The sequence below is a fragment of the Enterococcus sp. DIV0901a genome (assembly GCF_051711525.1).
Classification (GTDB): Bacteria; Bacillota; Bacilli; order Lactobacillales; family Enterococcaceae; genus Enterococcus_B; species Enterococcus_B faecium.
On record NZ_JBIOMW010000001.1, the window covers coordinates 2,597,843 to 2,642,500 of the forward strand.

Below are 44,658 nucleotides of genomic sequence, written 5' to 3' on the forward strand. Positions count from 1 at the left end.
TTTTGGTTGCAGGCCGGCGTCTTCCAATGGCAAAGTGTGCTGTTAACGTTTATCGTAGGCGGTGTGTGCCTTCGCTATGGTCAATCCTATCTCGGAGCTGGTGATACTCTGTTGATGCTTTCTTGGAGTGGTGGCTTGTCTCTGGAAGAGTTGCTTCAGATCTTGTTTCTTGCTAGTCTGTTTGGAATATCCGTTTTTTCTGTTTACTTTATCTGTCATAAAAAAAAGATGGAAAAACTGCCTTTCATTCCTTTTTTGAGCAGTGCGTTGCTGATTGTCCTTCATCTTAGGTATTGAAAAGAGGTTGTGACAAACGACTTGTCACAACCTCTGATATACGGTGTTCCAAAAGTAGCTTTTTCGGCTTCTTATTTCTTGCCGCCCCAATGTCGACGAAGGAAACCGGCACGTCCAGAACCTTCTCGATAAAGATTGTAATGGAGCTTGTTTTTCTTGTAATAATCCTGATGGTAATCTTCTGCAGGATAGAACTCGCTTCTCGGTTCGATTTTTGTCACGATTGGCTTATCAAATCGTCCGCTGTCTTGCAATGCTTGTTTTGAACGCTCTGCAATATTTCGTTCTTCTTCATCATTATAGTAGATCACTGGACGATAAGAATCACCGCGATCAGCGAACTGTCCTAATGCGTCAGTCGGATCGGTTTGCTGCCAATAGATTTCCACCAACTGATCATAAGAAATAACTTCTGGATCATATTCGATCTCTACTGCTTCTGTATGCCCTGTTGTGCCTGTTGTTACTTGTTCATAAGTTGGATTTGGTACATGCCCGCCAGTATAACCTGATGTCACAGAAATGATCCCTGGCTGCTCTTCAAATGGTTTGACCATACACCAAAAGCATCCGCCTGCGAAAACTGCTTTTTTTGTCATATAAAATCCCCCTTTTTTCTCATCATACCTTGATTTCCAAAAGGAGGATAACGTTTTGCTTGTGACAGAAAAAACGGAAACTATTATATACGTGATACGGCTTCTGATAAATGCCAAAACGAACGTACTTGATCAAAAACGGTTAAATCAGGAATCACATATTCAGCAGAAGGAAGATTTATGTTTTCACCTATTCCCAATACATGCATGTTACCAGCCAAAGCTGCTTGACAACCAGCTTCTGAATCTTCAATGACCAAGCATGCATTTGGCGGTACATTCAATTGCTGTGCTCCTTTGAGAAAAACTTCTGGATCAGGTTTTGCTTTTGATACTTGCGTGCCGTCAATAAGGACATCAAAATAACTTGTCAAATTCGTTTTTTCTAAAATGAGGCGTGCATTTTTGCTTGCTGATCCCAATCCGATCTTGATGTTTGTTTTTTTCAAGTACTCAAGAACAGCTATTGCACCAGGCAAAACGGATGTTTCATCCATTTTTTGAATCGCTTGAAGATATAGATTGTTTTTTTGCTCAGCAAAGGCTGATTTCTCTTTTTCTGAGAATTTCTGTTCCATTTTTCCAAATGACAGCAATCGCTCTAGTGACTCGGTTCTGGATATTCCTTTCAGTTGCTCGTTTTCTTTCTCAGTGAATGGAATGGACAGCTGGTTAGCTAAAACCAGCCACGCTTCGTAATGATAACGAGCTGTGTCTACAAGAACGCCATCTAAATCGAATAGTGCTGCTTTGATTTTCATCGATTACCTCCTTGAAAATGAACGACTTGAAGTAAAGATGCGATGTTTTTAGCTGTGCGATGAAGATTATCAGTGGCTTGCTGTAAAGCTTCTTGTAAAGGCACAGCTGCAGGAAGGATCGGAAAAACGGCCGAAATGCCAACATCTGCTGCTTTTTCGCTTCCTTTACCAACACTTCCGCAAATAGCTATCACAGGAACGCCCTCTGGTACTCTTCTAGCAATCCCAACTGGCGCTTTTCCTTTTAGACTTTGTCCATCTAGACGTCCTTCGCCTACGATTACGAGGTCTGCTTGCTGTACCCGTTTATCGAACTCCAGTAAATCCAATACGTAGTCGATGCCAGAGACTATTTTCCCTGAAGCAAATGCTAACAGTCCTGCACCCATTCCACCACCAGCACCACTGCCCGATGCCTCGATTACTTGAGGGGCAAATCTCATATAAAAATCATGCATGGCTTGGTCAGCCACTGCTAATTCATTTTCTTTCAAGCCTTTTTGTGGTCCGAAAACAAAAGAAGCGCCTTCTTTTCCGCATAAAAGATTAGTAACATCAGTAATGACAGTGATTTTGGCTTTAATCAGCTCAATAGGCACGTTCGTTTTATCAACTGTAGCAATTTTACCTAGATTTTCTCCCAGTGCTTCTACTTTTTGATTATCTTGATCATAAAAAGCATAACCTAGACCTTCTGCCATGCCGATGCCGCCATCGTTGGTACTACTTCCGCCAACGCCGATGATGATGTGTCGAACACCTTGTTGCAACAATTGTCGTATCAGTTCTCCTACTCCTCGCGTGGATAACCTAAGTGGCTGTCGTTGGTTTAGTGGGACATCTTTCAATCCGACGATTTCTGCCATTTCAAAAATCGCAGTTTGACCGTCTGAAGCGTACTGGATTTCTTTGTTTTTGCCAAATGCATTAGTAACGACTGCTGTTTGCCGCTTCAACCTTAAACTGTCTGCTAATGATGAAACCGTTCCTTCTCCTCCATCGCCTATAGGTAGCAGATCATATTCAGCCTGAACAAAAACTTCTTGAAAACCTGATTGAATGGCTTGTGCTGCCTCTAAGGCTGTCAGACTTTCTTTGAAAGAATCTGGCGCAATCAGAATACGCATTATTTTCCCCTCCGTTCCAAGATCAGTTCTTTTTCCAGCTGGTATTGGTCTCCATTGACAAAAATAGGTAATGTTTCTTTCGTCTCTTTTTTTATTACTATTTGTTTTTTTGTCAAAACAAATAGCAACCTGTGATTTTTCCAAATAAAAGGAAAAGAAATTTTTTCCCATGCTGAAGGAAGTCTTGGAGAAATAGAAAGAGTTCCATTCGTTACTGTAATACCTGAAAAACCAAATATAACTGCTAGCCATAGTGCTCCTAATGAAGCAGCATGAATTCCGTCATCTGATGAATGCGGATCTGGTCCTAAATCAATCAGGCACGCTTCTTGGAATAAATGATACGCCCATTCCATTTCTTGGATACGGCAAGCCTCTATGGCGTGAATCGCTTTACTCAACGATGAGTCGTGGATCGTTTTGTTTTCATAGTAATGCAAATTCTTAGAAACGATTGGTTGAGAAAAATACTCAGGTAATAAGTATAACAGCATGACAAGATCTGCTTGCTTGCTGACTTGGAGTTCATTTACTTCGCTACGGGCATAATCAAGTAAAATAGACTGGCTGCCAGGACGTTCTTTGTAAGTGGTCAAATCAATAACTGGCTTACTGAGATACGTGTCATCTTGCGGAATCAGCTGTTCTTTGTTAGGCACTGGCAAATATAACTTGTCTAAAAAATTTTGACATTCTTTCAAAAAAAGCGGATCGCCAGCTTGATATTTAACAGCTAAGGCCACATTATAATGCGCCAGATAGTTCGTATATGCATTATTGTCGATATATTCTGTGTATTCATCTGGACCAATGACTCTGTGTATCTCTAAATGATCATCGACTTTTACAGCTCTGCTCAGCCAAAAAGCTGCTGTTTCATGAATGAGCGTTTTTCCCTTTGTTTCTAAAAACGATTGATCCTCTGTTGCTTGGACATACTCTTGAACGGCATAAGCAAGGTCTGCACTGATATGGTGTTCTGCGGCAGCTGAAGCAACTTCTTGTCTTGTTCCGGTTTTGATATTCAATGCAGCAAATTTGGGTGTCTCTTCCTGACCAGTGTGTGCGCTCTCCCATGGGAAAAGTGCACCTTGATAGTGATAATCTCTTGCTTTTTGCCGTGCGCCTTCTAATCGATCATAACGGTACAGCAGCAAATTCTTTGCTACTTCAGGAAACTGATATAAAAAGAAAGGCAGGATAAAAATTTCCGTATCCCAGAAAACATGCCCTTTATAACCTTCGCCAGTTAGTCCCTTCGCCCCTACACTAACACTTGGATCATTGCGGGGAGTCATAATCTGTAAATGGTAAGCAGCGAAGTCCATCGCTAACTGATCGAAAGAAGAATCGCCTTGGATCGTTATCCGATGCTGATGCCAAAAATCTGTCCAATAAGACATCGACTGCTCTAAAATTTCTGTATAACTAACGCTTTTCTGGGCTTGGGCAATACTTTTCTTAAACGGGTCTGTTTGCTGAAGAGAGGTAGAGAGCACGATGATCTTCTCCAGCGTAAAGGACGTATTTTTTCTGATCTTTTCTGAAAAGGAAGCGGTGATCCGGCGATTTTTTGCTTGGAATACACCTGCTTTATTGAATTTAGCTGCAATCCCAATATCAATTTTACTTTCTGTTGTCTGGTAGGATGCACTGATCAAATCGTCACCAAATACTCGCAGTTCTTTTTCAACCAACTGCTGTGTACCAAAATTGGTTTGCTGTCCATCGATACCCGTTTTCACATCTACTTGGCAGTCTTCGGTCAACGGCTTGATGACCACTTTCAGGGCTGCCTGATGGAGATTATTTTGATCAGCAACACGACAAGTAATGACTTCCACTTTTTTTCCTTGAGCAGTTTCAATGAGCGCATAGCGTTTAAGCTCTCCCATTTCTAAATCTAGTGCCCGCTCGTATGCAAGAACTTTCATCGTCTCAAGAGAAAAATGTTCACCGTCGATTTTTATTTCCCATCTGATGACATCTGGAAGATTCACTAACTCGGCTGATTCTGCTCCTAAAGGTCGGTTATATACACCAGCTGCAAACATTCCCCTTACTTGATTCCGATAGTCTTCCTCCTGGCTTCCTCTGATACCAAAAAATCCATTTCCAATGGTCATCTGACTCGCATACTTATTGATATACTCTAAATCAAATTGTTTTTCTTCTACTTTCATAAGGTAATAACTTCTCCTGTTTCTGCCGAACGATATAAATTTTCCACCAGATTCTGGATGACATATCCTTGCCAGCCATCTGCAATCATCTGAGCCTGGTCACCGAGCGCCCTATTCACAAAATGAGCCATACTTTGTTCATGTGGGTCATTAACTGGCGTGGTCTTTTGTAAGGAAACCAGCTTTCCATCTACATCTTCGAATAGTTCGCCTGGATACAGATTAGCACCTGCCTGATCGCCACAAAAAGCCACATTCAGTTTGTCTTCTCTGATATTCAAAGCAAACGAAGTATTCAGTTGGATGATCTTGCCGTTTTCTAATTCCAGTGTGCCAAAAATTGCATCTTCTACTGTGAATTTGCTTGGATCCCATTTCCCGAATTTCCCTGAATTTTTTTTCGTACCAATTTTTTGGAAGCTGTACGCCCGAACGCTTTTTACTTTAGGAAATCCAGTAATATACATCGCTGTATCAAGCATGTGAATGCCATAATCGATCAAAGGCCCGCCTCCTTGAAGTTCTTTGTCGATAAACGTTCCCCAGCCTGGAACACCAGACCGACGAAGCGCATTCGCTTCTACGTAATAAATATCCCCGAGAACATCAAGATGATTCTTGATCATTGTTGCTTCGTCAGAAAAACGATGCTGGAATCCATAAGCCAAAATCTGCCCGTTTTTATCGGCTGTCTCTGCCATCTTTCTTGCTTGATCAGCTGTCATAGCTGGTGGTTTCTCGCACATCACTGAAGCATTAGCTTCGAGGGCAGCCAATACATGTTCGAAGTGAAAGCGATTGGGTGTACAGACACTCACGATATCGGGAGAAATCTCATTCAGCATTTGTGTAACTGATGTATACGCATGAGAAAATCCTGTACGTCGGCAAAAGTCTTCTGCTCGCTGGCTGACTGGATCAACCACAGCGACCAATTCTAAGACATCTGATCTTTTTTGATAATAAGCAGCATGTACTTTTTCTGCTACTTGTCCAGCGCCTATGATTGCTACTTTCTTCATTTATTTCTCCCTCCTTTGCTTATTTACTTATTGTTTTTCTTTCTCTATTCTTTCTCTAAATCATTTAAATGACGCGCTGTTTCCAGACAGTTTTTCAAGTATTGCAATGATTCCTGATAAATTTTCACTTCATTTTCTCCTCGCAAACGACATTCATATACCATATAACCTTCATACTCATTTTGAAGTAGCGTTTGAAAATGGCGAGTAAAATCAATTGCGCCAGATCCTGGTTGGTAGCGATGATTATCTGCTAAATGGATATGACCCACATACTCTTTTTGCGTAGTCAATGCTTTTGAAATATCATCTTCTTCAATATTCATATGATAAAAATCAGCGATGATCTGCACATGTTTCAATTGATTAGAGTCAATGTAATGACGCGCATCCGCTAACAAATTGATCATATGGTCTTGGTATCGGTTCAAAGGCTCCAAATAAATAACCGTACCTGTTTCTTCGGCTACTTTATCTAAATAACGAAGTGATTCGCTGACTGCTTTATAGTCTCCTTCTTTGCTTCGGGGTGAAACCATCGGCGGTAATCGATAAGTGAACATTCCCCAAGCTGCTGGGATAACGATTCCTTTGCCTCCAACCTCGCTTAGTGCACGCAAAATCTCAGCAATTTGACGTACACCATTAAGACGCCGTTCTTCGATAAAGTCACCGATCCACCCATCGTAGCCGTTACAAGCTGTCACTACTGGGATCCCTGTTTCTTTGATTGCCTGTTTGACTGTATCGATATTTTCTATTAACAACTTACCGTCGATTTCGTATTCTTCAAATCCACAGTCTTTGATAAATCTAAATTTTTCTAAAATGTCTCTTGGGAAAAATGCTTGATCTTGCGTACCGAATTTCATTGTTCTCCTCCTCGGACTTGAACGCCCATTTTGATACTTTCTTCTGGGTGCTGGTCTACATAACGCATGTAAGCTTCTGCGCTTTCTGCAAATGGCACAACTGGATCAATGATTTCTTCACAATCCAAGTAACCGTTCATCAATAATTCCCAACATGTGTCCTCGATTCGTTTACGGTTCCATCTTGGGTAATCTGGGTTTGGTTCACTAGATGCTCGAGCAAAGACGATTTTTGCATTATTGAAATGTGCTTCGCGACCAAGATTAAACCCAGCTGGAAAAGGTTTAGCAAAGGCAACATAAGAAATGATCCCGCCATAGCCGATCCCTCTTAAAGAAGCTTGTAATGCGGCAGCACTGCCACTCGTTTCAATAACTGAATCTACTCCACGTTTATCTGTCAATTCCTTTAGACGAAAACCGACATCTGCTTTCATAGGATCTAGCGTGTAATCGGCACCGTATTTTTCTGCTAATTCTCTACGCTGCGCTATGGGATCGATCCCAACAATGGTAGTAGCACCTGCTTTTTTAGCTAATTGAATCGCAATTTGCCCGATAGCGCCTAAACCGAAGATTGCTACAGCATCACCTGCTCGAACATGTGCTTCTCGGATACCACCTAAAGCGAATTGAGCAGGATCGTAACATACTGCATTTTTCCATTGATCCAACCGATCAAGTTTACGTAGTTTATAATTATCAACACCGTTTGTAATTAGTGTTTCACGAATGGGTCCATAAGTGCAGACTAACTCTCCTTTTTGATACTCTGTCACCAAACTGCCCGTTTCTTCGATCGTACCGACAATCATATTTCCTAATTGAAATTCGCCAAATACCACACCGCGTTGGCTTCCTTCTTCTCTTGGCAAGAATAGGCGCCATTCTTCCGAAAATTCTTCATCGATAAATGGACTTAATCCTCTAAAGTCGACAATTTCTGTTCCTGGTTTTGGAGTAGCGAAAATTACTCGGATACGTACTTCGTTCTTTTCGATCTCACGGTCTTCGTAATCTTTGAATCCGGCTATTCTTGGTTCTAATGCAACTAATTTTTTCATCTTTTCTTTCCTCTTTCTTTTCTTTTTATCCTTTTACGCCGCCTTCGACTAAATCACCTTTAATAAATCGTTCAGATAACGCATACATAATGATGACTGGTAAAGCGGTCACCAATGAAGCGGCCATCATTCGTCCCCAAATGTAGTCTGGTGTACTGAATAATGTGTTCAAACCGATTGGTAAAGTAAATTTTTCGGAGGTCGACAGGAAAATCGAAGCAAATAAATAATCATTCCACGAAACCATAAAGCAATAAACGAAGACAGAAATGATTCCAGAAATAGCCAATGGTATAATGATCCGAATAATGATCTGGATCCGGCTAAGACCATCGATCATTGCTGCTTCTTCAATATCAGTCGGAATCGTGTCAAAATAACTTTTTAGCATGAATATCGCAGTAGGAAGTGTTTGAACGACCATCGTGATAATCAGTGCTGTATTGGTATCATACAAACCTAGACCGGAAATGATTTTAAATAATGGAACAACGATCAAAATACCGGAAAACATATAAACGGTGTAAAAGCTAGCATTGATTTTCGAGCGAGCTTTGAAGCGTAGTTTTGACAAAGCGTATGCCCCGCTGATCCCAATCACTACTGCAGTTACGGAGGCTATCAAGGAGATCACTAAACTATTTTTGAAATACATGATGAATGGAAAAATCTCAGCATTGAAAATATCCTGATAATGTTCAAAAGTCCATTCTTTCGGAAAAATAGTTTGTGTCGTTGCAATTGCTTCTTGTGAATCCTTGAATGATGTCATCAGCATGATCAAAAATGGAAACAAATTGACAGCTAATAGCAACAAAATCGTCGCGTAAAATAAGATTTTCCTGCTCTTTTTATTTTTCATTTCAAGTCCACCTTCTTTCGTGAGAGCAAGACGACCGCTGCAATAATGATGAACAATAGAATCGATATAGCTGCTGCTTTTCCAAGATCATTGAACGCAAAGGCTGTCTGATACAAATAAACGCCTAAGATATTGACTTTATTCGTCAGTAGATAGACATCTGTAAACATATAGAACATCCAGATAGATCGTAAAACAATCACAGTTGCTAGTACTGGTTTGATTGCCGGCAGTGTCACGATCTTGAACTTCTGCCAAGCATTTGCACCGTCCATTTCAGCTGCTTCATAAAGCGTTTTGTCGACTGTTTGCAAAATAGCCAAAAATGAAATAAACGCATACGGATAGTATCTCCAGATCGCAAACAAAACGACCATAAAGAAGCTAGCAACTGGCTGATCGAACCACAGCGGTGCTTCGTTGAAAAGCTGCAACCTATCTACTAACAGATCATTGACGATTCCATAACTATTATTGAACATATATTTCCAAGCAAAAATCAAAGAAATAGATGGCGTAACATAACTTAATAAAATCAGTGAACGCACCGTTTTCCTAAATCTGAACTTGCGGTTAAGCAAAATAGCTACGGCTAATCCTAAAGCTGTACTGCCTGCTACAACTAAGAATGTGTAAGCAACTGTTAAACCTAAAGAACGATAAAATTCACTATCACTTAAAATTTCAAGATAATTGCTTAATCCGATAAAAACGGCGTCTAAGTTAGGATTCAGCGGCATATCGAAAAAACTGATCTGAATATTGGAAAGCATTGGAATCAGCACTAAAACAGCTAATAAAAGCATGCTTGGTGCTAAAAGTCCCATGGCTAATTTTAAGTCAGAATGTTTCCTTGGACGATTCATTGAAACCTCCCCCTGATAATCTGCCAATAGCTATCTGATTTTTTCGAACACCATTGGCAGAACTTCTTGTTATTTCGTATTTTTTTGTGCGTCAGCTAAAGCTTGATCGACATCTTCGTTTCCGACAGTTACTTGGTTCACTGCTTTTCCGATCACACCTGAGCTTGTGATATCTCCCATTTTCGTGAAATTCTTTTCCCCGACTAGTCCAAAGACTTGTACTTCATCAAAAGCACTAGCAATCTCAGATGGCAGCTCGCCAAAAGACTTGATGACTTCATTTTCTTTGTAACCATCCAGTTCGACTACTTGTTTATTCACTGGTTGAGCACCACCAGGAGACATCAAGACCCACTTTTCCATGTTTTTCGGTTGAGATAAGAAAGCTGTGAATGCTTCAGCAGCCTCTTTTTGTTTCTCGTCTAGACCAGAAGAAATCGTCAATCCAGATACTGTGCCATAGACAGCTTGATCTTTTTGTGTTGGGATAGCAAAACCGATATTTTCTGAGTTCCCCGCTTCATAAACAGAAGGCAAAATGTAAGTTGAATAGATTGCCATTGGTGCTGTTCCATTCATGAAAGCATCTTTGATTTCTGTCACATCATTAGAGCCTGGCATCGTGTATTGGGATAAGTTTTGATAAAACGACAATGCTTCTCTCATCTTTTCCGTATCGATCGTTACCTCGCCTTCATCATCCAAGACATTTGCTCCATTTGACAAAGCAAATTGAGAGAACGCTTGCTCACTCATTGTTCCTTCAGCAGTAGGCATAGCAATTCCATATTGTTTATTCTCTTTATCTGTGAAATGTTGAGCAATTTTTAAAATATCATCCCAATTTTCTGGTTCTGAAAAACCAGCTTCTGATAATTTTTCTTTGTCATACCAAATACCTTGAACCCAGCCGCTAATTGGTGCAGCAATATAGCTTTTTCCATCTTCTGAACGAACAAGGTTTTTGGCTCCGTCATAATAATTATCTTCTCCAGCTTCCTCGATAACGTTTTGGACTGCCGTCTGATCAATCAGTTCATCTTTATCCATCACTTTAGCAAAATCCTGACTGACTTCCATTACTTCTGGTAATTTACCGGAACGAGCTAACGTAACGATTTTCGTATTGAACGCTGATTCTTCTACCGGCACTTGCTTGATTTTGATGTCTGGATTTTCTTTTTCAAAATCAGCAACCAGTTCATTGATCACACTTAATCGTTCCTGTTCGACAGAAGAGTGCATGAATTGAATCGTTGTCTGTTGTGATTCGTTAGAGCTTTGACTTTCACCACAAGCAGTAAGAAGAAATCCAGTAGCTAGCAGACAGGTAGTAACAATAATTTTTTTCATTTTTTTCCACCTCTTATTTTATTATTTTCAGCCACATATATTCATACGGCTGGAATATCAACTTTCGTTCTTGACTGCAATGGATAATTTGTCCAGAAAACAGGTCTAGGTAATCTCCTTTTGGTAAAAGATAACCTGCTGATTGATTGGAAAAATTATGGATAACTAAGACTTTCTCTTCCTTCGCTTCGCGAATAAAACTGATAAAAGAATCTGCTGAGTCCAGTAAGTAAATCAAACTATTCGGATGGAAGGCTTTTTCTTTTTTTCGAATAGATAGCATCTGGGTCAATTCACCATATACTGCTATTCTTAATGGATCTGTCTGCAACTCTTTCTCAATATCTGCTAACAAAAATTTTTGCCGATTGATTTTTCGATTCTCTCCTGTTTTTTCTACGCCTTTGTAATCATTTCGACTTCCCAGCACACTTTGAATATAAATTGCCGGCACGCCTGGTAACGTTACCAAAAATGAATGAGCTGCTAAAAAGCGTTTGCTTCTCCATTCCGTCGTATCTGTTGGAGAACTTAACGCATCTAGATACGTAGCGTTTATCTCATATGGACTGGTCGTTCCATCTGGGTTTTTCTTGTAGTTTACTCGGGCACCCTCTTTCTTCAGCTGTTCCACTAATTCAAGGATCGTTTTTTCCGGCAGAATACCTCTTATCGGGTTTAATCCGATTCCGTCATGGGAAGCTAAAAAATTAAAAAAGGTCGTTTTTTTCGATGTAAAATTGATTGTTTCTAACCATTCTTTCAACTTACTTGTATTTCCCGAGCGTATCGCGTGAAGAGTCAAAGGTGGCAGTGAAAACTGATAGACCATCTGTGCTTCATTCCTGCCATCGCCAAAATAACTAATATTATCTTTATGTGGCACATTTGTCTCGGTGATCAATACCGTTCCTGGAGCTGCTTCATCAACGATTGCACGGAATAACTGAATAATCTTATGCGTTTCTGGCAGGTGTATACAAGAAGTTCCTAGTTCTTTCCATAAAAACCCCACAGCATCCAAACGAATAAATGAAGCGCCTTTTTCTAGGTAAAACAAAAGAATATCGATCATTTTCAATAAAACTTCTGGGTTTTTAAAATTCAAATCTACTTGATCTTCGCTAAAAGTCGTCCATACATGTTTTTCTTTCCCGTTTTTGTCGATGAAAGTTGTAAGTAGTGGACTAGTCCTTGGTCTAGTCACGCTGCTTGTATCTGTATCCAGTGGCAAATCAATAAAAAAATCTTTGTACGTATCATTCAAGTTTAAATATTCCTGAAACCAAGTACTTTCGGCAGACATATGATTGCAGACAAAGTCGAACATCAACCTTGTTTCGCTTCTCATTTCTTCTACATCGTCCCATGTGCCCAAATGGTCGTTGATTGCCTGATAATCTAAAACGGAGAAACCATCATCAGATGTATATGGAAAAAATGGCAAGAAATGAACAACACTAAATGTATCTGCCAAATACTTTTGATAAAATTTCTTAAATGTACGCAAAGTTGGTTGCTGCTCTTCAAAAAATTGATCTCCATAAGTAATCAAGAAAATATCTTCTTCGTCCCAATGCAGTTTGCCTGCCTGGCCTTTCTTCTGCTGATAATCACTGACTTTTTGTTCAATCATAGAGGCGGTTTTCTCAGCCAAATCTGAGTCTCGATAAATTGCTTGTAAAAGTTTTGTATACATCGGATTCCCCTTTCTTTTTATGGGAGCGTTCCCAGCAACTCGATCATATTATGGAAAACGCTTACTGTCAATAGCGTTTTTTTTAAATAATTTTGATATACGCAAAAATACAAATAAGAAAGCTTATGTATCAATAGTTAGTGGATTCTTAAAAAAATATAATCTCTTATTATCCTCTAAGCTATTCCTCCATTTTCAAAATCATAGACAAAAAAGAATGTCTATTGTACTATGGAATTATTCTAAAACGCTCCCAAAAAGGAGGTGCATATAAAATTGAAACCTACTATTTATGACATTGCGAACAAAGCCAATGTCTCCAAATCAACTGTCTCCAGAGTATTAAATAACCAGCCAAATATCTCTGATAAAGCAAAAGCAAGTGTACTTCAAGCAATCAAAGAATTGAATTATGAACCGAGCAAAATTGCAAGAGGACTGTCAGGAAATGGTTTTGACGCGATTCTAGCATTATCTCATCGTACTTCTCATACGACCTATGGCAATCCTTTTTTTTCAGATGTTATTCAATCCATTTCTGCCGTTTCTGAACAAAATAACTTCGACTTGATTCTACAAACGGCAAAAACACCAGAAGAAGAGCTAGAAAAATGCGCGAAAAAGATCCAAGAAAAAATGATTCGAGGAATTATTATTTTAAGCTCTACGATGGATGAAACACTTCTTTTTGAATTGGATCAATACAATATTCCTATTGTGGTAATCGGAAAAGTCGGAAACGACTACACGAACATCTACTCAGTGGACACGGATAATTTCCAGGATAGTTACGATTTGGTGGAAACACTGATCAAGAATGGACACCGTCATATCGGCTGTCTCCATGCTCCGACAGAAGTTTATGTATCCAATGATCGTCTCAATGGTTACCGTCAATGCTTATTTGATCATCACCTAGATATCCGTAATGAATGGATCATAGACGGCGGCTTTCGCTTAGAAGACAGCATGGCAGCAATGAATGATTTAATGAAGTTGCGAGAAAGACCAACTGCGATTTTTTCTACCGATGCATTAAAATCATTGAGTATTTACAAAGTGGCAGAACAAACTGGAAAGCAGATACCTGATGATCTTTCGATCGCAGGATTCAGTGATCCCTTATTGTCCTCCCTATTTTCGCCACAGCTGACTCGGATAGACATTCCAACAAATCAGTTAGGAATCAAAGCCACAGAACTTTTATTCCAATTGATCCATCACCAATACCCAGAAGAAAAAAGAATCATTCTTTCAACCGAGATTACTCTCACAGATTCGATCCAACAACAAGAAATGTAGGGCAGATTTATAAAAGAACAGAAACACTGAGGATAAGTCAGTTACTCTGTTCTTTTTTCAATCACTCATCCTCCATTACCCCCTCCCGGTATTTTAGCGGATTTTTCTTTATTTTCAATCTGTTTTAGATAGCTGTGGATAACTATAATGTTTGTGTTAAACTATTTTTTCCACAGGGAAGAAAAAACTATTTTTAACCACGTTGTGTATAAGTTTTTATAGTTCGTTTTTTTAAACACATTTACCCTTATTTCAATCCATGTTATTTGGGGATACTTATCTCTAAAACATAAATAGAATAACTAGACATGTCTACTGGTTTTGTTTTATTCGAGGAATTATTCAATAATAGCTAGCAAAATATTAAAAATAACCGCTCTATCTTCCCATCAATTTATTTTGCATTCAAAAAATGATCTATCTTTACTTTTGTTGATTGACTTCTCTTGGAAGATGATCGTTCCGATACCTTAATGGGATACAAATCGATGTTGTTAAGATCCTTTCCCACTTTTCTTCTAGTTAGACAAATTATTTTAGACAAACAAAAAAAGAGGTTGTGACAATAATTTGTCACAACCTCTTTTGTAAAATATCTATTTTGTTTGATTGTTCATTGCGTCTTCTGCAGCCATTTGCGCTTCAATATCTGAAATACTGTAGACATTTTCGCTTGCTACACCGACTTCTTTTGGTTCCATGTCACGGTAACGTTGCATACCAGTACCAGCTGGGATGATCTTACCGATAATAACATTTTCTTTCAAACCAAGAAGAGGATCTTTCTTACCGCGGATCGCAGCATCCGTCAAGACACGAGTTGTTTCTTGGAATGATGCAGCAGATAAGAAACTATTTGTTTCTAATGATGCTTTTGTAATACCTAGCAAGACTGGTCGAGAAGTTGCAGGAACGCCTCCTGAGACTAGCGTATTGTAGTTTTGATCTTTAAAGTCTGCGATGTCTAATAATGTACCTGGTAAGATATCTGTATCACCTGGATCCATTACACGAACCTTACGCAGCATTTGACGAACCATTACTTCGATATGCTTGTCACCGATTTCTACCCCTTGCATACGGTAAACACGTTGTACTTCACGAAGCAAGTAGTTTTCAACAGATAATACATCGCGAACTTGCAACAATTGTTTTGGATCGATTGATCCTTCTGTCAATGGTGCACCACGGTGGATCATATCGCCTTCTGCTACTTTCATACGTGCTGTATAAGGAACAGTATACGTACGTGTATCTGTTTTTCCTTTGATTGTTACTTCTTTGGTACGTGTTGCAGGATCTTCTGAGATATCGATGACATCCCCTGTTACTTCTGTGATCACTGCTTGCCCTTTCGGATTACGTGCTTCAAAGATTTCTTGGACACGAGGAAGACCTTGAGTGATATCGTCTCCGGCAACCCCACCTGTATGGAATGTACGCATCGTCAACTGAGTACCAGGTTCACCGATTGATTGAGCGGCGATCGTACCAACTGCTTCTCCGACTTCAACGTCAGAGCCAGTTGCAAGGTTGCGTCCGTAACAATGTTTGCAGACACCATGTTTTGTATTACATGTGAAGACAGAACGGATTGTCACTGTTTCGACACCTGCATCAACGATTTGTTTTGCGATGTCTTCGGAAATCAATTGGTTTCCTGCAATGATCAATTCATTTGTTTCAGGATGACGTACTTCTTTACGAGTGTAACGTCCCACTAAACGATCTTCTAATGATTCGATGATTTCATTTCCTTCACGGATTGCTTGGATTTCAAGACCTCGGTCAGTACCGCAATCTTCTTCACGGATGATTACATCTTGGGCCACGTCAACCAGACGACGAGTCAAGTAACCTGAATCGGCAGTCTTCAAGGCTGTATCGGTCATCCCTTTACGAGCCCCGTGAGTTGAGATAAACATTTCCAAGACGGATAGTCCTTCACGGAAGTTCGAAATGATTGGCAATTCCATGATTCGACCATTAGGAGCGGCCATCAAACCACGCATTCCGGCAAGCTGTGTAAAGTTGGAAATGTTACCACGAGCTCCAGAATCAGACATCATGAAGATTGGATTTTTCGCTTCCAAACCTTCCATCAGTTTTTGTTGGATGCTGTCTTTTGCAGCATTCCAAACAGCAATGACACGTTCATAACGTTCGTCATCTGTGATCAGACCACGACGGAATTGTTTTGTAATAGTTTCAACTTGTTTATGGGCATTTTCAATGATTTCTTGTTTTTCATTCAGTACACTGATGTCAGCGATCCCTACAGTGATACCGGCATGTGTCGAATGTTTGTACCCTAAGTCTTTCATACGGTCAAGCATCTTAGAAGTTTCTGTTACTTTGAATCGTTTGAAGACTTCTGCGATGATGTTTCCTAAGTTTTTCTTCTTGAACGGTAATACTAATTCTTGCTCTTTGATATGTGCAGGAATATCAGTACCAGCTTCAACAAAGTATTTGTCCGGTGTTTGGACGGTCAAGTTGAAGTCTGTTGGTTCATTCAGATAAGGGAATTCAGGAGGCATGATCTCGTTGAAGATGATCTTACCAACTGTTGTGATCATCGTACGTTCTTTTTGCCATTCAGTAAATGGTTTTTCACCTAATGAGTTAGGGTTCACACCGATACGTGAATGTAAATGAACATATCCGTTGCGCCATGCGATAACGGCTTCGTTTTGATCTCTGAAGACCATTCCTTCGCCTTCGCGTCCTTCTTCTTCCATTGTCAAGTAGTAGTTACCTAGAACCATATCTTGAGAAGGAGTAACAACTGGTTTACCATCTTTAGGGTTCAAGATGTTTTGAGCAGCTAACATCAACATACGTGCTTCTGCTTGTGCTTCTTCATTCAATGGCACGTGGACAGCCATTTGGTCTCCATCGAAATCGGCATTATAAGCTTCACATACAAGTGGATGCAAACGGATTGCGCGTCCTTGTACTAAAACTGGTTCGAATGCTTGGATACCAAGTCGGTGAAGCGTAGGTGCCCGGTTCAGCAATACTGGGTGTTCCTTGATTACGTCTTCTAAGACATCCCATACTTCGTCTTCTTGACGTTCGATTTTACGTTTAGCGTTTTTGATGTTTGAAGCTAGTTCGCGTTGAACAAGCTCACGCATCACGAATGGTTTGAATAATTCGATAGCCATTTCTTTTGGAAGTCCACATTGGTACATCTTCAAGAAAGGTCCAACAACGATAACGGAACGACCGGAGTAGTCGACACGTTTACCTAGCAAGTTTTGACGGAAACGACCTTGTTTCCCTTTCAACATATGAGAAAGAGATTTCAATGGGCGGTTACCTGGTCCAGTAACTGGACGTCCGCGACGACCGTTATCGATCAATGCATCTACTGCTTCTTGCAGCATACGTTTTTCATTTTGAACGATGATTCCAGGTGCATTCAAGTCTAATAAACGTTTCAAACGGTTATTACGGTTGATTACACGACGGTAAAGATCATTCAAGTCACTTGTTGCAAAACGTCCACCTTCTAATTGAACCATTGGGCGTAAATCTGGTGGAATAACAGGGAGAACGTCCATAACCATCCAGCTTGGTTGATTTCCTGAAGCGCGGAATGCTTCTAAAATATCCAAACGGCGGATTGCACGTGTACGTTTTTGTCCTTGTGCAGATTTCAATTCTTCTTTCAATTCGGCTGCTTCTGCATCTAGATCAACATTATCAAGTAATTGTTTGATCGCTTCTGCACCCATAGCAGCTTGGAATTCTTGTCCATATTGTTCACGTTTTTCGCGATACTCGCGTTCTGTCAACAATTGTTTTTTCTCTAAATTCGTATTTCCTGGTTCGATGACTACATATGAAGCAAAATAAATGATTTCTTCCAAAGCGCGTGGGCTCATGTCTAATACAAGACCCATACGTGAAGGAATCCCTTTAAAGTACCAGATATGTGAAACAGGAGCTGCTAATTCAATATGTCCCATGCGTTCACGGCGAACTTTCGAACGAGTAACTTCCACTCCGCATCGATCACAAACGATTCCTTTATAACGGATACGTTTGTATTTTCCGCAGGCACATTCCCAGTCTTTTGTAGGACCAAAAATCCGCTCACAGAACAACCCTTCGCGTTCAGGTTTTAAGGTACGATAGTTAATCGTCTCAGGTTTTTTTACTTCACCGTAAGACCAGCTTCTGATTTTTTCGGGAGAAGCCAAACCTATTTGCATACTTTCGAATTTATTTACATCGATCAAAAGGGGTTCCCTCCATTTCATTTAATGGCAAACCGCAAGACGGCTGATCTTCGACCGCCTTGCAGCTCATAGACCGGATTAGTCTAAATTATCTTCTGCGGTTTCAAAGTTTTGGATGACATCGTCTTTTTCATCTTCCACTTGTTCAGCAGCTTTCTTTTCTAATTCTTTGGCAGTTTGCTGTTCGGCAAATTTTGTCAAAGCATCAACAGTGATCAAATCGTCGTCTTCATCGTCCATGTCGCGAAGTTCGATCTCTGTTTCTTCGATATCCAAGACACGCATGTCCAGACCTAGTGATTGCAATTCTTTCACCAATACGCGGAATGATTCCGGTACACCTGGTTTTGGAATTGGTTCACCCTTGACGATTGCTTCGTATGTTTTCACACGTCCGACTACGTCATCTGATTTGTATGTCAAGATTTCTTGTAAAGTATAAGCCGCACCATAAGCTTCCAGTGCCCATACTTCCATTTCACCAAAACGTTGTCCACCAAATTGAGCTTTACCTCCCAATGGTTGTTGTGTAACCAATGAGTAAGGTCCGATTGAACGTGCATGCAATTTGTCATCGACCATGTGAGCAAGTTTGATCATGTACATCACACCGACAGACACACGTCCATCAAATGGTTCACCTGTACGTCCGTCGTACAGAACAGTTTTCGCATCGCTGGCCATACCGGCTTCACGAACTGTTTCCCATACGTCTTCATCACTTGCACCATCAAATACTGGCGTTGCTACGTGGATACCTAACTGACGTGCAGCCATACCCAAGTGTAATTCCAATACTTGCCCGATGTTCATACGTGAAGGCACCCCTAAAGGATTCAGCATGATATCGATTGGTGTTCCATCAGGTAGGAATGGCATATCTTCTTCCGGCATAATACGGGATACAACCCCTTTATTTCCGTGACGACCGGCCATTTTATCCCCTTCATGGATTTTACGTTTTTGAACGATATAAACACGAACTAACATGTTTACGCCTGGTGACAATTCATCTCCAGCTTCACGAGTAAAGATTTTCACATCGTGAACGATCCCGCCGCCGCCATGTGGTACACGTAATGATGTATCGCGGACTTCACGAGCTTTTTCGCCAAAGATCGCATGCAATAGACGTTCTTCTGCAGATAATTCTGTTACCCCTTTTGGCGTGACTTTCCCTACAAGCAAATCGCCATCTTGGACTTCTGCACCAATACGGATGATGCCCATTTCGTCTAAATCTTTCAATGCGTCTTCCCCGACATTAGGGATTTCGCGTGTGATTTCTTCAGGTCCTAATTTTGTATCGCGGGCTTCTGATTCATATTCTTCAATATGGATAGAAGTGTATACGTCATCTTTTACCAAACGACGGCTCATGATGATCGCATCTTCATAGTTGTACCCTTCCCAAGTCATGAAACCAACTAAAACGTTTTGGCCTAGAGCCATTTCGCCTTGTTCCATAGATGGTCCGTCTGCCAGAGTATCCCCTTTTTCGACTTTTTCACCTAAATGAACGATTGGACGTTGGTTGTAGCTTGTTCCGGAGTTTGAACGACGGAATTTCGTTACATCGTATTTATCTAATGCACCGTTGTCGCGGCGTACGCGGATTTCAGAAGCATCAACGTATTCAACGACACCATCATGTTTACATAACAAAGCAGCTCCTGAGTCATGCGCTGATTTGTATTCCATACCAGTACCAACCCATGGTGCTTGAGGATTGATCAACGGCACTGCTTGACGCTGCATGTTGGCACCCATCAAGGCACGGTTGGAGTCATCGTTTTCCAAGAAAGGAATACATGCTGTCGCAACGGCAACTACTTGTTTAGGTGATACGTCCATGTAGTCTACTTTATCAATAGATACTTCTAAGTTTTCACTTTGAGCACGAGCCATAACAACGTCTTGAGCAAATGTTCCATCTTCATTCAATGGGCTGTTTGCTTGGGCTACGATGTAATGGTCTTCGATATCAGCTGTCAAGTAGTCGATTTGGTCGGTTACACGACCTGTTTCGCGGTCTACACGACGATAAGGTGTTTCGATAAATCCGAATTTATTTACTTTCGCATAACTGGACAAACTATTGATCAACCCGATGTTTGGGCCTTCAGGAGTTTCGATCGGACACATACGGCCATAGTGGGAGTAGTGAACGTCACGAACTTCATAACCGGCACGGTCACGAGTCAATCCGCCAGGTCCTAAGGCTGAAAGACGACGTTTGTGTGTCAATTCGCCAAGAGGATTTGTTTGGTCCATGAACTGAGACAACTGAGAAGAACCAAAGAATTCTTTGATACTTGCCACAACTGGACGGATATTGATCAATTGTTGAGGTGTCAATGTTTCAGTATCTTGGATCGACATTCTTTCACGAACCACACGTTCCATACGTGCTAGACCGATACGGAATTGGTTTTGTAAAAGTTCACCGACTGAACGGATACGACGGTTTCCTAAGTGGTCGATATCATCGACATTGCCGATACCTTCCATCAAGTTCAAGAAATAGCTCATTGAAGCAATGATGTCGGCTGGACGGACCGTTTTTACAGCTGCTTCTGGATAGCCGTTTCCGATCACGTTTACTTCACGTTCAGGGTCTCTTGGTGAAAATACTTTGATGACTTGGACAGTCATTGGATCTGTGACCACACCGTCTTCTGATGGATAGTAAGTCACTGAATTTAGGCCATTATCAATGAAAGGAGCTAGTGTTTCCATGACTTGGTGAGTCAGAACTGTTCCTTTTTCAACGATGATCTCGCCTGTTTCTGGATCAACTAATGTTTCAGCTAATGTCAGATTCAATAGACGTGTTTTCAAATCTAATTTTTTGTTTACTTTGTAACGACCAACGTTTGCTAAGTCGTAACGTTTTGGATCGAAGAAACGAGCATTCAGCAAGTTACGTGAGCTGTCTGCTGTTTTTGGTTCGCCTGGACGCAAACGTTCGTAAACGTCTTTCAAACCTTCTTCTGTTCTTGAGTCGCTTGCGTTTTTATGCAAGTCTTTTTCGACTGTATTGCGTAATGTTTCGCTGTCACCGAAGATTTCAAAGATCGTATCATCGGAACCAAATCCTAACGCACGAACTAATACGGTTAAAGGAATCTTACGTGTACGGTCGATACGTACATAAGAGATGTCTTTTGCATCAGTTTCCATTTCTAGCCAAGCTCCACGGTTAGGGATAACAGTAGAACCGAATCCTTCTTTTCCGTTTTTGTCGACTTTTCCATGGAAATAGACACCTGGTGAACGGACTAACTGAGAAACGATTACTCGCTCTGCCCCGTTGATGATGAATGTTCCTTGTTCTGTCATTAATGGGAAATCACCGAAGAATACTTCTTGTGCTTTGATTTCGCCAGTCTCGCGGTTTGTCAAACGCAATGTTACATGTAATGGTGCAGAGTAGTTTGCATCATGCGCACGAGCTTCTGCTACTGTATACTTTGGTTCTTTCAATTCATAATCTACAAATTCCAAAGATAGATTGCCATTGAAGTCATCGATTGGCAAAATGTCTTCAAACATTTCTCTAAGTCCCTCATCTAAGAACCATTGGTAAGAGTCTGTTTGAATTTCGATCAAATTTGGTAATTCCAACACTTCACTGATTCTTGCGAAACTTCTACGTTCGCGATGTTTTCCGTATTTTACTACGTGTCCAGCCAAGCTCTTCACCCCTCTAAAATGTCATTCAAAAAGACTACCCGATCAATTGTTACAATAATATTTCAAATATTATTTTTAGGTAACAACAGACATTTTTTGCGGCTTTTAGGCAAAAAAAAACCAAAAATAGAACATTCTCTTGAAACCTTACTTCGTGAGCTTCTACTTTTGTTTCCTTATATTAAAGCCGAAACGGACAATATTTCGTTTCTGCCTTTTCTTCATCAGATAGTTTTTGCAACTTCATATACTACACTTATTTTCTATAAAAGTCAACACTTCCTGGCGTTTCTTCTGCTTTTTCGCAATATTTTCTTAATGTTTTCAATTTTATGTTTTCAATTATCTGACAATTCTTAATTGACAGACCTTTTTATCTCGGTTATACTTTAGAAAATTCATCTTGTGGAGGAACTTCTATGCGAACCAACATCAACCAAATCGCACCAACACAACTGAATAACTTTTACTTTAGCTACTTTAGATAGGTTTGTATTCATCATGATGGATACAAACGTTAAACGACAGTTTGTATCTATGATGGCTAAAGAACTTTGTATTGCAGCAAAAAGCCACGTAGACAAAATGCTAAGTGGCTGAGCAGTGAAAATACAAAGTAAAAGTATCAAGCATTCTACTTTTTCAATTTATTTTCCGACTTTTCAATCCATTTGGACATTTTGTCTGAATGGATTTTTTGTTTCCCAAAATTAAGGAGGAAAAAGAAATGAAAAAAAATATAATCATCGGATTAGGCGCTACCCTGCTACTAGCTTTAGGAGGTTGCGCACAAAAAGACAATTCCGCAGAGGCATCAGATGGACAAAAAACAATTGGCGTATTGCAACTTGTACAACATAACTCGTTAGACGCTGCCTATAAAGGATTCAAAGAAGGATTAGCAGAAGAAGGGTATAAAGAAGGCGATAATCTAACAATCGATTATCAAAATGCCCAAAACAATCAAGACAACCTGAAAAGTATGAGTGAGAAACTCGTCAAAGAAGATCCTGATTTGCTACTTGGAATCGCCACTCCAGCAGCACAATCTTTATTAAATGAAACAACCACTATCCCGATGACTGTCACAGCGGTCACAGACTTGGAACAAGCCCATTTAGTCACATCCAATGAAAAACCTGGCGGCAATGTGACTGGCACGACAGATATGGTGCCAATCGAAAAACAAATCGGCTTACTGTTAAATATCGTGCCAGACGCCAAAACAATCGGCATCATGTATAACAACGGTGAAGCAAACTCTAAGATCCAAGCTGATTTGGCAGAAAAAGAATTGAAAAAAGCGGGCGTCAAAGTCAAAGTACTGACAGCAAATTCCACAAATGATGTCCAACAAGTGACGAAAAGTCTAGCTAAAGATGTAGATGGAATCTATATTCCTACTGATAACACGTTCGCAAGTGCGGCAAGTGTTGTCGGTGAAGTCGCAAAAGAAACAAAAACACCTGTCGTTGCTGGCGCAGTTGATCAAGTCAAAGACGGCGGTCTAGCAACAGTAGGAATCGACTACGAAAGCTTGGGCAAACAAACAGGGATCATGGCAGCAAAAATCTTAGACGGCAAGAAGCCAAGTGAACTTCCTGTCGAAACAGCGAATGATTTGGAACTGTATGTCAATAAAGACATGGCCAAAGCATTAGGCATCAACCCAGACAGCATCAAAGAAGCTGAATAAAACACAGGAGGATTCTTATGACAAATTTGCTCTCTCTTTTCTTATCATCTGCATCGCAAGGGGTCTTATGGGCCCTACTTGCGATTGGTGTATACGTCACTTTCCGTATCTTGGACATTGCCGACTTGACTGCTGAAGGAAGCTTCCCTTTAGGTGCAGGGATCGCGGCAGTAAGTATTACAAATGGCTATCATCCATTGACAGCTTGTCTTCTAGGCTTTTTAGGGGGTGCGGCAGCAGGGCTTGTTTCCGGACTGCTTCACACAAAATTGAAAATTCCCGCCCTTCTTGCAGGGATCATCACCATGACTGGTTTATATTCTGTCACATCCCGTGTGATGGGTGCGCCGAACATCTCTTTATTGGGTCAGTCAACGATCTTTCATTGGGTCGAGTCATTCGGCATAACAAAAGACAACGCTGTACTGATCGTCGGTCTGCTTTTTGCTTTGATCGTTGTATGTTTACTTGTTTTGTTCTTACGTACAGAAACAGGACTTGCTATTCGTGCAACTGGCGATAATCTGGCAATGAGCGAAGCAAACGGGATCAACACAGATAATATGAAGATCATCGGTTATATGATTTCTAATGGATGCATTGCTCTTTCTGGCTCCTTGCTTGCGCAAAACAACGGCTTTGCTGATTTAAATTCTGGTATTGGAACGATCGTAATTGGACTTGCTTCTATTATCATCGCAGAAGTTTTGTTACGTAACCAACCACTATTTCTCCGTCTCTTGACTGTCGTTTTAGGTGCGGTCATTTATCGTTTTATTTTAGCGTTAGTCTTCGAACTGAATGTTGAACCAAGTGATTCGAAACTTGCTTCTGCTTTCGTGCTAGTGATCTGTCTTTCTTTCCCGCAGATCCAGCAAAAATTCCATTTACCTCAAAAAAAGAAAGGCGGTAGTGTCAAATGAATGACGTCTTAACATTGGAAAATCTCCATCATACCTTTGAAAAAGGAACGATCAACGAAAATCATGTCCTGAAAGGCATTAATCTTTCCTTAGATCCCGGCGACTTCGTGACGATCATCGGTGGAAATGGGGCTGGTAAATCTACTTTGCTGAACAGCATCGCCGGTACATTTTCTGTCGATCAGGGACAACTTTTATTGAATGGAAAAAATATCACGAAAAAATCTGTTGTCGAACGTTCGAAATCCATCAGTCGCGTATTCCAAGATCCTAAACTAGGGACAGCCGTTCGTTTAACGGTAGAAGAAAATCTTGCTCTTGCTATGAAACGAGGAAAAAAACGCGGCTTCTTCCGTGGTGTCAAACCACAAGACCGAACATTTTTCAAAGACCAGCTGGCTCGACTAAATTTGGGGTTGGAAAATCGTTTATCCTCAGAAATCGGTTTGCTGTCTGGAGGACAACGTCAAGCTATTACGCTGTTGATGGCCACATTACAGCGTCCAGAACTGATCTTATTAGATGAACACACTGCAGCGCTTGACCCTGCTACTTCCAAAACGGTGATGGAATTGACAGAAAAGCTGATCACTGAGCAGAATCTCACTGCTTTTATGGTCACTCATGACATGGAAGACGCGATCCGCTATGGGAATCGACTGATCATGCTGCATCAAGGAAGGATCGTCGTAGATATCCAGCAAGAGGAAAAACAGCAGCTCACAGTGCCCCAATTATTAGCGTTGTTCAAACAAAACAGCGGCACGGCATTAAAAGACGATCAAGTACTTTTATCTTCATAATCAGAAAGAGGCTGGGACAAAAAAATGAACGCCCACCCTCTTCTTTTTTCTCTTTCCTTCTTTCGTTTTTGCTTTATGTATCAACCGTTGTTTCTTCGAAAACTATTTTGTTCTCTCCTTCTTCCTGATAGAATGGATGGGAAAGGAGCTTGGTGCCATGACAACAAAAGACAAAGTACTTCAATTATTGAAAAAGACACCAGATTTTCTTTCCGGAGAAAAGTTAGCACAGCAACTGGAAGTTTCCCGGACAAGTATTTGGAAAGCCATCAAAGAATTGGAAAAGGCAGGCTATCGTTTTGAGCACGGGCCTACAGGGTATCGTTACCTGCCCTCTGACGTACTAGATGCAAAAGAAATCCAGCAAGAGCTACGGTCGTTTATTCCTGATTTGAAAGTACAAACGATGTTGACTTCTGAATCTACGATGAAAGATGCCAAACTGGCAGCAGCTCAAGGAGATTCTGTTTCGAAGTTATTTGTTGCTGATACACAAGAACAAGCTCGTGGACGTTTTGGACGGCCTTTTTTCGCTGAACCTGGACGAGGAATCTACATGAGTCTCTTGCTCCATCCAGACAAACGGTTTGATGAATTGCCTCAATATACGATCATCGCAGCCAGTGCCTGTGTGAAAGCCATTGAATCTGTAACCGGTCGTTCTGCTTCGATCAAATGGGTCAATGATATCTACATGGATGGAAAAAAAGTCTGTGGGATTTTATCTGAAGCAGTCAGTGATATGGAAAGCGGCAGGATCAGTCATATCATCATTGGGATCGGGCTTAATTTTTCTGTTCCTCAAAATCATTTTCCAGCTGATCTCCAAGAAAAAGCCATCTCTGTCTTTCCCGACGGACAAGCTAGTGTCACAAGGAATCAGCTAATCAGCAAAATCTGGCAAGAATTGTTCACTTATCTTTCTCACCCAGAAAAAGCGTTGGACTTCTATAAAGAAAAATCATTCGTATTGGGAAAAACCGTGTCGTTCAATCAAAAAGGAACGACTTATGTCGGTCTTGCAAAAGAAATCGGTAATCATGGCGAACTGATCGTCCAAACAAATGAACAGGAGATGAGTTTGTCTTCTGGCGAAATCAGTCTCACATCTATCCGTACGCAATAATATCAGATTTCACAAAAGGACACCTGATCTCATACAGTGTCCTTTTTTCTGAATTCTCTTCAAAAGACTCTCCTTATTCTATCAGCTGACAGTTTCTCTATCCTCTAGAAAAAGGTATTCTAAAAATATCTATAAAGCATGGTACACTTTCTTTAAATGAATCAATGCAAAAAACAAGAGAGTCATCAGTTTACACGATCAAAAGAGATAGCAGGCCGCTTCCTTTTTCAATCTTATAGATAGACCATGGGTAACGATAAAAACAAAAAAGAACTTGCGACTTATTTTGCCGTAAGTTCTTTTTTAGCTAGTGCCTTAATCTCTTAATCCCAACAAACGTCTCGCATAGATCACCTGACCAGAGTGCATAGCAGCATCATCAATAATAGAAACGAGACGCATTCCTCGTGTGACTGGTGGTGTCCAGTTCTCGTCAATTACTTCATCTAGCTCGGAAGGTTCCAGCCTTCTTAAGTAAGAAATAGCAAAATCAGCAGCTCCTCGCAAGTATCCTAGCAGATCTTCTATTTGATTAGCTTGGATCTGCTTTGCTTGTTCCAGACTATGCTTCCAATCTTGTTCGTTATCTGCTATCGTCATCGGAAACCGGCTTTCCCAGTCTTGACTATGCCAAATTGGAGAGATTCCTGCTAAATCAGCAATCTGGAAATCTAATTCCCGAGCGGTATGCCAAGCCAGCCAAGTCATTGATTTGATCTGCGGGGCTCTATCTTCCACTGGAAAACGATTGGCCTCCTCAATAGAGACGCCTTCAAACAAACGTTCAAACCGATCGTATGCCCGATCCACACTCTCGCATAGCATATCTAAATAATCCATTTATTTTCCTCCTTTTTATTTATCCTACTTACTTTTTCCTAATTCTAGGATACCTACTTATATGTTACTACACACCCTTATTTTTTACACTTTAACAGTCACCATCATCAATAGTTTGGAGATTGAAAGAAAAAGATAGTGTCGAACTATCAATTGAACAAGAAGCAACAATATGAACGTTTCATTAATATTCTTTAAATAAACAATGATTTTTCAAACGAACAGTTTAAGACTAGGAGAAAAAGAGTATAATAGGAAAATGTTTGAAAGGAAAGGAAGGGGAAAAATGAAAAAAAGGGCAAGTTTACTAGTCCTAGTTGCTTTGTTGTTCAATATCTTTTCGTATGGTGTGGCCGTTTCAGCGGAAACATACATTCCTAAAGACCCTGGGAATATTTATAATGATCTAACCGGTAACTATGGCTTGTTAGGAATTGCTAGTCAATTCCACGTATTTGCTAAAAATAAGACAACTGTGAATGCACATACAGACGGAAATATAGCAACACATGAACTTGATGCAAAAAATAATTTTGGTACAGAGCTTCATGAAGGTTTATTGAACCAAGAAATAAATTATATACAAAAAACTGATTCTTTCGCTAATTCTTCAGGCATACCTACAGGTAGCACAAGAATGAATAAATTTGTCGTTGGCAGTAACGTGGATGTAGCACTTCAAGATGGTCATCCTACAGTCAATGGATCCAGGCTTGATCACTTAACTCCAGATGATTTTTATAAAGATCGTGCTGGGCATGAATATATTGATTTCGAGCAGGAATTTGCTAAATTGAATGTAGCAGCAAATGATCTTGCAACCATCACTCCAGCTAAAACATATACTGCTGCAGATTTTCCAGACATGAACAATCGGACAATCGATTTAACTGGTTTATCAGATACCGGGTTTTTATTGGTAAATATCGATGCAGAAGTGTTAACGATGAATACGCCACTTCAAATCATCAATCCAAATGATCAAGTAGTTGTATTTAATGTCATCAACAGTTCTTCTGCATTGAACGTACAGTCACCAATCAAATACAATGATCGTTCAAATCATGAAACAGAAGATTTTTCGGATGCGAATATCTCTTGGAATTTTGGAAATGAGATGACTGATTTGACAATCAGTGCTCCTTTTCAAGGAACAATCCTTGCGCCTAATGCTACTATCCGCATTACTCAAAACCAAGACGGAACGATTATAGGGACAAATGTGATTTTAGATGCAGCTACCAATCGTTGGGATCCTAACGAAATATTTATCAGCAACAATGGTACAGATACGACAGACACAAGCGACAGTACAGATACATCTACCACAAGTGATAGCTCAGATTCATCTACCACTACAAATGATAGCACGGACACGTCAGCTTCAAGTGACAGTACAGATACTACCTCTACCACAAGTGATAGCTCAGATTCATCTACCACTACAAGTGATAGTACAGATACATCAGCTTCAAGCGACAGTACAGATACTACCTCTACCACAAGTGATAGCTCAGATTCATCAACTTCAAGCGATAGTACAGATACTACCTCTACCACAAGTGATAGCACGGACACGTCAGCTTCAAGCGACAGCTCAGATTCAACTACCACTACAAGTGATAGCACGGACACGTCAGCTTCAAGCGACAGCTCAGATTCAACTACCACTACAAGTGATAGCACGGACACGTCAGCTTCAAGCGACAGTACAGATACTACCTCTACCACAAGTGATAGCTCAGATTCATCAACTTCAAGCGATAGTACAGATACTACCTCTACCACAAGTGATAGCACGGACACATCAGCTTCAAGTGACAGTACAGGTACTAAAACCACAAGCGACAGCTCAGATTCATCTACCACTACAAGTGATAGCACGGACACGTCAGCTTCAAGTGACAGTACAGGTACTAAAACCACAAGCGACAGCTCAGATTCATCTACCACTACAAGTGATAGCACGGACACGTCAGCTTCAAGCGACAGTACAGATACAATCTCTACCACAAGTGATAGCTCAGATTCATCAACTTCAAGCGATAGTACAGACACGTCGTCTACCACAAGCGATACACGTCATGCAAGTGTCTCCTTCTCAAAAACAAGTTCGGATAACAGGACGAACTTTAACTTAACTAATAAAACAAGCAATGACAATGGAAACAAATCAAAAAGAGCACTTCCTAAAACTGGAAGTCAATCGAATAATTGGATAACACTCGCAGGCGTTATATTACTTGTAATCGGTTTAAGAATCACTTTTATGAGTTATAAGAAATCGAAAAGGTAAAAAAATATTCAAGATAAAAAAGAGCAACGTCGCTAACGGACGTTGCTCTTTATTTTTGCTTTTTATCATAAATACAAGAACTACAATTCAATTTGTCAAAAAACACGTAGATTTCCTTCTGAGAAATTTATTTACGTATCGAACCTTTCCCTATTCAGTCTTTGCGATCCAAAATCAGTTGGGTAAGGGAAAAGAGATTCTCTTTTGTTCGAAGAGAGGTGGCAGGTAATTTCTTTATTTCCTTCAAAGCCTTTTCTGTGTAAGAGGCCGCTAACTTCCTAGCTTCTTCCACGCCTCCTGTATGTTCAACGATTTTGCGTACGGCGTCGACATCTTCTTCTGTCATTGCCGCTTTCTTCTCTAAATAAGGTAGTAGCTTTGGTTTGTTTTTTTGCAAAGAGTAGATCAACGGTAAAGAATAGACCCCTTGACGCATGTCTTCTAGTACAGGTTTGCCGATTTCCTGGCTCTCTTTTGTATAATCTAAAATATCATCGATAATCTGAAAGGCCATCCCGATAGAAAGTCCGATATCTCCTGCTTTTTTTGCGAAGCGCTCGCTTGTTCCACTTTCAAAAGCGCCAACAGAACAACTTAATTGGAACAGTTCAGCTGTCTTACCTGAAATATTTTCCAAATATTCTTTTACAGAAAGTTCATAATTATAGCGATCATCCATCTGCCCTAATTCGCCATTCAATACTTTTTCCATACTACGAGAATTCAATTGGAGACTTTTCAAGGAAGTGGAGTAATCAGACAATAGTTTAAAACAGCAGACAAATAAATAGTCTCCTGCATAGACAGAAACGACATTACCAAACTGACTACGGATATTAGGCTGACCACGTCGCAGATCCGCTTCATCAACGATATCATCATGGATCAGTGTGGCCGTATGGAGCATTTCGATAGAAGCTGCCAAAGCGATGGCTTTGTCTCGATCTTGCTCTGGTCCAAATTGTGAGAACAATAGCTGATAGGCAGGACGCAACAGCTTTCCGCCGGCATGGATCGTTTCTTTGATTGCTTGTTCGACAGGTTTGTTTTTCAGGCGGACAGTTTCTTCCATCCGTTTTAGTGTTTCTGTCAATTCTTTACTTAAAGCAGGATAGTTTTCCCACATTGGATGTAGCTTCATAAAAAAACTCCTTGTTTGACGATTATTTTTTGGTAAACATTGGGCTCCATTTTTGTTTGGTTCCCTGCTCATAATCTTTTTGGAATCGTTGAAGTGTCTGCACATGTCGTAAAAGATAATTCGCTGCGATCCCGATTGCAATCCCTGATAAAATCCCTAAAACTGAAAGGACTGGCAAGTACAACATGACTGTCCATGATTGTGCAATGAAAGAAGCCATCAAAAGCTGTCCGACATTATGCATGAAACCGCCGGCCGCACTAATTCCGATGATACTGACACGTTTTGGTCCTAATTGCTTGACCAATAACATTCCAAAATAACTAAGCAAAGCACCACTCATACTATAAAGGAATGTGGAAATCGTTCCGCCTAGCAAAGTAGTCAGGAATAGTCGTAGCCAAAGTAGTAAGAAGCTGTCTCGTTTTTTCATGGTAAAAATGGCAACGATCGTGATTAGATTGGCTAAGCCTAGTTTTGCACCAGGCGCAAAAGAAAAAGGATAAGGGATCATATTTTCCAATAAACCAATGATCACTCCTTGTGCAACAAGTAGCGAAATATAAATCATTTTTTGTAATTTACTCATGGTGTGTGAAGGTCTAATAAATCAGACTGTCTTCGTCACCCCCATCTGTTGATCGGACCTCGATCACTAATTTATGTGGTAAACAAACAATGGTTTCGCCATTTTTCGTTGCCCAGCCTCGACGTACGCAGATCTGGTCATCGCAATCTGCTTCTTTTATCCGTACTCGATCGCCATCTATCTCGATCAAGTTATAATCTCCGTGTTCATCTTTGTAAGTATATGTGTAGCTCTCTTCTCCAGCCATCAAAGGGAATGTTTTGATTTCTGTGCCATCCACACGCAGTACCGCTTCTTTTTCTGCTGTTGCGGTGTTTTGCTGAAGACCAAAAATCATGACTGGTAAAAAAGAAAGAACAGTCAAAAGCAAAATAATAAAAACATCCCAAGGTTTGAGCAGACTTTTTTCAGCAAATTCTTTAAGGCTCATTTTTGTTCTCCTTTTTCCAGATTAACTCACCCAATTTTAGCATAAAAACAAGAGGTTGTGGCACCTGTGTCTTGCTTTGAGTAATAAGAACGAAGAATAGAAAACAGCTTTCCATGTTTTCTAATTCTTTAGGCTTATTACCGAGAAGCAGCAGGTAGAACACCGTTTATAACAAGAGGTTGTGACAGAAGTGGGCAACTTCAAGAAATAAGAAGGAATTTACGAAAATTACTTTTCAAGTTTTTGTGAAATTTCGGCTTATTTTTCGAAGAAGCTACTTCTGGAACACCGTTTATCAGAGGTTGTGACACCTGTGTCTTGCTCATGGAGGCTTATCTCGGGCATCTTATTCCTTTAATTTTACATAAAAAGGAGGCTGTGACGGTTTGTCTCAGCCCCTTTCTATTGAAATCTTGCATTCAAATAACGTTCTTTATCTATTTATTTCTTGCCGTACTGGGAACTTGGTCTACCGTACCACCAATTACCTAGTGTACGTTGTAGCCATGGAATTACCCAGCGATCCAACCCAATCGCACGTCCGGAACCGTTCATCAATGCGAAAGCAACAAAAATGAACCAAATGTTTACCCAGTAAAACATGCCTGATAAGCAGAACGTGATCACCAATACAATCGTTGTGGCACTGCATAGCCATGTGAATAATCCAGCAATCAATGCTAATGCCAAGGCAATTTCAAAGAATACCATGAATTTTTGGAAGAACATTGCTACATCATTGTTTGGCATGATCACTTGCATGATCTTTGTGAACCAGTCTGGTGACTTCTCAATCACAGCCATTGGTTCTTCACCGTATGCATAACTCAAACCAAAATGTGCAGCTTGAGTCGCTGCTTCTCCAGCACTGGCCCCTGCTCCGCTGGCAGCTGTGGTTGCATCACCAGCAGCAGAAGCACCACTGGCAACATCTGTTACATTGTATTCCCATGTCCAAGGGAACACACTGTTTCCAGTGAACCATGATCCTTCACCAAACCAAGTACTTGGTTTTAACACTTCACCATTACCAATGATTTTTTTGGAGGCTTCAACGAACCAAACTAAACCATAGAAAATACGAAGTGGCACACTCCATAAGACGTTGCCGTAACGAGAAGAATGTCCTCGAGTCACGTTGCGATCATCTTTGATATGGAAAAACTCATGCATTAAATATTGGAACATATAATAACCAGAACGAATATCAAAGAAATATTTCAAATTAACGATATGTTTCATTACGATAGCTAAAAATCCGCTTAAATGGATCTTATCAAATAGGTTAGCTACCCCCCATTTGGCACCAATAGAAACCATAAATCCTTGATAGTTTCCTTTAAATTTATGCTTTTCTCCGCCTTTGATCGAAGCCACGATATTCGCTGCGGCTGTGTGTCCTGTTTGTTCAGCAGCTTGGACGATCTGCGGTGTCGGTGTTCCTGGGAACTCTTCATAAAAGACTAAATCACCGATGATATAGATGTTTTTATCTTCGTAGCCTTTTGCCTGCATGTATTCATTGGCGATCAACCGCTGTCCGCGTGCTGCTTCTAATCCAAAGTCAGCAGCGTCAGAAGTTCCTTTAACACCAGCTGTCCAAATCAGTGTGTGAGTCAGAATGTTGCGTCCGTCCTTCAGCTTGATATGATCCGCAGCCACTTCTACGATTGGTGCGTTCAATAATAATTCTACATTGTACTTACGCAAATAGCGTTCAGCTTTTGCAGCATCATTTCGGTCTAACATATTCAAGATTGTCGGCATTGCCTCTACGACCATCAGTGTGATCTCGTTTGGATCCAACTTATAATCTTTGGCTAAGCGATTTTTCCAGTCGATCAGTTCCCCAATCATTTCAATACCGGTAAACCCAGAACCACAGACAACGAAAGTCAGCATGGCTTTACGCAACTCATCATTTGGTTCCAATGCAGCTTTTGCTACTGTCTTCTCAATATGTTCCCGAATCCTTACAGAATCTTCAAATGACCAAAGGGTGAATCCGTGTGCTTTGACACCAGGTGTACCAAAGTCATTCGGCTCTCCGCCCATTCCAAGGATCAGCTGATCAAAAGGATAGGAACCTAATTTGGTCTTGACGATTTTTCGTTCTTTATCGATACCGATTACAGTGTCTGTGACAAGTTGTACATTCTTTTGACGAGCAAACAAATGCTGCAGATCGTATTGGATTGCTTCTGGTTCTACACGTCCGCCAGCTACTTCATGCAACTCGGTCATCATAGTATGGTACGAATGACGATCGATCAGAGTAATTGCTACATCTTCTTTTTTCAGTTTCTTTGCCAAGTATTTTGTAGCTGAAACACCGGCATATCCTGCTCCTACAACGACAATATTTTGCTTTGCCATTGATCATCCGCTCCTTATAGACTATCTATATAATGAATATATGATAATTCTTTTAGTTTGATACTTATTACACAATCTCCATATATTATATAGATGTTCTGTTCTTTTGTCTAACTCCTTTTGGATTTTTTTCAAATTTTAAAATAAAGCGTTTTTTCACGAAATTTGCTGAAAGAAAACGTTTGAAATATTACATGGGTTATTTATCAAAAATAGTTGACTTATAGGCTAAAAAGATTAGAATGTATAATGAATCACAAAGAAAAATTGTGGACTAAAAATGGAATGGTGGGGTATTAAAATGAAGAAAAAACGTTTTGTAACTGGATTTGCTGTGTTAGCATTTTCAGCTCTAGTGTTAGGCGCTTGCGGCGCAGATGACAACGGAAGTTCAAATGCTTCTTCTGAATCATCTACAGCACAATCTTCGACTGCAAAAAGCACAACAGAATCATCTGCAAAAGTTGTTGCTGGCGGAGACTTGCAAGACGGCACATATAAATTAGAAGAAAAAAATTATTCAAACGGTTACCGCGCAGTCTTTGAAATGGTTGTAAAAGACGGCAAAATCACTGAATCAAAATATGATAACGTCAATGAAAACGGCGAATCAAAAACAAAAGATGCAGAATACAACAAAAACATGGAAGCAAAATCTGGCACAAACCCAGAAAAATACATTCCTGAGTTGAATGACCAATTCTTAAAAGCACAAAGCGCAAGCGGTGTGGAAGTCGTAACTGGAGCTACTCACTCATCTGAAAGCTTCCAAAATTACGCACAACAATTGATCCAAGCTGCTCAAGCTGGTAACACAGATACAATCGAAATCGACAATGGTGCTGATTTGAAAGACGGCACTTACAAGCTTGAAGAAAAGAACTACTCTAACGGCTACCGTGTGCAATTCGAAATGACAGTTGCTGGCGGCAAAGTAACTGAATCAAACTTTGATTATATCGACAAAGACGGTAAATCAAAACAAGATGATACAGAATATAATGAAAATATGAAAGCAAAAAGCGGTACAGAACCAAAAACTTACATCCCTACTCTGAACGACGAATTCGTCAAAGCAATGGGCGAAGAAGATGGCTCACCTGCTGATGTAGAAGTTGTTACAGGTGCTACACACAGCTCACATTCATTCATCATGTACGCACAACAATTAGTGAATGCAGCTGAAAAAGGCGACACTCAAACAATCGAAGTAGATAATATCGTAACAGAAAAATAATCACATAATCATACTAATAAAAGTTGGAGGGTGGGACGATAGCCAGATTAGGCAGTCGTCTCACCTTTCAAAATGAAGAGAGGAAAACAATGCGGAAAAAACTACTATTTTCCTTAATCACACTGGGCATCTCTTTTATGGTGCTAACTGGCTGCACTGATTCAGCAAAAAATACAACCACTGAAAGTACAGCGTCTACCAAAATATTAAAAGATCCGTATTCTGATGAACAGTTCTTGTTAGGGACTTACGTTCGTATCCGTGTGTATGATGAAGGCAAAGAATCAGCATTGAAACCTGCCTTCGATCGAGTAAAAGAACTTGGTGATAAAATCACGATCAATCAAAAAGGTTCTGAGATCGATGAAGTGAATGAGCAAGCTGGGATCAAACCAGTAAAAGTTTCTGATGACGTCTACACGTTAGTCAAGCGGGCCTACGAATATAGTCAAGATTCTCAAGGCGGATTCGATATGGCGATTGGTGCAATCACACAATTATGGCGAATCGGTTTTGATGACGCCAGAAAACCTTCCCAAGAAGAAATCGATCAGGCATTAAAATTAGTGGATTATCATAAGATCGAACTAAATGACAAAGAAAAAACTGTTTATCTAAAAGAAAAAGGAATGATCATCGATTTAGGTGCAATCGCCAAAGGTTACATTACGGACGAAGTAGTGAAAGTCTTGAAAAAACAAGGAGTGACCACTGCCATCGTTGACTTGGGCGGTAATGTCTATGTCTTAGGCCACAGCCCAAGAGGCGAAAACCAAGACTGGACAGTCGGCATCCAAGATCCGAACATGGCTCGCGGATCTGTTTTAGGTTCTATTAAAGAACGGAACAAAACATTAGTTACCTCTGGAATTTACGAGCGTTATTTAGAAGTAGATGGCAAAAAATACCATCATTTGTTTGATCCAAAAACGGGTTATCCGTTCGACAATGATATCGCAAGTGTCACGATCATAACAGATAAATCAATTGATGGTGACGGGTTGTCTACAGCAGTCTTTTCAATGGGTGTGAAAAAAGGACTGGAATACGTCGAAAGCGAATTGAATAACGGGACGGAAGCGATCTTCGTGACAAAAGACGATAAAGTATATGTGACCGATCCAATCAAAGACACCTTCAAATTATCGGAGGACTCCCATTACACGATGGGTGACCGTTCTGAACTAAAATAAGGAGTACGAACCATGACACTAAAAATCTTTTTAGAAGTAGTTGAAATACGAACAAAGGTGGCTAGTGTATTTCCTTTTGCGGTAGGGGTATTATTCTCTATCGCTTTTTTTCATGAGATACATTGGCTAAACACTTTTTTATTTTTTATTGGAATGCTAGTTTTTGATTTAGCGACTACCGCTATCAATAATTACATGGATTATGAAAAGGCTCATTCTGAAGTATATAAGTATGAAGAAAATGTCATTGGCCGCAGAAATCTATCTCCTGTATTGATTCGAAACATGATTTTAGCTATGATTGCATTTGTTTTTGTTATCGGCGTTATTTTAACGATCAATACGGGTTGGCTTTTACTTTTGATGGGATTTATCTGTTGTTTTATTGGAGTATTCTATACATTCGGACCGATTCCTTTATCTCGAATGCCTTTAGGGGAAATTTTCAGTGGGGTGACTATGGGCCTTGGAATTTTTGCCATGGTCGTTTATGTCAATACATTCGGTTCAGATGTCTATGATCTGACAGTCAACTTTTCATCTGGACAATTTGCTTTGGTAGGAAGTCTTTGGGCTATAGCAGCAATCGTATTAGCTTCCTTACCCTTGGTGTTTACGATTGCCAATATCATGTTGGCTAATAATTTGCGGGATCTTGACCGTGATATTGAAAATCATCGCTATACACTAGTTTTTTATATCGGACGCCCTGCAGGGACAGTGTTATTCCAACTATTGATGTATGCTTGTTATTTTGTGATTTTGATGGGACTGTTGAGCGGTATCTATGAATGGCCGATCTTGGTCACCTTCTTGACCTTGCCAATTGTGAAGAAGCATTTGGATCAATTCAAGCAAACGTTACCCCAGCCTATCAGTTTCAGCTATTCCATCAAAAATATGGTCTTATTCAATGCCAGTTATGTATTGGGGCTATTACTAACAATCATTATGCAAGCCATTTAACAGCATGAAGAGGTTGTGAAAAAACTGCCCTGCATCAAGTAATAAGAACAGCCAAATAAAAATAGCTCCTTATATTTTTCGTTTGGTTGGGCTTATTACCGCAGATGCAAGCTTTTGAACACCGTTTATCGAGAGGTTGTGAAAAAGTCGCTTAGTTTCGAGTATTAAGAAAAATTTTGTGAAAATGGCTTTCCATATTTTTGCATAAATTTGGCTTAATACCGAGAAACTGGCTTTTGAACACCGTTTATCAGAGGTTGTAAAATCAGCGTTTTGTCCTGAGTATTAGAGAAACAAATGGAAAAATAGTCCCTCATATTTTGCCGTTTTTTGAGCTAATACCGAAGGACAGCTGATTGAACACCGTTTATCAGAGGTTGTAAAACCAGCGTTTTGTCCTGAGTATTAGAGAAACAAATGGAAAAATAGTTCCTCATATTTTGCCGTTTTTTGAGCTAATACCGAAGGACAGCTGATTGAACACCGTTTAAGAAAGAGGTCGTGAGTCTGCCGTTTAGCTCCGAGTCGCAAGGAACAAGTTCAAAAAACAGCTTCTCATGTTTTATGAATATTGTGTCTTGTGATTGGGAGTTGGCAGGAGAACACCATTTGTTCGGAAAAAGTGACTACCTATGACACAACTTTTGTCACAGTCCCTTTTTTCACTTGATGTGATTCGTACCAGCGAACTTGACGAGAACTTTCTTGGTTTGGTAACTATATGGTATTCTTTTAACATCCTCGTTTGCTTCTTCTAATTTATTTATACAAAGTCACACTTTTTTAATCATCTGTTCTTCGATACATTTCTATTTCTTTTAAAATTTTGAACTTAAGAGTGCATACCAAATGGATTCATTTACTCTTCGTCAGTTACGAAGATAATCAAAATCTCCAACTTCCCTACTTATTTCGTTTTGAGAATTATCGAAGCAATCTTACATAAATAACTAAAAAACAAAAAACCAGAAAATCAGTATACTGATTTTCTGGTTTTACATGGTTTGTTCAATAAAAAGCTGTTGGAACTGTTAATATTAAATTATCGCATCGTTACGAATTCTTCCGCTCCTGTTGGATGGATGGCTACTGTATTGTCAAAGTCTTCTTTAGTTGCACCCATCTTGATAGCCACAGCAAAACCTTGCAGCATCTCATCGACACCAACACCAATAGCATGTAAGCCGACGATTCTTTCTTCTTTTCCGACACAGATCAATTTCATTTCGCATTTTTGGCGATAATCATTTAATGCAAAGTACATTGGGGTAAAGCGTGAACGATAAACTTTCAATTCATTTTCGCCATATTTTTCCAATGCTTCTTCTTCTGTCAAACCAATTGTTGCAATTGGTGGATGCGTAAAGACGACTGTCGGAACAAGTTTATAGTCAAGATAAGAATCTTTCTTTCCATTAAATAAACGTTCTGATAAACGTCTACCAGCTGCGATTGCAACAGGAGTCAGATCTAATTTACCGATCACATCACCAACAGCAAAAATATGTTCATCCGTTGTATTTTGGTATTTATCTACTTTGATAAACCCTTTTTTGTCCAATTCCACATTTGTATTTTCCAGACCTAATTTTTCGGTATTCGGTACACGTCCACCGGCAAAAAGTACACAATCACCAGTTAAGGTTTCACCATTTTCAAATAGCACCATATATTCGTCATTGTTTTTAGTAATTTCTTTAGCAATATGATGTGCGTAAGTTTTTATTCCAGCTTCTTGGTACATTTGGATCAAATTGTCCGAAAGCATTTTATCAAACGTTCTAAGTGGTCGTTCTTTTCGATATGCCCACATGACTTCACTACCTAAACCACGAAATACACCTGAAAGTTCAGCCGCAATGTATCCAGCACCTAAAACGATTGCTCTCTTAGGTAACTCTGTTAATTCAAAAAATCCATTTGAATCAATGGCGTATTCTCCACCAGGAATGGTCATTTTACTTGCACGGCCTCCAGTAGCGATCAAGATTTTAGGAGCACGATAGGTTTCACCGTTTACTTCGATCGTTTGACTATCGATAAAAGTAGCGTAACCTTTTATAGCCTCGACATGATTGCTATCTAATCCTCTTTGATAAGCACCGTGTAGAAAATCAATATATTTTTCTCGTCTTTCTACTAGACCGGCGAAATCAATATTTTTTAAATCTGCTTGGATACCGTAACTTGAGGCATCTCGTTCAATTGTTTCCAAAATCGTACTTGCTTGCCACATAACTTTTTTAGGTACACAACCGACGTTGACACATGTTCCGCCCAATTCATTCGCTTCAATCAGCAAAACTTTTGCGCCATGCATCCCTGCTCTGTTTGCTGAAGCAATACCGCCAGAGCCGCCACCAATTACGATGTAATCATATATTTGCATTTTGTTCCTCCTTATTGAAGAGATCAATCAAAACCTTTATTTAACGATCCTTTTTCTACAGAAAACAAGTGTAACACTTTTCTTGAATTTTGTATGCGAAGATGCTTAAAACAGGGATATATCAGCTTTTTCCTTATTTACGTTTTCGGATCATATCTCCAGGTTTCACCGGCTGTGCGACTGGCATAGTTAAAATCATCATTGGATTTGGTGCTCGGTCAATGGATTCGCCTTCTTCATTATGCATAACTTCAACGGTTTGACTGAAATGACTGAATCCTGGACCATAAAATTCGATTTCATCTCCTACAGAAAACAAGTTTCTCTGACGTATCGTAGCAATCTGTGTTGCCTCATCATAAGATAATACTTCACCGACAAATTTATATACTGGGATTTTACGACGTTCACCGAATAATTGTTCGTTTTCAGTTGGTGTATTGTAGTAAAAACCTGTAGCTAATTCTCGTTGTGCTACTTTCCATAACTCGTCGATCCATTCTTGCTTGCAGACATAGTTTTCAGGATCTTCCATATAACTGTCTACAGCCGCTTTATAGACATTTGACACCGTAGATACATAATGGATCGATTTCATTCTTCCTTCGATCTTGAAGCTGTCTACGCCGTTTTCAATCAATTCTGGAATATGTTCGATCATTGACATATCCACTGCACTCATCGAGAATTCTTCTTCCACTTCGCCTGTATCAGTTAAACTGTTTCGTTCTTGACCAAAAGGCATATCGAACAATCCATACTTCCAGCGACAAGATTGAGAACATCCGCCACGGTTTGCATCCCGCATCGACATATGGTTGGACAATGTGCATCGACCAGAATAAGAGATACACATGGCACCATGGATAAATGCTTCGATTTCGATATCCGTATTTTTACGAATCTCTGCCACTTCCTCCATTGAAACTTCACGAGCTAAAACGACACGTTCCAACCCTTCTTCTTTCCAGAATTCCAATGTCTCAAAATTAGTTGCTGAAGCTTGAGTGGATAAATGGATCGGCAGACCTGGTGCTTCTGTCGCACAAATTTCGATCAAAGCTGGATCAGAAACAATTACTGCAGAAATACCGACATCACGCAAACTGCGGAAAAATTCCCCTGCTCCATCTTCATTTCCTTCATGGGTGACCATATTAGCAGCAACGTATACCTTCGCATCATGTTCTTTTGCAAAAGCAACTCCTTCAGCCATTTCTTCATAAGTAAAATTACCTGCACGGCTTCTTAAACCATATGCATTCCCGCCAATATATACTGCATCTGCTCCATAATGGATCGCGGTTTTTAACTTTTCCAGTGTTCCTGCTGGCGCTAGGATTTCTGGTCGTTTCAATTTTCTTTTTACTGTCATTTCTTTCATCATACTCCTTATTTGATAGCAGAAGGATCAATATAAAAGAATCCTGTATCTAATTCACGGTTTTCAGGATGCAATTTACTGATTTCGCTAGTCATTTTTTCCGCTTTTTCTTGATCCCAGCTACCTTCTAAAATTTGTTTTTTTGCTTCGGCGAATAGTCGAGTGATGTTTACGAATTTTTCGCCTGGAGTAAATAATCCGTCCAATTTCCATGTACAGTAATGATGCTGATAAAGTTCATTCAATTCATTCGAGAGATTCAGATCATTGCTGGCAAAAATATGTGTGCCATGACTATCTTCATAAATAGAATAATGTGTCTCTTCTTTTTTAGGTTCCGAGATAAAAAGACCTCTTTCACGATCTTTTTGTTCGTCTTGTTTCGTATAGTTATAGTAATTCTGTAGCAGTGGACGTTTGGATTGATGGATGCATGTAGCACCATACACAAGGGTTTCTACAGGAATATCGAGTTTTTCTTCCATCGCCTTCATCTCTTCAAAAGGAACTTCACGAGCAAGTACTGCTCCAACTGCGCCTTTTTTCGCCCAGAAATTGATTTGACGTGCGCTCGTTACTAATGTTTCAGCATCATAAATATACGGTATACGCAATTCAGGATTTTTTTTCATCGTATAAATAATACCTGTATCACCAACTGTGATCACATCTACGTTTATTTCTTTTAAAAAAGCCAAATATTCAGGTACATTTTTCATTTTTTCAGGATGAATGATCCCATTTACAGCAATATTCGCTTTTTTACCATACTTGTGTGCTAATTCTACCAATTGTCGCTGTTCTTCTCGTGTAAATGAAGCAGGCAGACGCAATCCAAATTGCTCTTCACCGAAATATAGTGTATCTGCACCTGCAGCAAGCAACTGTTCTGCTTGTTCAATAGTTTCTACTGTGGTTATGAGTTCGATCATAATTTTCTCCTCCTACAACTTCATAATAGTAGCATAGCTCTAAAAACTTTCCAATACTTCTTCTATTTAAAGTCGGATTTTTGAAAATTATTTCACAAAAAATCAAAATAAAGTTCGATATATTCTGTTCAAATATAAAAAGAGATTGTGACAAAAATCTTGTCACAACCTCTTAATCAAGTCTTACTATTATAAAAATTCAGCTACACAGGCCAAGTAACTATAGGGAACCTACTGTTTCCTTTTTAGGTCCTCGAACATTCAATGTGATCTTACCTTTTGAAGCACCTACTGTTACGTGGTCACCTAAACGAATTTCTCCGCCAAGCAAAGCCTCGCTCAATCGATCTTCAATTTCTTTTTGAAGTGCGCGACGGATTGGACGTGCACCATATTCAGGATCAAATCCGGCTTTCCCGATCACATCGATTGCAGATGGTGTGATTTTCACTTGAATATCTTGTTCTTTCAATCGTTTGATAATCGCTTTGCTCATGATTTGGACGATTGTATGGATTTCATCTTTACTCAATGAATGGAAGACGACAGTCTCATCAATTCGATTCAAGAATTCAGGTCGGAAAGCTTTCTTTAACTCTTCTAAGATACGTTTTTGCATGGCTTTGTGATCTTTAGTAACATCTTGGACATTGAATCCGACATTTTTTTCTTCTCGAATTTGTGTCGCTCCGATATTTGAAGTCATAATCATGATTGTATTTCTAAAGTCCACTTTTCTACCTTTAGAATCTGTTAAATGACCATCATCCAATACTTGCAAAAGTAAATTGAAAACGTCTGGATGTGCTTTCTCCACTTCATCTAAGAGAATCACTGAATATGGTTTTTGACGAATTTTTTCTGTCAACTGTCCACCTTCATCATACCCTACGTATCCTGGAGGAGACCCGATTAATCGGCTTGTACTGTATTTTTCCATAAATTCTGACATATCAACACGGATCAGGGCATCTTCGCTCCCAAACATGACTTCTGAAAGTGCTTTGGCCAATTCTGTTTTTCCGACACCAGTTGGTCCAAGGAACATGAATGAACCAATTGGACGATCAGGATCTTTCAATCCGCTTCGTGCACGGCGGATCGCACGTGAAACTGCTTTGACAGCCTCATCTTGACCAACGACACGTTCATGCAGAAGTCCTTCCAGTTCTAACAAGCGTTCGCTTTCTTTTTTCTCCAACTGCTGTAGAGGGACACCAGTCCACTCCGATACAACTGTAGCAACATCTTCTTCTGTTACACGATCAGAATAACCTTGCTCCTGTTTTGCTTCAATTGCAGAAACTTTTTGCAGCTTTTTACGTAGTGCTTTTTCTTGTCTGCGTAATTGAGCAGCATTTTCAAAGTCTTGTTTTTGGATCGCTGCTTCCTTTTCTTGTACTAGTTCATCGATTTCTAGTTTGATCACAGTTGATTTTGTTAAGTGATCGGTTTGATCCAAACGGACTTTCGCTGCTGATTCATCGATCAAATCAATTGCTTTATCGGGTAGTTGACGAGAAGTGATATAACGAACAGAAAGATTGACTGCTGCTCGTACAGCTTCATCTGTGATCTCCACTCCATGGTGCTCTTCATATCTTGTACGTAATCCTTGAAGAATCACTTCTGCTTCTTCAGGAGTTGGCTCATCTACTTGAATGCGAGCAAAACGTCGCTCTAATGCAGAATCTTTTTCGATATATTTTTGATATTCATCTAGGGTCGTTGCTCCGATCGTTTGTAATTCTCCTCGAGCTAACGCCGGTTTCAAGATATTCGAAGCATCAATTGCTCCTTCTGCTCCACCTGCACCAATTAAGGTATGCAATTCATCAATGAATAAGATTACTTGACCATCATTATAGATTTCGTCGATGACCTTTTTCATTCGATCTTCAAATTCACCGCGATATTTCGTACCAGCAACCAAAGATCCCATATCAAGCATCATCAGGCGCTTTTCTTGCATGTCTTCTGGCACTTCACCTAAAATGATTTTTTGAGCTAACCCTTCAGCAATGGCTGTTTTGCCTACACCAGGTTCACCCACCAGTACAGGGTTATTCTTTGTCCGTCGGCTAAGAATCTGGATAAGCCGTTTCACTTCTCTCGAACGACCAACAACTGGGTCCAGCTTGTTTTCTTTTGCTAATTTCGTCAAATCACGTGCTAATGAATCTAGCGTAGGTGTTCCTTGCGGTGTTTGCCGTTTATCTTGTACATTTACATTTCTACGACGATTCATTCCTTTTCCAGCAGAATCACCAGCTAGCCCCATTTTTTGTTTCAGAACTTGACGGGCTTTTGAAAGGCTGATACCTAAGTTGATCATGATTCGAGTAGCCATGATACTTTCATCTTTTAATAAGCTCATCAAAATA

Annotated in this window: 32 protein-coding genes (2 of these 32 only partly in view); 10 read left to right on the forward strand and 22 right to left on the reverse strand. The window is 40.0% G+C overall.

Annotated features, from left to right (window positions below; translation table 11 throughout):
• On the forward strand, window positions 1-297 hold the 3' portion of the coding sequence (locus IGL70_RS12510) for a prepilin peptidase (protein ID WP_002332239.1). 390 nt of this gene lie to the left of the window's left edge; 297 of the gene's 687 nt are visible here — the last part of the coding sequence; its start codon lies off the left edge, out of view; the stop codon is at window positions 295-297.
• A gap of 71 nt (window positions 298-368) precedes the next feature.
• Here the strand turns inward: IGL70_RS12510 and msrA are convergent, their stop codons facing one another.
• The 11 genes from msrA to IGL70_RS12565 all read right to left on the reverse strand — a co-directional run bounded on the left by msrA (window position 369) and on the right by IGL70_RS12565 (window position 12,705).
• On the reverse strand, window positions 369-896 hold the full coding sequence (msrA, locus tag IGL70_RS12515; protein ID WP_002332238.1) for a peptide-methionine (S)-S-oxide reductase MsrA: 528 nt from the start codon (window positions 894-896) through the stop codon (window positions 369-371).
• A gap of 83 nt (window positions 897-979) precedes the next feature.
• Entirely contained in the window at window positions 980-1,657 is a 678-nt protein-coding gene (pgmB, locus tag IGL70_RS12520) for a beta-phosphoglucomutase (protein ID WP_002288121.1), read from the reverse strand.
• Window positions 1,654-2,784 (reverse strand): glycerate kinase, encoded by a 1,131-nt coding sequence (locus IGL70_RS12525; protein WP_010723554.1) that lies wholly within the window; start codon window positions 2,782-2,784, stop codon window positions 1,654-1,656. Before IGL70_RS12525 ends, pgmB begins: the two co-directional genes overlap by 4 nt.
• Complete coding sequence (locus IGL70_RS12530) at window positions 2,784-4,967, reverse strand: glycoside hydrolase family 65 protein (protein ID WP_002288124.1); 2,184 nt, start codon at window positions 4,965-4,967, stop codon at window positions 2,784-2,786. Before IGL70_RS12530 ends, IGL70_RS12525 begins: the two co-directional genes overlap by 1 nt.
• Window positions 4,964-5,989, reverse strand: a complete 1,026-nt coding sequence (locus tag IGL70_RS12535) for a Gfo/Idh/MocA family protein (RefSeq protein ID WP_104873715.1) — start codon at window positions 5,987-5,989, stop codon at window positions 4,964-4,966. Before IGL70_RS12535 ends, IGL70_RS12530 begins: the two co-directional genes overlap by 4 nt.
• Window positions 5,990-6,033: 44 nt before the next feature.
• Complete coding sequence (locus tag IGL70_RS12540; RefSeq protein WP_002288129.1) at window positions 6,034-6,861, reverse strand: sugar phosphate isomerase/epimerase family protein; 828 nt, start codon at window positions 6,859-6,861, stop codon at window positions 6,034-6,036.
• A complete protein-coding gene (locus IGL70_RS12545; RefSeq protein ID WP_002288131.1) occupies window positions 6,858-7,925 on the reverse strand; it encodes a zinc-dependent alcohol dehydrogenase in 1,068 nt (355 codons plus the stop codon). Before IGL70_RS12545 ends, IGL70_RS12540 begins: the two co-directional genes overlap by 4 nt.
• 25 nt (window positions 7,926-7,950) lie before the next feature.
• Complete coding sequence (locus tag IGL70_RS12550; protein WP_002288133.1) at window positions 7,951-8,787, reverse strand: carbohydrate ABC transporter permease; 837 nt, start codon at window positions 8,785-8,787, stop codon at window positions 7,951-7,953.
• The gene (locus IGL70_RS12555) at window positions 8,784-9,653 is read right to left on the reverse strand and encodes a carbohydrate ABC transporter permease (RefSeq protein ID WP_002302347.1); all 870 of its coding nucleotides are present in this window, start codon (window positions 9,651-9,653) and stop codon (window positions 8,784-8,786) included. The genes IGL70_RS12550 and IGL70_RS12555 overlap by 4 nt, the downstream gene beginning before the upstream one ends.
• 69 nt (window positions 9,654-9,722) lie before the next feature.
• Entirely contained in the window at window positions 9,723-11,006 is a 1,284-nt protein-coding gene (locus tag IGL70_RS12560; protein WP_002288135.1) for an ABC transporter substrate-binding protein, read from the reverse strand.
• Between the two features lie 13 nt (window positions 11,007-11,019).
• On the reverse strand, window positions 11,020-12,705 hold the full coding sequence (locus IGL70_RS12565; RefSeq protein ID WP_086325122.1) for an alpha-amylase family glycosyl hydrolase: 1,686 nt from the start codon (window positions 12,703-12,705) through the stop codon (window positions 11,020-11,022).
• Window positions 12,706-12,981: 276 nt separating this feature from the next.
• Between IGL70_RS12565 and IGL70_RS12570 the strand changes: the two genes are divergently transcribed.
• Window positions 12,982-14,007: a LacI family DNA-binding transcriptional regulator gene (locus IGL70_RS12570; RefSeq protein ID WP_002300082.1), complete on the forward strand. Its 1,026-nt coding sequence runs from the start codon at window positions 12,982-12,984 to the stop codon at window positions 14,005-14,007.
• A gap of 596 nt (window positions 14,008-14,603) precedes the next feature.
• Here IGL70_RS12570 and rpoC read toward each other — a convergent pair.
• Window positions 14,604-18,257, reverse strand: coding sequence for a DNA-directed RNA polymerase subunit beta' (gene rpoC / locus IGL70_RS12575; RefSeq protein WP_104873716.1), 3,654 nt, complete (start codon window positions 18,255-18,257; stop codon window positions 14,604-14,606).
• Window positions 18,258-18,335: 78 nt separating this feature from the next.
• A complete protein-coding gene (gene rpoB, locus IGL70_RS12580; RefSeq protein ID WP_002295964.1) occupies window positions 18,336-21,953 on the reverse strand; it encodes a DNA-directed RNA polymerase subunit beta in 3,618 nt (1,205 codons plus the stop codon).
• 727 nt (window positions 21,954-22,680) lie between these two features.
• Here rpoB and IGL70_RS12585 point away from each other — a divergent pair.
• The 4 genes from IGL70_RS12585 (at window position 22,681) to IGL70_RS12600 (ending at window position 26,501) form a co-directional block, all read left to right on the forward strand.
• Window positions 22,681-23,649 carry an ABC transporter substrate-binding protein gene (locus IGL70_RS12585; protein ID WP_104857392.1) on the forward strand — a complete coding sequence of 323 codons (969 nt, stop codon included), beginning with the start codon at window positions 22,681-22,683 and terminating at the stop codon, window positions 23,647-23,649.
• Window positions 23,650-23,666: 17 nt separating this feature from the next.
• Entirely contained in the window at window positions 23,667-24,572 is a 906-nt protein-coding gene (locus IGL70_RS12590) for an ABC transporter permease (protein ID WP_104873717.1), read from the forward strand.
• A complete protein-coding gene (locus IGL70_RS12595) occupies window positions 24,569-25,375 on the forward strand; it encodes an ABC transporter ATP-binding protein (RefSeq protein WP_010728541.1) in 807 nt (268 codons plus the stop codon). The genes IGL70_RS12590 and IGL70_RS12595 overlap by 4 nt, the downstream gene beginning before the upstream one ends.
• A gap of 157 nt (window positions 25,376-25,532) precedes the next feature.
• On the forward strand, window positions 25,533-26,501 hold the full coding sequence (locus tag IGL70_RS12600; RefSeq protein WP_104873718.1) for a biotin--[acetyl-CoA-carboxylase] ligase: 969 nt from the start codon (window positions 25,533-25,535) through the stop codon (window positions 26,499-26,501).
• 315 nt (window positions 26,502-26,816) lie between these two features.
• Here IGL70_RS12600 and IGL70_RS12605 read toward each other — a convergent pair whose 3' ends face one another.
• On the reverse strand, window positions 26,817-27,341 hold the full coding sequence (locus IGL70_RS12605; RefSeq protein ID WP_002300075.1) for a mycothiol transferase: 525 nt from the start codon (window positions 27,339-27,341) through the stop codon (window positions 26,817-26,819).
• A 286-nt stretch (window positions 27,342-27,627) separates the two neighbouring features.
• Here IGL70_RS12605 and scm point away from each other — a divergent pair, with 286 nt between their 5' ends.
• Entirely contained in the window at window positions 27,628-29,637 is a 2,010-nt protein-coding gene (scm, locus tag IGL70_RS12610) for a collagen-binding MSCRAMM adhesin Scm (RefSeq protein ID WP_104873719.1), read from the forward strand.
• A gap of 154 nt (window positions 29,638-29,791) precedes the next feature.
• On the opposite strand, the gene IGL70_RS12615 is transcribed toward scm, so the two are convergent.
• The 4 genes from IGL70_RS12615 to IGL70_RS12630 form a co-directional block, all read right to left on the reverse strand.
• Window positions 29,792-30,778 (reverse strand): polyprenyl synthetase family protein, encoded by a 987-nt coding sequence (locus IGL70_RS12615; RefSeq protein ID WP_002289380.1) that lies wholly within the window; start codon window positions 30,776-30,778, stop codon window positions 29,792-29,794.
• A gap of 22 nt (window positions 30,779-30,800) precedes the next feature.
• Window positions 30,801-31,367, reverse strand: a complete 567-nt coding sequence (locus IGL70_RS12620) for a Gx transporter family protein (protein WP_002289378.1) — start codon at window positions 31,365-31,367, stop codon at window positions 30,801-30,803.
• 13 nt (window positions 31,368-31,380) lie between these two features.
• Window positions 31,381-31,797: a NusG domain II-containing protein gene (locus IGL70_RS12625; RefSeq protein ID WP_002298268.1), complete on the reverse strand. Its 417-nt coding sequence runs from the start codon at window positions 31,795-31,797 to the stop codon at window positions 31,381-31,383.
• A 441-nt stretch (window positions 31,798-32,238) separates the two neighbouring features.
• Complete coding sequence (locus IGL70_RS12630) at window positions 32,239-34,173, reverse strand: NAD(P)/FAD-dependent oxidoreductase (RefSeq protein WP_104874046.1); 1,935 nt, start codon at window positions 34,171-34,173, stop codon at window positions 32,239-32,241.
• Between the two features lie 301 nt (window positions 34,174-34,474).
• On the opposite strand from IGL70_RS12630, the gene pplA reads away from it, so the two are divergent.
• The 3 genes from pplA (at window position 34,475) to menA (ending at window position 37,569) form a co-directional block, all read left to right on the forward strand.
• The gene (pplA, locus tag IGL70_RS12635) at window positions 34,475-35,410 is read left to right on the forward strand and encodes an extracellular electron transfer flavoprotein PplA (RefSeq protein ID WP_033582015.1); all 936 of its coding nucleotides are present in this window, start codon (window positions 34,475-34,477) and stop codon (window positions 35,408-35,410) included.
• 89 nt (window positions 35,411-35,499) lie between these two features.
• A complete protein-coding gene (locus tag IGL70_RS12640; protein ID WP_002327584.1) occupies window positions 35,500-36,603 on the forward strand; it encodes an FAD:protein FMN transferase in 1,104 nt (367 codons plus the stop codon).
• A gap of 12 nt (window positions 36,604-36,615) precedes the next feature.
• On the forward strand, window positions 36,616-37,569 hold the full coding sequence (menA, locus tag IGL70_RS12645) for a 1,4-dihydroxy-2-naphthoate polyprenyltransferase (protein ID WP_104765237.1): 954 nt from the start codon (window positions 36,616-36,618) through the stop codon (window positions 37,567-37,569).
• Window positions 37,570-38,611: 1,042 nt separating this feature from the next.
• On the opposite strand, the gene gor is transcribed toward menA, so the two are convergent.
• The 4 genes from gor to IGL70_RS12665 all read right to left on the reverse strand — a co-directional run.
• Window positions 38,612-39,958: a glutathione-disulfide reductase gene (gene gor / locus IGL70_RS12650; protein WP_104873895.1), complete on the reverse strand. Its 1,347-nt coding sequence runs from the start codon at window positions 39,956-39,958 to the stop codon at window positions 38,612-38,614.
• Between the two features lie 133 nt (window positions 39,959-40,091).
• A complete protein-coding gene (locus IGL70_RS12655; RefSeq protein ID WP_002318037.1) occupies window positions 40,092-41,345 on the reverse strand; it encodes a peptidase U32 family protein in 1,254 nt (417 codons plus the stop codon).
• A gap of 5 nt (window positions 41,346-41,350) precedes the next feature.
• Window positions 41,351-42,274 (reverse strand): peptidase U32 family protein, encoded by a 924-nt coding sequence (locus tag IGL70_RS12660; protein WP_002289033.1) that lies wholly within the window; start codon window positions 42,272-42,274, stop codon window positions 41,351-41,353.
• Window positions 42,275-42,494: 220 nt separating this feature from the next.
• A protein-coding gene (locus IGL70_RS12665; RefSeq protein ID WP_002289035.1) for an ATP-dependent Clp protease ATP-binding subunit crosses the window boundary here: on the reverse strand, window positions 42,495-44,658 show its 3' portion. It continues 329 nt past the right edge of the window; 2,164 of the gene's 2,493 nt are visible here — the last part of the coding sequence; its start codon lies off the right edge, out of view; it ends in the stop codon at window positions 42,495-42,497.

What these genes read in the sequence shown, in the direction of transcription:
- IGL70_RS12595 (WP_010728541.1), top strand. Translation starts at nt 24,569, where the DNA reads ATGAATGACGTCTTAACATTGGAAAATCTCCATCATACCTTTGAAAAA.
- gor (WP_104873895.1), bottom strand. Translation starts at nt 39,958, where the DNA reads ATGCAAATATATGATTACATCGTAATTGGTGGCGGCTCTGGCGGTATT.
- IGL70_RS12615 (WP_002289380.1), bottom strand. Translation starts at nt 30,778, where the DNA reads ATGAAGCTACATCCAATGTGGGAAAACTATCCTGCTTTAAGTAAAGAA.
- IGL70_RS12655 (WP_002318037.1), bottom strand. Translation starts at nt 41,345, where the DNA reads ATGATGAAAGAAATGACAGTAAAAAGAAAATTGAAACGACCAGAAATC.
- menA (WP_104765237.1), top strand. Translation starts at nt 36,616, where the DNA reads ATGACACTAAAAATCTTTTTAGAAGTAGTTGAAATACGAACAAAGGTG.
- IGL70_RS12630 (WP_104874046.1), bottom strand. Translation starts at nt 34,173, where the DNA reads ATGGCAAAGCAAAATATTGTCGTTGTAGGAGCAGGATATGCCGGTGTT.
- IGL70_RS12640 (WP_002327584.1), top strand. Translation starts at nt 35,500, where the DNA reads ATGCGGAAAAAACTACTATTTTCCTTAATCACACTGGGCATCTCTTTT.
- msrA (WP_002332238.1), bottom strand. Translation starts at nt 896, where the DNA reads ATGACAAAAAAAGCAGTTTTCGCAGGCGGATGCTTTTGGTGTATGGTC.
- IGL70_RS12660 (WP_002289033.1), bottom strand. Translation starts at nt 42,274, where the DNA reads ATGATCGAACTCATAACCACAGTAGAAACTATTGAACAAGCAGAACAG.
- IGL70_RS12590 (WP_104873717.1), top strand. Translation starts at nt 23,667, where the DNA reads ATGACAAATTTGCTCTCTCTTTTCTTATCATCTGCATCGCAAGGGGTC.
- IGL70_RS12540 (WP_002288129.1), bottom strand. Translation starts at nt 6,861, where the DNA reads ATGAAATTCGGTACGCAAGATCAAGCATTTTTCCCAAGAGACATTTTA.
- scm (WP_104873719.1), top strand. Translation starts at nt 27,628, where the DNA reads ATGAAAAAAAGGGCAAGTTTACTAGTCCTAGTTGCTTTGTTGTTCAAT.
- IGL70_RS12620 (WP_002289378.1), bottom strand. Translation starts at nt 31,367, where the DNA reads ATGAGTAAATTACAAAAAATGATTTATATTTCGCTACTTGTTGCACAA.
- IGL70_RS12555 (WP_002302347.1), bottom strand. Translation starts at nt 9,653, where the DNA reads ATGAATCGTCCAAGGAAACATTCTGACTTAAAATTAGCCATGGGACTT.
- IGL70_RS12560 (WP_002288135.1), bottom strand. Translation starts at nt 11,006, where the DNA reads ATGAAAAAAATTATTGTTACTACCTGTCTGCTAGCTACTGGATTTCTT.
- IGL70_RS12605 (WP_002300075.1), bottom strand. Translation starts at nt 27,341, where the DNA reads ATGGATTATTTAGATATGCTATGCGAGAGTGTGGATCGGGCATACGAT.
- IGL70_RS12600 (WP_104873718.1), top strand. Translation starts at nt 25,533, where the DNA reads ATGACAACAAAAGACAAAGTACTTCAATTATTGAAAAAGACACCAGAT.
- IGL70_RS12525 (WP_010723554.1), bottom strand. Translation starts at nt 2,784, where the DNA reads ATGCGTATTCTGATTGCGCCAGATTCTTTCAAAGAAAGTCTGACAGCC.
- IGL70_RS12535 (WP_104873715.1), bottom strand. Translation starts at nt 5,989, where the DNA reads ATGAAGAAAGTAGCAATCATAGGCGCTGGACAAGTAGCAGAAAAAGTA.
- IGL70_RS12530 (WP_002288124.1), bottom strand. Translation starts at nt 4,967, where the DNA reads ATGAAAGTAGAAGAAAAACAATTTGATTTAGAGTATATCAATAAGTAT.
- IGL70_RS12545 (WP_002288131.1), bottom strand. Translation starts at nt 7,925, where the DNA reads ATGAAAAAATTAGTTGCATTAGAACCAAGAATAGCCGGATTCAAAGAT.
- pplA (WP_033582015.1), top strand. Translation starts at nt 34,475, where the DNA reads ATGAAGAAAAAACGTTTTGTAACTGGATTTGCTGTGTTAGCATTTTCA.
- IGL70_RS12550 (WP_002288133.1), bottom strand. Translation starts at nt 8,787, where the DNA reads ATGAAAAATAAAAAGAGCAGGAAAATCTTATTTTACGCGACGATTTTG.
- IGL70_RS12565 (WP_086325122.1), bottom strand. Translation starts at nt 12,705, where the DNA reads ATGTATACAAAACTTTTACAAGCAATTTATCGAGACTCAGATTTGGCT.
- IGL70_RS12625 (WP_002298268.1), bottom strand. Translation starts at nt 31,797, where the DNA reads ATGAGCCTTAAAGAATTTGCTGAAAAAAGTCTGCTCAAACCTTGGGAT.
- IGL70_RS12585 (WP_104857392.1), top strand. Translation starts at nt 22,681, where the DNA reads ATGAAAAAAAATATAATCATCGGATTAGGCGCTACCCTGCTACTAGCT.
- pgmB (WP_002288121.1), bottom strand. Translation starts at nt 1,657, where the DNA reads ATGAAAATCAAAGCAGCACTATTCGATTTAGATGGCGTTCTTGTAGAC.